Annotated in this window: 52 protein-coding genes, 1 tRNA gene, 1 other RNA gene, 1 pseudogene and 1 riboswitch (1 of these 56 running past the window's edge); of the genes and pseudogenes, 24 read left to right on the top strand and 31 right to left on the bottom strand. The window is 69.0% G+C overall.

Annotated features, from left to right (window positions below):
- Window positions 1-36: 36 nt before the first annotated feature.
- Window positions 37-1,230 carry a PepSY-associated TM helix domain-containing protein gene (locus CBM2594_RS13190; RefSeq protein ID WP_116357216.1) on the bottom strand — a complete coding sequence of 398 codons (1,194 nt, stop codon included), beginning with the start codon at window positions 1,228-1,230 and terminating at the stop codon, window positions 37-39.
- 108 nt (window positions 1,231-1,338) lie between these two features.
- The gene (locus CBM2594_RS13195) at window positions 1,339-2,856 is read right to left on the bottom strand and encodes a cobyric acid synthase (protein WP_116357217.1); all 1,518 of its coding nucleotides are present in this window, start codon (window positions 2,854-2,856) and stop codon (window positions 1,339-1,341) included.
- Between the two features lie 39 nt (window positions 2,857-2,895).
- Here CBM2594_RS13195 and cobU point away from each other — a divergent pair, with 39 nt between their 5' ends.
- Genes cobU through CBM2594_RS13215 form a run of 4 tightly spaced genes read left to right on the top strand, consistent with a single transcriptional unit; the run spans window position 2,896 to window position 6,531 of the window.
- Window positions 2,896-3,624: a bifunctional adenosylcobinamide kinase/adenosylcobinamide-phosphate guanylyltransferase gene (gene cobU / locus CBM2594_RS13200; protein ID WP_116357218.1), complete on the top strand. Its 729-nt coding sequence runs from the start codon at window positions 2,896-2,898 to the stop codon at window positions 3,622-3,624.
- A complete protein-coding gene (cbiB, locus tag CBM2594_RS13205; RefSeq protein ID WP_116357219.1) occupies window positions 3,618-4,592 on the top strand; it encodes an adenosylcobinamide-phosphate synthase CbiB in 975 nt (324 codons plus the stop codon). The genes cobU and cbiB overlap by 7 nt, the downstream gene beginning before the upstream one ends.
- Window positions 4,589-5,608 carry a threonine-phosphate decarboxylase CobD gene (gene cobD / locus CBM2594_RS13210; protein WP_116357220.1) on the top strand — a complete coding sequence of 340 codons (1,020 nt, stop codon included), beginning with the start codon at window positions 4,589-4,591 and terminating at the stop codon, window positions 5,606-5,608. The genes cbiB and cobD overlap by 4 nt, the downstream gene beginning before the upstream one ends.
- 17 nt (window positions 5,609-5,625) lie before the next feature.
- The gene (locus tag CBM2594_RS13215) at window positions 5,626-6,531 is read left to right on the top strand and encodes a cobalamin-binding protein (protein WP_116357221.1); all 906 of its coding nucleotides are present in this window, start codon (window positions 5,626-5,628) and stop codon (window positions 6,529-6,531) included.
- On the opposite strand, the gene CBM2594_RS13220 is transcribed toward CBM2594_RS13215, so the two are convergent.
- From CBM2594_RS13220 to CBM2594_RS13250, 7 genes are read right to left on the bottom strand one after another with little or no spacing between them, the layout of a single operon-like run.
- Window positions 6,532-7,113 (bottom strand): histidine phosphatase family protein, encoded by a 582-nt coding sequence (locus CBM2594_RS13220; RefSeq protein WP_116357222.1) that lies wholly within the window; start codon window positions 7,111-7,113, stop codon window positions 6,532-6,534.
- Complete coding sequence (locus CBM2594_RS13225) at window positions 7,098-7,934, bottom strand: adenosylcobinamide-GDP ribazoletransferase (RefSeq protein ID WP_116357223.1); 837 nt, start codon at window positions 7,932-7,934, stop codon at window positions 7,098-7,100. Before CBM2594_RS13225 ends, CBM2594_RS13220 begins: the two co-directional genes overlap by 16 nt.
- Window positions 7,931-8,971, bottom strand: coding sequence for a nicotinate-nucleotide--dimethylbenzimidazole phosphoribosyltransferase (gene cobT, locus CBM2594_RS13230; protein ID WP_116357224.1), 1,041 nt, complete (start codon window positions 8,969-8,971; stop codon window positions 7,931-7,933). Before cobT ends, CBM2594_RS13225 begins: the two co-directional genes overlap by 4 nt.
- 33 nt (window positions 8,972-9,004) lie before the next feature.
- Window positions 9,005-9,637, bottom strand: coding sequence for a cob(I)yrinic acid a,c-diamide adenosyltransferase (cobO, locus tag CBM2594_RS13235; RefSeq protein ID WP_116357225.1), 633 nt, complete (start codon window positions 9,635-9,637; stop codon window positions 9,005-9,007).
- Complete coding sequence (locus CBM2594_RS13240) at window positions 9,630-10,472, bottom strand: ABC transporter ATP-binding protein (protein WP_116357226.1); 843 nt, start codon at window positions 10,470-10,472, stop codon at window positions 9,630-9,632. The genes cobO and CBM2594_RS13240 overlap by 8 nt, the downstream gene beginning before the upstream one ends.
- Window positions 10,469-11,476: a FecCD family ABC transporter permease gene (locus tag CBM2594_RS13245; protein ID WP_116357227.1), complete on the bottom strand. Its 1,008-nt coding sequence runs from the start codon at window positions 11,474-11,476 to the stop codon at window positions 10,469-10,471. The genes CBM2594_RS13240 and CBM2594_RS13245 overlap by 4 nt, the downstream gene beginning before the upstream one ends.
- Before the next feature lie 28 nt (window positions 11,477-11,504).
- Complete coding sequence (locus CBM2594_RS13250; RefSeq protein ID WP_116357228.1) at window positions 11,505-13,397, bottom strand: TonB-dependent receptor domain-containing protein; 1,893 nt, start codon at window positions 13,395-13,397, stop codon at window positions 11,505-11,507.
- Between the two features lie 75 nt (window positions 13,398-13,472).
- Window positions 13,473-13,767: riboswitch (cobalamin riboswitch) on the bottom strand.
- Window positions 13,768-13,954: 187 nt separating this feature from the next.
- On the opposite strand from CBM2594_RS13250, the gene CBM2594_RS13255 reads away from it, so the two are divergent.
- From CBM2594_RS13255 to CBM2594_RS13280, 6 genes are all read left to right on the top strand, one after another.
- Window positions 13,955-14,275 (top strand): hypothetical protein, encoded by a 321-nt coding sequence (locus CBM2594_RS13255; protein WP_025583947.1) that lies wholly within the window; start codon window positions 13,955-13,957, stop codon window positions 14,273-14,275.
- Entirely contained in the window at window positions 14,272-14,604 is a 333-nt protein-coding gene (locus tag CBM2594_RS13260; RefSeq protein WP_062801552.1) for a cell division protein ZapA, read from the top strand. Before CBM2594_RS13255 ends, CBM2594_RS13260 begins: the two co-directional genes overlap by 4 nt.
- Before the next feature lie 234 nt (window positions 14,605-14,838).
- Window positions 14,839-15,056, top strand: a non-coding RNA gene (gene ssrS, locus CBM2594_RS13265) — 6S RNA.
- 109 nt (window positions 15,057-15,165) lie between these two features.
- The gene (locus CBM2594_RS13270; protein WP_198048127.1) at window positions 15,166-15,648 is read left to right on the top strand and encodes an EVE domain-containing protein; all 483 of its coding nucleotides are present in this window, start codon (window positions 15,166-15,168) and stop codon (window positions 15,646-15,648) included.
- A gap of 67 nt (window positions 15,649-15,715) precedes the next feature.
- Window positions 15,716-16,540: a sulfite exporter TauE/SafE family protein gene (locus tag CBM2594_RS13275; protein ID WP_116357229.1), complete on the top strand. Its 825-nt coding sequence runs from the start codon at window positions 15,716-15,718 to the stop codon at window positions 16,538-16,540.
- Window positions 16,541-16,672: 132 nt separating this feature from the next.
- Complete coding sequence (locus CBM2594_RS13280; protein ID WP_116357230.1) at window positions 16,673-17,371, top strand: SIMPL domain-containing protein; 699 nt, start codon at window positions 16,673-16,675, stop codon at window positions 17,369-17,371.
- 189 nt (window positions 17,372-17,560) lie between these two features.
- On the opposite strand, the gene CBM2594_RS13285 is transcribed toward CBM2594_RS13280, so the two are convergent.
- The 5 genes from CBM2594_RS13285 to CBM2594_RS13305 all read right to left on the bottom strand — a co-directional run bounded on the left by CBM2594_RS13285 (window position 17,561) and on the right by CBM2594_RS13305 (window position 23,498).
- Window positions 17,561-19,114, bottom strand: a complete 1,554-nt coding sequence (locus tag CBM2594_RS13285; protein ID WP_116357231.1) for a malonate--CoA ligase — start codon at window positions 19,112-19,114, stop codon at window positions 17,561-17,563.
- Window positions 19,115-19,184: 70 nt separating this feature from the next.
- The gene (locus CBM2594_RS13290; protein WP_116357232.1) at window positions 19,185-19,967 is read right to left on the bottom strand and encodes an enoyl-CoA hydratase/isomerase family protein; all 783 of its coding nucleotides are present in this window, start codon (window positions 19,965-19,967) and stop codon (window positions 19,185-19,187) included.
- A 62-nt stretch (window positions 19,968-20,029) separates the two neighbouring features.
- Window positions 20,030-21,040 carry a Bug family tripartite tricarboxylate transporter substrate binding protein gene (locus CBM2594_RS13295; protein ID WP_116357233.1) on the bottom strand — a complete coding sequence of 337 codons (1,011 nt, stop codon included), beginning with the start codon at window positions 21,038-21,040 and terminating at the stop codon, window positions 20,030-20,032.
- 160 nt (window positions 21,041-21,200) lie between these two features.
- A complete protein-coding gene (locus CBM2594_RS13300; protein ID WP_116357234.1) occupies window positions 21,201-22,667 on the bottom strand; it encodes a malonyl-CoA decarboxylase domain-containing protein in 1,467 nt (488 codons plus the stop codon).
- Window positions 22,668-22,739: 72 nt separating this feature from the next.
- Window positions 22,740-23,498: a GntR family transcriptional regulator gene (locus CBM2594_RS13305; RefSeq protein ID WP_116357235.1), complete on the bottom strand. Its 759-nt coding sequence runs from the start codon at window positions 23,496-23,498 to the stop codon at window positions 22,740-22,742.
- Between the two features lie 785 nt (window positions 23,499-24,283).
- Between CBM2594_RS13305 and CBM2594_RS13310 the strand changes: the two genes are divergently transcribed.
- Together CBM2594_RS13310 and CBM2594_RS13315 are read left to right on the top strand one after the other, a co-directional pair.
- On the top strand, window positions 24,284-25,375 hold the full coding sequence (locus tag CBM2594_RS13310; RefSeq protein WP_116357236.1) for a YjgN family protein: 1,092 nt from the start codon (window positions 24,284-24,286) through the stop codon (window positions 25,373-25,375).
- Window positions 25,376-25,397: 22 nt separating this feature from the next.
- Window positions 25,398-26,411, top strand: coding sequence for a M48 family metallopeptidase (locus CBM2594_RS13315; RefSeq protein WP_116357237.1), 1,014 nt, complete (start codon window positions 25,398-25,400; stop codon window positions 26,409-26,411).
- 27 nt (window positions 26,412-26,438) lie between these two features.
- Here the strand turns inward: CBM2594_RS13315 and lgt are convergent, their stop codons facing one another.
- A complete protein-coding gene (gene lgt, locus CBM2594_RS13320; protein ID WP_116357238.1) occupies window positions 26,439-27,257 on the bottom strand; it encodes a prolipoprotein diacylglyceryl transferase in 819 nt (272 codons plus the stop codon).
- 337 nt (window positions 27,258-27,594) lie between these two features.
- Between lgt and ilvD the strand changes: the two genes are divergently transcribed.
- The gene (gene ilvD / locus CBM2594_RS13325) at window positions 27,595-29,268 is read left to right on the top strand and encodes a dihydroxy-acid dehydratase (protein ID WP_116357239.1); all 1,674 of its coding nucleotides are present in this window, start codon (window positions 27,595-27,597) and stop codon (window positions 29,266-29,268) included.
- Window positions 29,269-29,397: 129 nt separating this feature from the next.
- On the opposite strand, the gene CBM2594_RS13330 is transcribed toward ilvD, so the two are convergent.
- Genes CBM2594_RS13330 through CBM2594_RS13340 form a run of 3 tightly spaced genes read right to left on the bottom strand, consistent with a single transcriptional unit; the run spans window position 29,398 to window position 31,902 of the window.
- Window positions 29,398-29,886 carry a hypothetical protein gene (locus tag CBM2594_RS13330; RefSeq protein ID WP_116357240.1) on the bottom strand — a complete coding sequence of 163 codons (489 nt, stop codon included), beginning with the start codon at window positions 29,884-29,886 and terminating at the stop codon, window positions 29,398-29,400.
- Window positions 29,883-30,317 carry a DNA polymerase III subunit chi gene (locus tag CBM2594_RS13335; RefSeq protein ID WP_116357241.1) on the bottom strand — a complete coding sequence of 145 codons (435 nt, stop codon included), beginning with the start codon at window positions 30,315-30,317 and terminating at the stop codon, window positions 29,883-29,885. The genes CBM2594_RS13330 and CBM2594_RS13335 overlap by 4 nt, the downstream gene beginning before the upstream one ends.
- Window positions 30,318-30,351: 34 nt before the next feature.
- Window positions 30,352-31,902 carry a leucyl aminopeptidase gene (locus tag CBM2594_RS13340; RefSeq protein WP_116357242.1) on the bottom strand — a complete coding sequence of 517 codons (1,551 nt, stop codon included), beginning with the start codon at window positions 31,900-31,902 and terminating at the stop codon, window positions 30,352-30,354.
- A 187-nt stretch (window positions 31,903-32,089) separates the two neighbouring features.
- On the opposite strand from CBM2594_RS13340, the gene lptF reads away from it, so the two are divergent.
- Genes lptF through CBM2594_RS13355 form a run of 3 tightly spaced genes read left to right on the top strand, consistent with a single transcriptional unit; the run spans window position 32,090 to window position 34,820 of the window.
- Window positions 32,090-33,220: an LPS export ABC transporter permease LptF gene (lptF, locus tag CBM2594_RS13345; protein ID WP_116357243.1), complete on the top strand. Its 1,131-nt coding sequence runs from the start codon at window positions 32,090-32,092 to the stop codon at window positions 33,218-33,220.
- A complete protein-coding gene (lptG, locus tag CBM2594_RS13350) occupies window positions 33,217-34,413 on the top strand; it encodes an LPS export ABC transporter permease LptG (protein ID WP_116357244.1) in 1,197 nt (398 codons plus the stop codon). The genes lptF and lptG overlap by 4 nt, the downstream gene beginning before the upstream one ends.
- Before the next feature lie 8 nt (window positions 34,414-34,421).
- Window positions 34,422-34,820 (top strand): sirohydrochlorin chelatase, encoded by a 399-nt coding sequence (locus CBM2594_RS13355; protein WP_116357245.1) that lies wholly within the window; start codon window positions 34,422-34,424, stop codon window positions 34,818-34,820.
- Between the two features lie 171 nt (window positions 34,821-34,991).
- Here CBM2594_RS13355 and cobA read toward each other — a convergent pair whose 3' ends face one another.
- The 7 genes from cobA to CBM2594_RS13390 are packed head-to-tail and all read right to left on the bottom strand — an operon-like array spanning window position 34,992 to window position 42,024.
- Window positions 34,992-35,783: a uroporphyrinogen-III C-methyltransferase gene (gene cobA / locus CBM2594_RS13360; protein ID WP_116357246.1), complete on the bottom strand. Its 792-nt coding sequence runs from the start codon at window positions 35,781-35,783 to the stop codon at window positions 34,992-34,994.
- Window positions 35,784-35,810: 27 nt separating this feature from the next.
- Window positions 35,811-37,115: a sulfate adenylyltransferase subunit 1 gene (locus tag CBM2594_RS13365; protein WP_116357247.1), complete on the bottom strand. Its 1,305-nt coding sequence runs from the start codon at window positions 37,113-37,115 to the stop codon at window positions 35,811-35,813.
- 25 nt (window positions 37,116-37,140) lie between these two features.
- Window positions 37,141-38,106: a sulfate adenylyltransferase subunit CysD gene (cysD, locus tag CBM2594_RS13370; RefSeq protein WP_062801572.1), complete on the bottom strand. Its 966-nt coding sequence runs from the start codon at window positions 38,104-38,106 to the stop codon at window positions 37,141-37,143.
- 12 nt (window positions 38,107-38,118) lie between these two features.
- A complete protein-coding gene (locus tag CBM2594_RS13375) occupies window positions 38,119-38,931 on the bottom strand; it encodes a phosphoadenylyl-sulfate reductase (protein ID WP_116357248.1) in 813 nt (270 codons plus the stop codon).
- Window positions 38,928-39,521 carry a DUF934 domain-containing protein gene (locus CBM2594_RS13380; protein ID WP_116357249.1) on the bottom strand — a complete coding sequence of 198 codons (594 nt, stop codon included), beginning with the start codon at window positions 39,519-39,521 and terminating at the stop codon, window positions 38,928-38,930. Before CBM2594_RS13380 ends, CBM2594_RS13375 begins: the two co-directional genes overlap by 4 nt.
- Window positions 39,522-39,539: 18 nt before the next feature.
- A complete protein-coding gene (locus CBM2594_RS13385; protein WP_116357250.1) occupies window positions 39,540-41,222 on the bottom strand; it encodes a nitrite/sulfite reductase in 1,683 nt (560 codons plus the stop codon).
- Window positions 41,223-41,250: 28 nt separating this feature from the next.
- On the bottom strand, window positions 41,251-42,024 hold the full coding sequence (locus CBM2594_RS13390) for a sulfite exporter TauE/SafE family protein (protein ID WP_116357251.1): 774 nt from the start codon (window positions 42,022-42,024) through the stop codon (window positions 41,251-41,253).
- A gap of 164 nt (window positions 42,025-42,188) precedes the next feature.
- Between CBM2594_RS13390 and CBM2594_RS13395 the strand changes: the two genes are divergently transcribed.
- From CBM2594_RS13395 to CBM2594_RS13410, 4 genes are all read left to right on the top strand, one after another.
- Entirely contained in the window at window positions 42,189-43,130 is a 942-nt protein-coding gene (locus CBM2594_RS13395; RefSeq protein WP_116357252.1) for a CysB family HTH-type transcriptional regulator, read from the top strand.
- An 87-nt stretch (window positions 43,131-43,217) separates the two neighbouring features.
- On the top strand, window positions 43,218-44,381 hold the full coding sequence (locus CBM2594_RS13400; protein WP_116357253.1) for a methyltransferase: 1,164 nt from the start codon (window positions 43,218-43,220) through the stop codon (window positions 44,379-44,381).
- 89 nt (window positions 44,382-44,470) lie between these two features.
- Window positions 44,471-45,637, top strand: a complete 1,167-nt coding sequence (locus CBM2594_RS13405) for an ABC transporter substrate-binding protein (RefSeq protein ID WP_116357254.1) — start codon at window positions 44,471-44,473, stop codon at window positions 45,635-45,637.
- Window positions 45,638-45,667: 30 nt separating this feature from the next.
- The gene (locus CBM2594_RS13410; protein ID WP_116357255.1) at window positions 45,668-46,549 is read left to right on the top strand and encodes an NAD(P)-dependent oxidoreductase; all 882 of its coding nucleotides are present in this window, start codon (window positions 45,668-45,670) and stop codon (window positions 46,547-46,549) included.
- Between the two features lie 31 nt (window positions 46,550-46,580).
- On the opposite strand, the gene CBM2594_RS13415 is transcribed toward CBM2594_RS13410, so the two are convergent.
- Window positions 46,581-47,501 carry an alpha/beta hydrolase gene (locus tag CBM2594_RS13415; protein ID WP_116357256.1) on the bottom strand — a complete coding sequence of 307 codons (921 nt, stop codon included), beginning with the start codon at window positions 47,499-47,501 and terminating at the stop codon, window positions 46,581-46,583.
- Between the two features lie 153 nt (window positions 47,502-47,654).
- Between CBM2594_RS13415 and CBM2594_RS13420 the strand changes: the two genes are divergently transcribed.
- Window positions 47,655-47,739, top strand: a tRNA-Leu gene (locus CBM2594_RS13420).
- A 75-nt stretch (window positions 47,740-47,814) separates the two neighbouring features.
- Here the strand turns inward: CBM2594_RS13420 and CBM2594_RS26835 are convergent.
- The 3 genes and pseudogenes from CBM2594_RS26835 to CBM2594_RS13435 form a co-directional block, all read right to left on the bottom strand.
- Window positions 47,815-47,979: pseudogene (locus CBM2594_RS26835) on the bottom strand (BrnA antitoxin family protein); the annotation flags it as partial.
- A gap of 41 nt (window positions 47,980-48,020) precedes the next feature.
- Window positions 48,021-48,332, bottom strand: coding sequence for a helix-turn-helix domain-containing transcriptional regulator (locus tag CBM2594_RS13430; protein WP_116357257.1), 312 nt, complete (start codon window positions 48,330-48,332; stop codon window positions 48,021-48,023).
- On the bottom strand, window positions 48,313-48,636 hold the full coding sequence (locus CBM2594_RS13435) for a type II toxin-antitoxin system RelE/ParE family toxin (RefSeq protein ID WP_198048128.1): 324 nt from the start codon (window positions 48,634-48,636) through the stop codon (window positions 48,313-48,315). The genes CBM2594_RS13430 and CBM2594_RS13435 overlap by 20 nt, the downstream gene beginning before the upstream one ends.
- A 245-nt stretch (window positions 48,637-48,881) precedes the next feature.
- On the opposite strand from CBM2594_RS13435, the gene CBM2594_RS13440 reads away from it, so the two are divergent.
- The 3 genes from CBM2594_RS13440 to CBM2594_RS13450 all read left to right on the top strand — a co-directional run bounded on the left by CBM2594_RS13440 (window position 48,882) and on the right by CBM2594_RS13450 (window position 53,394).
- Window positions 48,882-49,625 (top strand): M48 family metallopeptidase, encoded by a 744-nt coding sequence (locus tag CBM2594_RS13440; protein WP_116357258.1) that lies wholly within the window; start codon window positions 48,882-48,884, stop codon window positions 49,623-49,625.
- Window positions 49,626-49,988: 363 nt separating this feature from the next.
- A complete protein-coding gene (gene aspT, locus CBM2594_RS13445) occupies window positions 49,989-51,674 on the top strand; it encodes an aspartate-alanine antiporter (RefSeq protein ID WP_116357259.1) in 1,686 nt (561 codons plus the stop codon).
- 94 nt (window positions 51,675-51,768) lie between these two features.
- Window positions 51,769-53,394: a bifunctional aspartate transaminase/aspartate 4-decarboxylase gene (locus CBM2594_RS13450; protein ID WP_116357260.1), complete on the top strand. Its 1,626-nt coding sequence runs from the start codon at window positions 51,769-51,771 to the stop codon at window positions 53,392-53,394.
- Between the two features lie 296 nt (window positions 53,395-53,690).
- Here CBM2594_RS13450 and hutG read toward each other — a convergent pair whose 3' ends face one another.
- Together hutG and CBM2594_RS13460 are read right to left on the bottom strand one after the other, a co-directional pair.
- Window positions 53,691-54,503 carry an N-formylglutamate deformylase gene (gene hutG / locus CBM2594_RS13455; protein ID WP_116357261.1) on the bottom strand — a complete coding sequence of 271 codons (813 nt, stop codon included), beginning with the start codon at window positions 54,501-54,503 and terminating at the stop codon, window positions 53,691-53,693.
- A gap of 33 nt (window positions 54,504-54,536) precedes the next feature.
- Window positions 54,537-54,699: the end of a formimidoylglutamate deiminase gene (locus tag CBM2594_RS13460; RefSeq protein WP_116357262.1), read on the bottom strand. The gene runs 1,244 nt beyond the window's last position; only the last 163 of its 1,407 coding nucleotides appear in the window; its start codon lies beyond the right edge, outside the window; the stop codon is at window positions 54,537-54,539.

The following is a 54,699-nucleotide window of genomic DNA, read 5'->3' on the forward strand; positions in this document are numbered from 1 at the left end:
CCAAACAAGAAGGCAGGCCCGGCGGCCTGCCTTTTTTCATGCCCGGCGCATGCCGGCGCGCTGCGCGGTCTTCACCACATGGCGCTGGTGGCCGCGCCGGCGCTTCCACCAGATCAGCGTGCCGGTCACGGCAAATGCCAGCGGCGCCAGCCCGAACAGCGTGATGAAGATCCGCCCCGGCAGGCCGAAGGCTTCGCCGGTATGCAGCGGAAACTGCCAGTTCAGCAGCGTGTCGCCGGCAGGCGCCTGCTGCGGGTCGCGCACGCCCAGCGGCGCGCCGGTCCAGGCATCGAGCCACAGCCGCGTGGCGCCGGTGTGCCGGCGCACCTCGCCGGGCTGGCACAGCCGGATTTCGAAGGCGTCGCCGGGCTTGCGCGGGAAGCCGATGCGGGTGACCTGCGCCTGCGGGAACTGCGCCTGCGCCGCGGCCATGATCTCGCCCGCTTCCAGCGGCCGGGCCCCGGCCGGCGCCGGTGCCGACACATGCTTGGCTGGCGGCGTCACCGTCATCACCCCCGCCACGATCGGCGTGACCCACTTGGGCAGGTTCAGGTACCAGCCGGAAAACGCGATCACGGCCAGCACCGGCGCGGCCAGGATGCCGCCCGCGCGGTGCAGCGAATAGTTGAAGCGCGACCATGAGCCGCCATGCGTAATGCGGAACGCCTGCACCACCGAGCGCAGCTTCATCTTGGGCCACCACGCCGCCACCCCCACCAGCGTGGTCAGCAACAGCAGCATGCCGGCCACCCCGGTGATGGTCTTGCCGGTATCGCCCGACAGCAGGTAGCGGTGCAGGTGGAACAGCGTGGGCAGCAGCAGCCGGCGCGACAGCCCGGCCTCGCCCCAGACGCGCTCGCCCTTCACCGCCAGCGTGACCGGGTCGACCATCACCTGGCGCGAGCGCCCCGGCACCACGCCGCCGGGCCCCTTGACCGGATACCAGGCGATAAAGACGCCGTCGGCGTCGGTCGGCAGCATCAGCAGGTTGGGCTTGCCGTAGGGCAGCGCCGCCAGCCGGCCGGTCACGGACTGGACCGTGTCCGGGGTCACCGGCGCGGTCATCGGCGCGGACGCCACCAGCAGGTCGGGATTGAGCCAGGCGTCGAGTTCATCGCGCCAGGCGATGGTCATGCCGGTCAGTCCCATCAGGACGAACAGCAGGCCGAGGCTCAGGCCGATATAACGATGCAGCTTGACGAGGACGACGCGCAGGCGGCCGGTAACCATGACGGGGTGAAGTACGTTGAGCGGACGCTGCAAGGCGCGGAATATGGCGCCAAAGCCATCTCCGTGCGACGGTGCGAATGCGAAGGATTCGCGATTCTAGCAGGGCCCTCAGCGCCGCAATGGCGCCAGCAATGCTTCAAGGTCCAGGTGCGCCGCCATGGTGTCGGCCAGGCGCTCGATCGATGCCTCGCGCAGCGCGTCGAGATCGACCGCCTGGGCCTGTTCCAGCCCGGCCCAGCGCAGCAGCGCCTGGCACCCGGCGGGATCGTCGAACAGGCCGTGGACATAGGTGGCCAGCACCTGGCCGTCGGCCGAGCGCGCGCCGTCCGGCCGCAGGGTGCCGTCGCCGCGGTCCAGCCACAGCGCGGGCTGATCCAGGCCCTTGCCGGTGGTGATGCCGAGATGGATCTCGTAGCCGCGCACCGGCGCGTCTACGGTTTCCAGCGCCAGCCGCCCGCGCACCTGGCGCAGCTGCTTCTCGGCCGCCAGCGTGGTTTCGTAATCGAGCCAGCCCAGCCCCGCGCTGCTGCCGGCCGGGCCTTCGCGGCCATCGGGGTCGTGTACCTGCCGCCCCAGCATCTGCATGCCGCCGCAGATCCCCACCAGCTTGCCGCCGTAGCGCAGGTGCCGCGCCAGCGCCGCATCCCAGCCCTGCGCGCGCAGGAAGTCCAGGTCGCCGCGCACGTTCTTGCTGCCGGGCAGCACCACCAGGTCGGCCGGCGGGATCGGCCGGCCCGGGCCGACGAACTGCAGGTCGACCTGCGGGTGCGCGCGCAGCGCGTCAAAGTCCGTATGGTTGGCGATGCGCGGCAGCACCGGCACGATCACGCGCAGGCGCTGCGCTGCCTGACCCGCATCGGCCTGCGCGCCGATGATGGCGTCCTCGGCGTCCAGGTGCAGGCCGTGCAGGTATGGCAGCACGCCGAACACCGGCTTGCCGGTACGCGCCACCAGCCAGTCCAGTCCGGGCTCGAGCAGCCCGATATCACCGCGGAAGCGGTTGATGATGAAGCCGGTCACGCGCGCGCGCTCGCTCTCGGACAGGCAGTCGAGCGTGCCGACCAGGTGCGCGAACACGCCGCCGCGGTCGATATCCGCCACCAGCACCACCGGGCAGTCGACCCGCTCGGCAAAGCCCATGTTGGCGATGTCGCGCTCGCGCAGGTTGACTTCGGCCGGGCTGCCGGCGCCCTCGACCAGCACTACCTCATAGGTTTGCGCCAGGCGCGCGTGCGAGGCCAGCACCGCCTTCATCGCCTCGGGCTTGTAGGCATGGTAGGCGCGCGCGTCCAGGTCCAGCCGGGCCCGGCCGTGGATGATGACCTGGGCGCCGGTGTCGCTGCTGGGCTTGAGCAGCACCGGGTTCATGTCGGTATGCGGCGCCAGCCGCGCGGCCTGCGCCTGCAGCGCCTGGGCCCGGCCGATCTCGCCGCCGTCGGCGGTGACGGCGCTGTTCAGCGCCATGTTCTGCGGCTTGAACGGCACCACGCGCGTGCCGGCGCGCGCCAGCACCCGGCACAGGCCGGCGACGATGGTGCTCTTGCCGGCATCGGAGGTGGTGCCCTGGACCATCAGCGTGCCGCGCAGGGCACCCGGCGGCAGGGATTGCGGAGCGTCGATTTGCATCGGCGGATTATCGCACCGCCCCCGCACGCGGGCCGTGCCATGCCCGGATGCGGCGGCTACAATACGCGGATGGAAACCCCGGCCATCGCCCCCGCCACCGCGTCCGGCACCGAAGCTGGCCCTGCAGCCAACACCAGCGCCGCCCCCCAGCCGCGCGCTGCCGCCAGCGGGACCGGCGGCCGCCAGCTGACGCTGGTGCTGGGCGGCGCCCGTTCCGGCAAGAGCCACTTTGCCGAACAGCTCGCCACCGACCACGCCACCATCACCGGCGGACCGGTCACCTACATCGCCACCGCGCACCAGGATCCGGCCCGCGCCGACCAGGAACTCGAAGTCCGCATCGCCCTGCACCGCGCGCGCCGCCCCGCCGACTGGCGCCTGGTGGAAGAGCCGGTGCACCTGGCCGATGCGCTCTACGCCAACGCGCGCCACGACGGCTGCATCCTGGTCGACTGCATGACGCTGTGGATCAACAACCTGCTCTTCCCCGATGGCCGCAGCTATCCCGAGCATGGCGTGATCACGCCGCCGGCGGCGTTCACCGAAGAAATCGAGGCGCTGCTCAACGCGCTGCCGACGCTGCCCGGCCACGTCATCCTGGTCTCGAACGAGATCGGCTTCGGCGTGATCCCGATGGGCGCCATCACCCGCTTCTATGTCGATGAACTGGGCCGCCTGAACCAGAAGCTGGCCGCCGCGGCCGACTGCGTGCGGCTGCTGGTGGCGGGCATCCCGGTTGCGGTAAAGGGCGCCGATCCCGCATGCTGATGCTGGCGTGGCCGGCATGCGTGGCAGCGGCATGGATCGGGGCACTGCTGGACCGCTGGCTGGGCGAGCCGCGCCGCTGGCATCCGCTGGTCGGCTTCGGCCGCGTCGCGGCCGCGCTGGAACGCCGTCTCAACCCTCCCGCACAACGTAGTGCGCCATGGCGCCAGCGCCTCGCCGGGCTTGCCGGCTGGTGCGTGCTGGTGCTGGCCCCGACCGCGCTGGCAGCGTGGCTGGTGGCCGCCGCGGCCGGCTGGCATCCGCTCGCCGCGCTGGCCCTGCATGCGCTGGCGCTGTACGCGGCGCTGGGCGCGCGCAGCCTGCACCAGCATATCGCCCCGATCGCCACGGCGCTTGCCGCGGCCGACCTGCCCGCGGCGCGCGCGCTGACCGCGCGCATCGTCTCGCGCGACACCGCTGATGCTGACGCCGAAGCGCTGGCCCGCGCCGCCTGCGAATCGGCGCTGGAAAACGGCAACGACGCGGTCTTCGGCGCGCTGTTCTGGTTCCTGGTCGGCGGCGCACCCGCGGTGATCGTGTTCCGCCTGGCCAATACGCTCGATGCGATGTGGGGCTACCGCACGCCGCGGCTGGTGCATTTCGGCTGGGCCGCGGCACGCCTCGACGATGCGCTCAACCTGGTGCCGGCACGGCTGACCGCGCTGTCGTATGCGCTGCTCGGCGCCACCGCGCAGGCGCTGCGCTGCTGGCGCACGCAGGCGCCGGCGTGGTCTAGCCCCAATGCCGGCCCGGTGATGGCCGCCGGCGCCGGGGCCGTCGGCGTACAGCTCGGCGGCCCGGCGCGCTACCACGGCGAGATCGAGCAACGCCCGCCGCTGGGCGCCGGCAGCGCGCCGCAGGCGGCGCATGTGATGGCCTGCCTGCGGCTGGTCGATCGCACGCTGTGGCTGTGGCTGGCGCTGGCAGGCGCCAGCGCGCTCGCCGCACTGATGGTATCCGCACCCACATGAGCACCGCCCTGCCCCCGATCCGCCATGGCGGCGACCTGCTGGCCGCGGTGCGCCGCTACGGCCGCCCGGCAGGCGACTGGCTCGACCTGTCCACCGGCATCAACCCCGACGGCTATGCCGTGCCGGCGCTGCCGGCGCAGGTGTGGCAGCGGCTGCCGCAGGACGACGACGGCCTGGCCGAACTGGCCGCGGCGGCCTGCGGCGCGCCCCATGCGCTGCCGGTGGCCGGCTCGCAGGCCGCGATCCGCACGCTGCCGGCGCTGCTGCGACCGGGCCGCGTGGGCGTGGCCGCGCTGGGATACAGCGAATACGCGCCGGCGTTCGCCGCCGCGGGACACACGGTGGTGCCGCTGGACGAAGCCGATTTCTCGCGGCCCGGGCTGGCCGATGCGCTCGATCATCTCGTCGTCGTCAACCCGAACAACCCGACCGCGCGCATGCTGCCCGCCGCCACGCTGCTGCGCTGGCATGCCGCGCTGGCGGCGCGCGGCGGCACGCTGCTGGTCGACGAAGCCTTTATCGATTGCCTGCCCGATGGCTCGGTGGCCGCGCACAGCGGCAAGGCCGGCCTGGTGGTGCTGCGCTCGATCGGCAAGTTCTACGGCCTGGCCGGCATCCGCTGCGGCTTCGTGCTGGCGCAGCCGGCGCTGCTGGACGCGCTGCGCGCGCGCCTGGGCCACTGGACCGTATCGGGGCCGGCGCGCGAAGTCGCGCGGCACGCGCTGGCCGACCACGCGTGGCAGCACGCCACCCGTGCGCGGCTGCAGGCGTGCGGGGCCAGGCTGGCCGCGCTGCTGGACCGCCATGGCCTGCCCCCGGCCACGCATCCGCTGTTCTGCTGGGTACCGCATCACGACGCCGCGCGGCTGCAGCACGCGCTTGCGCTGCAAGGCGTCTGGACCCGCTGCTTCGATGCCGCCGGCGGCTGCGCGCCGAGCCTGCGGCTGGGCCTGCCGCCGGACCATCCGCAGGCCTGGCAGCGGCTGGACGCGGCGCTGGCCGCGCTCACTGCCTGAACTCCTTGCCCCAATCCATGCTGAACCGCCTGACGCCCGTTATCGCCGCCACGCTGCTGCTCGCCGCGCTGCCCGCCACCGCCGCGGTCTCCGCCGTCGACGACGCCGGCCAGACCGTGACCCTGGCGCAGCCCGCGCGCCGCGTGGTCTCGCTGGCGCCGCACGTCACCGAAATGCTGTTCGCCGCGGGTGCGGGCGAGCGCATCGTCGGCACCGTCAGCTACAGCGACTACCCGCCGCAGGCGCGCACGATCACGCGCGTGGGCGACAACAAGGCGCTCGACCTGGAACGCATTGCCGCGCTAAGGCCCGACCTGATCGTGGTGTGGCGCCACGGCAATGCGCAGAAGCAGACCGACCGGCTGCGCGCGCTCGGCATCCCCATCTTCACCAGCGAGCCGCGCCGGCTGGCGGCGATCCCGGACAACATCGAGAAGCTCGGCACGCTGCTGGGCACCGAAGCCACCGCGCGGCGCGCCGCCGACGGCTTCCGCCAGCAGGTGGAAACGCTGCGCAAGACCTATGCGGCGCGCCCGCCGGTGACCGTGTTCTACCAGGTCTGGCAGCAGCCGCTGATGACGCTCAACGGCGAGCATCTGGTCAGCGACATGCTGGCGCTGTGCGGCGGCCGCAACCTGTTCGCGGCCGAGACGCCGCTGGTGCCGACGGTGTCGGTCGAAGCAGTGATCGCGGGCAATCCGGAAGCAATGGTGACGGCGGGCATGGGCGCGACGCGCTCGGACCAGCCGCTGCCGGATTTCGAGATGTGGCGGCGCTGGCAGCAGGTCACGGCGGTGGCGCGCAACAACCTGTTCGTGATCGATGGGGACCTGATCAACCGGGCCGGCCCGCGCGTGGTGCAAGGTGCCGCGCAGCTCTGCAAGGACCTCGACACCGCGCGCAGCCGCCGGCCCGCACGCTGATCAGCCGGCGCGGTTCCACCACCCTAGCCGCGCGGCGCCCGGCCCCAGCCGGAAGCCGCTGCTGGCGCCGAAGCCCAGTTCCCAGTTGACCGTGGCCGCCAGCGGCACGCCCAGCCAGTGCGCCGCCAGCATCCGCATCGGGCCGGCATGGCCGACCACCCACAGGCATGCAGCGCGGTCCGTGGCGAGCGTTCCCGCCCAGCCGGCCACCCGCGCCATCGCCTGCGCCGGCGATTCGCCGCCGTGCGGACGCGCATGCAGCAGGTCGGCCGCCCACTGGTCGAGCGCACCGCGGTCGATCGCGTCCCAGGCCACGCCCTCCCAGCTGCCGAAGTCGATTTCGCGCAGGGCGGGTTCGGTGTCGATGGCCGGCAACTCGCCGGGCCATGCCGCGGCCAGTGCCTGCGCCGTGCCCAGCGCGCGCGCCAGCGGGCTGGCCACGATGCGATCGGGCGCCGGCAGCCCGGCGACGATGCGTGCGGCCGGCGGCGTCAGGGGCGCCAGCAGCGGCAGGTCCAGGCAGCCATAGCAGGTTCCTGCAGTGACCTGCGGCTGCGCATGGCGGATCAGGACCACGTCCATGCCGCGGCCACCAGGTAGAGCAGGATTTCGGCGCATTGCTGGGCCATGCCCAGGCAGTCGCCGGTATAGCCGCCGATGCGGCGCACGAAGTAGCGGCCGAGCAGCAGGCGTAGCACCAGCAGCGCACCCACGGCCGCGGCGCAGAACCATGGCGACACCAGCCACAGCGGCACCAGCCCGCACAGCAGCGCGAACGCCAGCCCGGCGCCGGCCAGCTTCTGCGCCACCGGCTTGGCCTTGCCCTCGGGGCGCACGTAGGCCAGCGTGGCGAGATAGCTGACCGCCATCGCGCGGCTGGCGGCATGCGCGGCGACCAGCACGGCGAGCAGCACCGCGATGCCGCCGCGCGCGGCGATCGCCACCAGCAGCTGCCACTTCAGCAGCAGCGCCACCACCAGCGCGATCGCGCCGAACGCGCCGATGCGCGAGTCGTGCATGATGCGCAGCACGTCGTCGCGCTGCCAGGCGCCGCCGAAGGCATCGACGCAATCGGCCAGCCCGTCTTCATGGAAGGCACCCGTTAGCAGCAGCGTCGCGGCCATGCCCAGCAGCACCGCCACGCCGGGCGGCCACCACAGCGCCGCGCCCCAGGTGGCCAGCGCACCCGCGCCGCCCACCAGCAAGCCCACCAGCGGGAAATAGCGCGCCGCGGCGTGCAGGTAATGCGGTTCGAATCCGACCCAGCGCGCCAGCCAGCCCGGCAGCGGCACGCGCGTGAAGTAGCCCAGCGCGGTCAGGAAATAGCGCACCTCGCCGGCCAATCCCGCGGGGCTGCGGGGACCAGGACTGGGTGCGGGCACCGGGTCGGTCGGCGCGCTCATGGCGATGCGGTGCTGACGCCGGCGCCGCTGAAGGTGGCCATCTCGTTCAGGAACGCCGCCGCCGAGGCCAGCAGCGGCCACGCCAGCGCGCAGCCGGTGCCTTCGCCCAGGCGCAGGTCCAGCGCCAGCAGCGGCGCGGCATCGAACTGCGCCAGCAGCGCGCGGTGGCCGCGCTCGTGCGAGCAGTGCGTGAACACGCAGTACTGCAGCACGTTGGGGTCTAGCCGCTGCGCCACCAGCAGCGCGGCGGTGGCGATAAAGCCGTCGACCAGGATCACCATGCGGCTGGCCGCGGCGGCCAGGAAGGCGCCGGCCATCATCGCGATCTCGAAGCCGCCGAACGCGGCCAGCACGTCCAGCGGCGCCTGCGCCTCGGCATGCAGCGCCAGCGCGCCGGCCAGCACCTCGCGCTTGCGCGCCAGGCCGGCGTCGTCCAGGCCGGTGCCGCGGCCGATGCAGTCGTCCAGCGGCAGGCCGGTCAGCCGCTGCATCAGGCATGCGGCGGCCGAGGTGTTGGCAATGCCCATCTCGCCGAAGCCGATCACGTTGCAGCCCTGCTGCGCATGGCGCAGCACGCGCGCCATGCCGGCGGTCAGCGCCGCGGCGGCCTGCTCCGCGGTCATCGCCGGCTCGGCCGCGAAGTTGCGGGTGCCGTCGGCAATGCGGCAATTGACCAGGCCCGGCGCTGCCGGCAGCGGCACGCGCACGCCCGCGTCGACGATTTCCAGCGCAATGCCGTGCTGGCGCGAGAACACGTTGATCGCCGCGCCGCCGGCCAGGAAGTTCTGCACCATCTGCGCCGTGACCTCGGCCGGATAGGCGCTGACGCCGGCGTCGGCCACGCCGTGGTCGGCGGCGAACACGATCACCGTGGGCCGCCGCAGCACCGGCTGCGCGCTGCCGAGGATCAGGCCCAGCTGCAGGGCCAGCGCCTCGAGCCGGCCCAGTGCGCCAAGCGGCTTGGTCTTGTCGTCGATGGCGGCCTGCAGCGCGGGGCGCAGGGTGTCGTCGAGAGGGGGGATTTCCGGAAACTGCATGATGCCTTGATTCTGTCCTTCAAAAAGATGCGGCTACATTTCCACGCCGCGCTGCGCCTTGATGCCCTGCTGGAACGCGTGCTTGACCGGGGTCATGTCGGTGACGGTATCGGCCGCCTCGACCAGCGCCGGCGGCGCGCCGCGGCCGGTGATGACCACGTGCTGCATCGGCGGGCGCGCGCGCAGGTCGGCAATGACCTGCTCCACATCAAGATAGTGCAGCTTGAGCGCGATGTTCAGTTCGTCGAACAGCACCAGGCCGATGCCGGGGTCGCGCAGCATGCCGCGCGCCACTTCCCACGCCGCCTGCGCCTTGGCCACGTCGCGGGCGCGGTCCTGGGTTTCCCAGGTATAGCCCTCGCCCATCACGTGGAAGGCGCATTCGTCCGGGAAGCGGCGCAGGAACATCTCTTCGCCGGTGGGCTGCGCGCCCTTGATGAACTGGACCACGCCGGTGCGCATGCCGTGGCCGAGCGCGCGCACCACCATGCCGAAGCCGGAGCTGGACTTGCCCTTGCCGTTGCCGGTGGTGATGACGATCACGCCGCGCTCGTCCTGCGCGGCGGCAATCTTTGCATCGACGACTTCTTTCTTGCGCTCCATGCGCGCCTTGTGGCGGGCATCGCGGTCGGGGTCCTGCGCGGCGGGGTTCTGGTCTTCAGTCATGGTGTGGGGTCGGTTGGGTCGGGCGCGCGCCATCGGGAATCAGGGCGGCATGCACACCGTCGCTGACGCTGACGATGGCGGTGCGCAGCGCGCGCGAGCAGTGTTCGGGGGTCAGCACCTGCGCGGCGGGGCCGTGCAGCGCGGTGCCGTCTTCGGCCATCAGCAGGGCATGGGTGGCGTAGCGCAACGCCAGCGTCAGGTCGTGCAGGATCACCACGATGGCATGGTGCCCGGCCCGGGCCAGCGCGGCCAGTTGCTCCAGCACCAGGATCTGGTGGCGCAGGTCCAGGTGCGAGACCGGCTCGTCCAGCAGCAGCAGCGGTGCCTGCTGCGCCAGCGCCGCGGCCAGCGAGACGCGCTGGCGCTCGCCGCCGGACAGCGTCAGCACATCGCGCGCGGCCAGCGTTTCGATATCCATGGCGCGGATCACGTCGTGGACGATGCGGTCGTCCTCGCGCCGGGTCCAGCCCCAGCCGGACAGGTGCGGATGGCGGCCCACGCGCACGGCGTCGAGCACCGGCATCGGGAAGGTGTCGTGCACGGCTTGCGGCAGGTAGGCGCGCTGGCGCGCCAGCACCGCGGGATCGACCAGCGCCGGCGCGGTGCCGTCGATGTCGACGCTGCCGCCGTCGGCGTGGCGCAGTCCGGCCAGCACCGACATCAGCGTGGACTTGCCGGCACCATTGGGGCCGGCGATGCACCACAGCTCGCCGGGGCCGATAGTCAGGCTCAGGCGCTCCACCAGCACGCGCTGGCGGGTGCGCAGCCGCACCTCGCGCAGCGTCAGCCGCGGACAGGAAGCGAGCGGAACGGACCAGTGCGCGCCGGCGCTCATCGCGGCCTCCGCAACAGCAGGTAGAGGAAGGTCGGCACGCCCAGCAGCCCGGTGATCACTCCCACCGGCAGCTGCGCCGGCGCCACCACGGTACGCGCGATCAGGTCGGCCGCCATCAGCAGCGCCCCGCCCAGCAGCGTCGCGGCCGGCAGCAGCAGGCGCTGGTCGTTGCCCCACGCCAGCCGCACCAGGTGCGGCACCACCAGCCCGATAAAGCCGATCGACCCGGCCGTGGTGATGGCCGCGGCGATGCACAGCGACGCCAGCATGAAGGTCGCCAGCCGCACGCGGCCGACGCGCACGCCCAGCGACTGCGCCACGGTCTCGCCCAGCAGCATCACGTTGAGCGCGCGCGCCATCGGCATCGCCAGCAGCAGCGCCGCCACCAGCATGGCCAGCGCGCCGCCGTAGCTGGCGGTGCCGCCCAGGTCGCCGGTCAGCCAGAACAGCATGCCGCGCAGGCGCGACTCCGGCGCGACCGACAGGATCAGCGTAATCACCGCGCCCCAGCCGGCGGCCAGGATCACGCCGGTCAGCAGCAGCCGCGCGCCGGCCTCGCGATGGCCTCCCTGCACCTGCGGATGCAGCAGGTCGCGCCGCGCCAGCGATGCCACCAGCACCATCGCCAGCAGCGCACCGATCGCCGCGGCCGCCTGCACGCCCCACCACGGCGCCAGCGCCAGCATCGCCAGCAGCGCGGCGGTGGAGGCGCCGCCGGATACGCCCAGTACATAGGGCTCGGCCAGCGGGTTGCGCAGCAGCACCTGCATCAGCGCCCCGGACAGCGCCAGCAGCCCGCCGCAGGCAAAGGCCGCGGCCGCGCGCGGCAGGCGCAGCTCATGCACGATGGCGCCGGCGGTGCCGGTGTCGGCGCCGCTCAGCGCACGCCACAGCTCGCGCGCATCGAGCGCAACGCTGCCCAGCGCCAGCGACAAGCCGAACGCCAGCAGCGCCGCGAGCGCCAGCACCATCCAGATCGCCACGGCGCGCCTGAAATCAGACATGGAACTCAGCCATGGCGCGCCCGCGCGCTCATCGCTGGCGCCAGCCCAGCGTGATGAAGCCCGCGCGCCCCTGCGTGTTGTAGGGGTAGGCGAGCTGGTAGTCCTTGTCGAACAGGTTTTCGACGCGGGCGGCGATGAACCATTGCTTGTCGATGTTGTAGCGGGCGTTGAGGTTGACGATACCGTATCCGCCCAGCCGGCGCGAGCCGGCGTCCATGCGCGACGACGACAGCAGCCATTCGCCGCCGAAGCGCCAGTTGCCGAAGTCGCGGCCCACGTCGAGCGCGGCATGGCGGCGCGCGCGGCGCAGCAGCTGGGTGTCGGTCTGCTCGTCGACCGGGTTCTGGAAGGTCACGCTGGCGCCGAGGTCGGTGCCATAGATTTTGGCGCGCCACGACGCCTCGATGCCCTGCACCTTGGCCCGGTTGACGTTCTGCGCCAGGAACATGCCGTTGGGCTGCTGCGCCGACACGATCAGGTCGCGGTAGCGGGTCTCGAACGCGGTCACGCGCAGCAGGCCGGCGCTGGCGGTGGTGTACTGCACGCCGGCCTCGACCGACTTGGCGCGCTCGGGCTGCAGGTTGGGCTGGCCGAAGTTGGGGTAGTACAGCTCGTTGAAGGTCGGCGCGCGGAAGGCGTTGCTGACGCTGGCGATCAGCTTGAACGCATCGGTCAGGTTGTAGCCGTAGCCGGCCAGGAAGCTGCCCTGGTTGCCGAAGTCGGAATAGTGGTCGTTGCGCGCATTGAGCTGCAGCTGGTGCTTGCCGAAGCGACCGTCATAGCCGCCGAACACCGAGAACACATTGCGCTTGGGCGCGCCGTAGGCGCTGGAGTCCAGCTCCTGCTGCAGGTAGTCGGTGCCGAACAGCAGCGTGTGGCCGGCGGCCAGCGCGTATTCGTTCTGCCAGTTGAACTGGCGGTTGCGGGTATTGAAGGTGCCGTTGGGGTTGCCGTTGAGGAAGGTGTCGCTGCGGTCCTCGCTCTGCGACAGCTTGAAATGCGTGGTCCAGTCCGCGCCCAGCTTGCCGTTGGCGAAGGTCGACAGCGTGTACAGCTCGCTGTTGGTGCGGTTCTCGTCGGTCGGGCGGCCGAAGGCGCTGTCGAACGACAGCTTGCTCTTGGAGTAATAGCCGGTGATGCCCGCATCCCAGCTGGGCGTGAAGCGGTGCTTCACCTGGCCCGACACGCTCTGGTTCTCGTACGGGTTGTCGTTGGGGTTGGCGCGCGGCGCCTGCTTCGTATTGATCGACGAGAAGCCGTCGGTCTTGAACGCCGAGCCGGTCAGGTTGAACGAGGTATCGCCGACCTGGCCGCCATAGCCGACCGTGCCCTGGCGCGTATTGTTGCTGCCATACTCCACCGACGCATTGGCCGCCGGCGCCTGGCCCGCGCCGCTCTTGGTGAAGACCTGCACCACGCCGCCGATCGCGTCCGAGCCGTACAACGCCGAGACATTGCCGCGCACCACCTCGATGCGGTCGATCTGGTCGGGCAGGATATTGGCCAGCTGCGCGGTGCCGCTGCTGGCCGACGACACCCGCACGCCATCGATCAGGATCAGGGTCTGGTTGGAGTTGGCGCCGCGCATGAACAGCGAGGTATTGCTGCCCATGCCGCCGTTGGTGGCAAACTCCACGCCGGCCTGGCTGCGCAGCAGCGTGCGCAGGTCCGGCGCCTGCGCGTTGGCGATGTCCTGCTGCGTGACCACCGTGGTATGCGGCAGCGCCTCGGTAATGGCTTGCGCGGTGCGGGTGGAAGTGACCACCACCGGCGCGAGCTGCGCGGGACTGCTGTCCGCGGCCTGCGCGGATGCCGTACCGGGAACGAGGGTGAACGAGGCCATGGCCGCCAGGATGGCGGGCACGGACGGACGCACCGCCGGGCTTGCCGGGCGGGTCGACCTGTGAAGCGATGAACGCATGATGCAGGACTGGGATAGGAACGGCCGGGCCCGTTCCCCCGCGGACCATATGGCGATGAGGCGTGCCGCGCACGGGCGGCAGCCCGCGTTCAGGCCGGTATCCGGGCTGGCGACACCGGGACCGGCGCCTTCCCGAACCTGCGGTTCAGTGGCGTGTGGCCGGTCCTGCGGAGCATGTGGCCTGCATCCGATAACGAATCAGGTCTTGCCAGCAGCGTGGCTGGCGGATGCGCACCGCGGTCGCTTACCGTTGCGGGGGCAGCACAGGTTGGCCTGTCCGGCGCGCAGCCGGCCCGGCTCCCTGTTTCCCGTTGAACTGCCCTTTCGCCAGGGACGAAAAGGGCGAGCACCTGGAACGTGCGCGAGTCTATGGCGTTTCGCCCCCCGCGTCAACGCGGCTGCCAGTAGTGTTTTGTCACAACTCTGGTGGCGTTTAGGTGCAGAAGCGTGCAACTTCCATGCGGGCGCCCGGTCACAAACCTTTCCTCCGCATTGTGCATGCCGGCGCATCGGCTAGAATCGCGATACCTGACACTACTCCCATCATGACAGGCCCTATGCTCACCGAACTCGAACAACTGGCCGCCAAGATCGGGCGCGTGCTGCACCATGCGGACACCCTGGCGGCGGAGAACCAGCGGCTGCGCGACGAGATCGCGCGGCTGGAGGGCGAAGCCGCGCAGTTGCGCGGCGAGCGCGAGGCCATGGCCGCCGACCGCGAACTGCTCAATATCAAGATCGAGGAAGCGCAGCTGCGCATCCAGTCCATCCTTGACAAGCTGCCGACCGCCAGCGACACGCGCCAGCTCGACCTGCTCGGCGAAGAGGCCGCGGCGCAGGGCGCCGAAGCGCACAAGGCCCCCGGAGAACACGCATGAGCAACAAGCAAGTCGAAGTCAATATCGCCGGCCAGGCCTACCGCTTTGCCATCGCGCCCGAGAACGAGGCCGCGCTGCTCGAGGCCGTGGCCCTGGTCGACACGCAGATGAACAAGCTGCGCAGCGGCAGCGCCGCCAAGGGCGTGGAGCGCGTGGCGGTGATGGCCGCGATCAGCATCGCCTCGGACCTGTTGTCGCTGCAGCGCAAGCAGCAGGCCGAGGGCGCGATCCCGGTGGACGCCATCCGCGCGCGCATCCGCGAACTGAACGACCGCGCCGACGAGGCCCTGCGGCAATACGCCCACGTGGGCACCGGTACGCGCGGCTGAGCGGAAATGGTGGGATGTGCAGCGGATGCCGCGCTGCCGCGCAAAATGTAACGACACGCGCGAGCGCACTTGGTATGGCCTGCAACGCGGTGTATAGTGTAGCCAGACTGCACGAGGCACCACAGAAGTGCAGCTGACAGGTCAGGTTATCGCGCCCGGCCGCCGTTTTCATCCCATCCTAGTCAGAAACGGCAAACGTCTGACATCCGTACGTGGACAGTCAGACGTTTGACAGTTTCCCTGCCTGGTTCGTGAGGGTCATAAACTCCTTGAACCGATATGCATTGCATGGTGCGGGATTATGTCGCGTGGGCGAGCGCGTCATCGCATTCATAGTCCGGGCCTGGCCTGGACTCCCTGAGTGGATGATGTACCCGAAATGCGACTTCCGCAGCCACTCTGAACCTCACTTGGGTTCAGGATGCCGACCCAGCGGCCGAGGCGGGGACCCCCTGAAAAAGGCGGTGGTTTTCTGAACCATCGCCTTTTCTTTTGCCTGCATGCTGACCCGCATGCTTGCCCGTGTTTTCCCGCGCGGGCCATCCTTTCCTGAGCAGCGCCGTGAGCCCTAACCAGAACCAACGCGCCCGCCAGTACTGGCTGATGAAATCGGAACCGGACGAAGCCAGCATCGACGACCTGGCCCGGGAACGCACGCTGCCGTGGACCGGCGTGCGCAATTACCAGGCGCGCAACTTCATGCGCGACGCCATGCAGGTGGGCGACGGCGTGCTGTTCTACCACTCGTCGTGCCCCGAGCCCGGCATCGCCGGGTTGGCCGAGGTCTGCTCCGCGCCCTACCCCGACCCCACCCAGTTCGACCGCAAGAGCCCCTACTTCGACGCCGCCTCCAGGCCGGAAGCGCCGCGCTGGCTGCTGGTCGACGTGCGCTTCGAACGCAAGAGCCGCCTGATCCCGCTGGCCGAGCTGCGCGAGCACGAGGCGCTGGCCGACATGGTGGTGCTCCGGCGCGGCAACCGGCTCTCGATCACGCCGGTTTCGCCGGCCGAATGGCGCTATATCACCGGCAAGCTGATGGGCTGAGCGCGGGTGCGCAGGACCCGGCCTTGCGCGGCAAGGCCATCACAATAACAACAACCCTCCAGACACGATGCCGTTCGACAACCTGCCGGTGCTGGTCCCTGCCCTGCTTGCGCTGGGCGCTTTCACCGGCTTCTGCGCCGGCCTGCTCGGCGTGGGCGGCGGCATGATGATGGTGCCGTTCCTGACGCTGCTGTTCACCAGCCTGGGCTTTACCGGCGAAGCCATCGTCCATATGGCGATCGCCACCTCGATGGGCACCATCCTGTTCACCTCGCTGTCGTCGGTGCGCGCGCACCACAAGCGCGGCGCGGTGCGCTGGCCGATCGTGCTGGCGCTGGCGCCCGGCATCGTGATCGGCGGCATGGTCGGCGGCGGCAAGGTCTTCGCGGCGCTCAAGACCAGCTGGCTGTCGCTGGCGTTCGCGGGCTTCGTCGGCTTCTCGGCGCTGCAGATGCTGCGCAACCGCCGGCCCAAGCCCGGGCGCCAGCTGCCCGGCTTCGCCGGCATGGCCGGCGCGGGCGGCGTGATCGGCTTCCTGTCGAGCCTGGTGGGCGCGGGCGGCGCCTTTGTCTCGGTGCCGTTCATGACCTGGTGCAATGTGCCGATCCACAACGCGGTGGCAACCTCGGCCGCGCTCGGCTTCCCGATCGCCGCGGCCAGCGTCGCGGGCTACATCTGGAGCGGCTGGCACGCGCCCGGACTGCCGCCGGCCTCGCTCGGCTATCTCTACCTGCCCGCGCTGCTGGTGATTGCCGCGGCCAGCGTGCTGACCGCGCCGCTGGGCGCGCGCGCCGCGCACCGCATGGACGTGGGCCAGCTGCGCCGGATCTTTGCCGTACTGCTGCTGTGCCTGGCCACGTATATGTTGTGGAAGGCCTGGCAGGCGTTCTGAAAGCCCGCGTCACCCGCGCGGGGGAAAGCGCGGACATCGCGCGACGGCCTGGCAACAATCGTTTGCAATGTCGCGGAACGATCGCCCCTGCGGCCACGTCTGACAGCCATCACGTTTGACTGGGAGAACCACATGAAACAATGGCTCGCCGCCACCCTGCTCGGCACCACCGCGGTCGTCGCCTCGGCGCACGGCGGTCCCACGGAAACGCCGTCGGGCGTGCTGTCGCTGACCGCGCAGGCCGTCACCGAAGTCCCGACCGATATCGTGCACCTGACGCTCGCCGCGGAGCAGGAAGGCGCGGAACCGGCCGCGATTTCCTCGGGCCTGTCGACCCGCACCCAGGCCGTCATCACGCAGGCGCGCCGGGTCCAGGGCGTGACCGCCGAATCCGGCGGCTTCACCATCCACCCCAGCACCGACCGCAACGGCCGCATCAGCACCTGGCGCGGGCGCTCCGAGGTCATCCTGAAGTCGCGCGATTTCTCTGCGGTGTCCAAGCTGGCGGGCGAACTGGCCAGCCAGATGCAGGTGCAGAACATCGCCTTCTCGCTGTCGCGCGAAGCGCGCGAGGCCGCCGAAGCCAAGCTGGCCGAGCAGGCCATCGCCTCGTTCCGCAGCAAGGCGCAGGCCACCACCAAGCTGTTCGGCTACAACAGCTACACCATCCGCGAAGTTCACCTGAACGAGAGCGGCATGGTGCCGCCCGCGCCGCGCATGTACGGCGCCGCCAAGGCCATGATGGCCGATGCGGCGGTGCCGGTGCCGGTCGAGGGCGGCAAGACCCAGGTCACGGTGTCGGTGAATGGGTCGGTGCAGATGTTGAAGTAAGCCAGCGCTTGCCACCGCCCCTGGCAAAGGCACCCCTCTCCCGCGCGCGGGAGAGGGGTGGGGGAGAGGGCCGGTGCATCAACGAAGTGAAGCGCGTCGGTATGCAAGCGCCTGCCCTCACCCCCTGCCCCTCTCCCGCAAGCGGGAGAGGGGAGCAAACCGGCAGCGATCGAAGTCTTTCGGCAACGATCAAAGCACCGCAAACTGCTCCCGCAACACGTTCTTCTGCACCTTGCCCATGGTATTGCGCGGCAGCTCATCCACCACGTGCACGCGCTTGGGCACCTTGAAGTTGGCGATGCGGCCCTTGAGCGTGCCGATCAGCGCGCCCTCGTCGATGTCCGCGCCGGGCTTGCGCACCACCACCGCCACCACCGCCTCGCCGAAATCCGCGTGCGGCACGCCGATCACGGCGCTCTCCGCTACGCCCGGCATCTCGTCGATAAAGCTCTCGATTTCCTTCGGGTAGACGTTGTAGCCGCCCGAGATGATCAGGTCCTTGCTGCGCCCGACGATGGTCAGGTAGTTTTCCGGCACCGCGCGCTCGCCGGCCTGGCTGACGATGGCGCCGCCGAAGCGGCCGACGTCGCCGGTCTTGAACCAGCCGTCGTCGGTGAATTCCTCGCGGGTCTTCTCCGGCATGCGCCAGTAGCCCTTGAACACGTTCGGGCCCTTCACCTCGACATTGCCGATCTCGCCCGGTGCGCACGGCTTGCCTTCACCGTCGACCACGCGCACCGACACGCCCGGCAGCGGCATGCCCACGGTGCCGCCGATGCGTTCGCCCAGCGCCGGGTCATACGGGTTGGACACCAGCATCACGGTCTCGCTCATGCCGTAGCGTTCCAGGATGGTATGGCCGGTGCGCTCGCGGAAGGCGTCGAAGGTCTCCAGCAGCAGCGGCGCCGAGCCCGAGACGAACAGGCGCATGCGGCGGCAGGTGTCGTCGTCGAAGCGCGGCTCCTGCAGCATGCGCACGTAGTAGGTGGGCACGCCCATCATCACGGTGCAGCGCGGCAGGAATTTCAGCACCTGCGCCATGTCCAGCTTGGGCGCCCAGATCATCTTGGCACCGGCCAGCAGCGCGCCGTGCGAGGCGACGAACAGGCCGTGCACATGGAAGATCGGCAGCATGTGCAGCAGCACGTCGTCGCTGCGCCAGCCCCAGAAGTCGTGCAGCGTCTGCGCGTTGGAGGCCAGGTTGCGGTGGGTCAGCATCGCGCCCTTGCTGCGGCCGGTGGTGCCGGAGGTATAGAGGATGGCGGCGAGGTCATCGTGCGCGCGCGCCACCGTGTCGAAGGCATCGGCCTTGCCCGCCGCGCGCGACAGCAGCGAGCCGCTGCGGTCGTCGTCCAGCGTGAATACATGGTTGACGCCGTGGCGGAACGCCACCTTCGACACCCAGCCGAAGTTCTTGCTGCTGCAGACCACTACCGACGGCTCGGCATTGCCGACGAAGTAATCGATCTCGGCTTCCTGGTAGGCCGTGTTCAGCGGCAGGTAGACGTAGCCGGCGCGCAGCGTGGCCAGGTACAGGAACAGCGCTTCGGGCGATTTTTCCACCTGCACCGCCACGCGCGCGCCTTCGGGCAGGTGCAGCGACGCCAGCAGGTTGGCCAGCTTGGCGGTGGCGCGGTCCAGGTCGTCCCAGCTGTAGTACAGGCCGTCGTGGGTCTCGATGCAGCAGGCGGTGCGGTCAGCGGGGAAGCGGGATTCGAACAGGGCGAACAGGTTGGCGTTCATGGCGAGGAGCGAACGAAAGGCTAAGGAAGCAATGAAAAACGATGGTGGGAAGCAGTGCCGGCGGCGCGCGCTACTCCCCGCGGAACTGCGGTGGCCGGCGCGCCAGGAAAGCGGCGACGCCTTCGGCGTGGTCCGCGCCTTCGGCATAGGCGAAGTGCGCATCCAGCTCGGCCGGCGACAGCGGCGCCGGCAACGGCGCCAGCCGGTGGATGGTGGTCTTGTTGATGCGCGCGGCGGCGGGGGCGCCGGCGGCGATGCGGCGCACCGTGGCGTCGACCTCGGCGGCCAGCGCGGCGGGCTCGACCACGCGGGTCAGCAGGCCCTTTTCACGCGCCTCGGCGGCATCGAAGACGCGGCCCTCGAGCAGGATCTCGAGCGTCGCCGCGCGGCCCGCCAGCGCCAGCAGGCCTTGCAGCTCGCCGGGCGCCATCGGGAAACCCAGCCGGTTGATCGGCACGCCGAAGCGGCTGTCCGACGCGGCGATGCGCAGGTCGCAATGGCAGGCGATCTCCAGCCCGCCGCCGACGCAAACGCCTTCGATCATCGCCACGGTGGGGTGCGTGCATTGCGCCACCGCCGCCAGCGCGGGCGCGATGGTCGCCATGTGGTAGCGGCGCACCGCGGCCGCGTCGCCGCGTTCGGCGGGAAACTCGGCGATATCGGCGCCGGCGGCAAAATTGCCGTCGGCGCCGCGCACCACCACGCAGCGCAGCGAGGGTTCGGCCGACAGCCGGGCAAAGCCCGCCGCCAGCTCGCGCCACATCTGCGCGGAAATGGCGTTGAGCTTGCCCGCGTGCGACAGCGTCACGGTGGCGGTGGTGCCCTGCGTGGCAAAACGCACGGTGCCGCTCATGGACGCGTCCTCTGGCTTCGGATCGGCATTGGCATGGCTTGGCGTCAGTCCAGTCAGTCCGGTCAGTCCATCTTGGCGCCGGACTGCTGCACCACCTGGGCCCAGCGGCGGATCTCGGCATGCTGGAACTGCCCGAACTGTTCCGGCGTGAACGCCGGCGTTTCCGAGCCGTTGCTCAGCCAGATCTGCTTCAGTTCCGGCGTGTTCAGTGCCTTCTCGGTCTCGGCGTAGAGGCGGTCGACAATGTCCTTGGGCGTGCCCTTGGGCACCCACATCGCATACCAGGTCGACACCTCATAGTTGGGCACGCCGGCCTCGGCCGCGGTCGGCACGTTGGGGAAGGCGGGCGAGCGCTTGCTCGACGCCACCGCCAGCGCCTTGATGCGGCCCGCGCGAATATGCTGCGCCGACGAGCCCAGCCCGTCGAACATCAGGTCGACCTGGCCCGCGATCAGGTCGGACAGTGCCGGGCCGGCTCCCTTGTACGGAATATGGGTGATGAAGGTCTTGGTCTGGAGCTTGAACAGCTCGCCCGCCAGGTGGTGCGACGAGCCGTTGCCGGCCGAGCCGTAGTTCAGCTTGCCGGGGTTGGCGCGGGCGTAGGCAATCAACTCCTGCAGCGTGTTGGCCTTGACCCGGTTGGGATTGACCACCACCACCTGCGGCGGCTGCGCGATCACCGTGACCGGAATGAAGTCCTTTTCGATGTCGTAGTCCAGCTTCTTGTAGAACGACGGCGCGATGGCGTGGTGGGCGCCGCCGATAAACACGGTGTAGCCGTCCGGCGCGGCCTTGGACGCCAGGCTGGCGCCGACCGTGCCGCCGGCGCCGCCGCGGTTGTCGATCACGAACTGCTTGCCCAGCTGCTTGGACAGCTGCGCGGTCAGCGGGCGCGCGAAGGCGTCGGTGCCGCCGCCGGCGGGGAACGGCACGATCACGGTGACCGGCTTGGACGGCCAGCTATCGGCGTGCGCCGGGGCCGCGAACATGGCGCCGGCACCGATGCCGGCCACGCCAAGGACCAGGCCCGCGGCGCGCGCGCACGCGGCCAGGCTGAACTGACGACGATTCATCTTTGTCTCCTCTCTCTTCTGGAAAGTCAATCTGATGGCCGCGCGCGCCCGCATGGGCGCTGCGCGGCTGGGTTTTGCTGCTACCACATGGCTCCCGACAAAACCACGCGGCGCGCCGGGCGCCGCGGGTGCGAGGGCGATCGCCGTGACCGGACCAGGATCACAGCAGCTTCCCGACGCTACGGCTGATGCGCGGGTTGCCTGCGCCCAGGCGTGCCAGATTGTCATCCAGCGCCTCGGGCACGTAAAGGTAATTGACCATCATGCCGCAGCTCTGGCTGCGGCCCTTGCGCGACAGGTCGGCGCCCCAGTTGAGCCGCTCCACGCAGGCGCCGTTGCCGAGGTGGAAACGCGCCACCGGGTCGGCCGGCATCGACTGGTTGCGCTCGCGCACCAGGAAATGCGCGGCCAGGGTCAGCGCGGTGTCGCGCACCACGGCATCGGCGGCGTCAGGCGCCAGTGCCTCGAGCCACGCCGCGCCGTCGGCGGGCGCGTTGCCGTGCCGCTCGCTCCAGCGCGCCAGGCGCTTGTCGCCCAGCACGCGCGCCACGGTGTCGGCGTCCTGCTTGCGCAGCCAGTCGGCAAACCCAGGGATCGGCGACAGCGTGGCGAACTGCTTCACTTTCGGGAACTCGCGCTGCACTTCCTCGATCACGCGCTTGAGCAGGAAGTTGCCGAAGCTGACGCCGCGCAGCCCCGCCTGCGTATTGCTGATCGAATAGAAGATCGCCCACTTGACCCGGCGCAGGTCTTCCAGCGGCGCGGCTTCGTCCAGCAGGGTATGGACGTCGGCGGCCATCTCGGGAGCGAACGCCACCTCGACGAAGATCAGCGGCTCGCGCGGGATGCGCGGGTGGAAGAAGGCGTAGCAGCGGCGGTCGGAATCGAGCCGGTTGCGCAGGTCGGTCCACGAGGCGATCTCGTGCACCGCCTCATACCGGATCAGCTTTTCCAGCAGCGACGCGGGCGAGTCCCAGGTGATCGGCTGCAGCTCCAGCAGGCCGACGTCGAACCAGTTGGAGAACAACGCTTCCAGGTCTTCGTCGAGCGCGCGCAGCCCGGGCATGCGGCGCTGCCAGCGCAGCATGTCGGCGCGCAGCTGGATCAGGAAATGCAGGCCGCAGGCGCTGTTGCCGCGCTGGCCATGCAGCGCGGCCAGCCGCTTGAAGAAGCGGATGCGGGCATTGGACAGCGCCTGGCCCAGGCCCGATTGGCCGGCCTGCGCGCGGCCCGCGCGCGCGGACTTGTCGCCCTCGGCCGCGGTGTCTTCGCTGCCGCTGCTGGCCACCTCGGCCAGCACCGCCAGCATGCCGCGCCGCGTGGCCTCGGCGGCGGCTTCGTATTCGGCCTGCCAGGCCTGCGCGGCGGCATTGGCGGCGCCGTCGGTCAGGCGCGCATCGAAGCACAGGCGCAGCTGCTCGCGCTGGCGGCGCACCACGCGCGCCGGCAGCGGCGCCTCGCCATCGACCGGCGTGGCGGCCTTTGCATCGCTGCCATTGGCCTTGGGGTCGCCCTCGCCCTTGCGCCCCCACCAGCGGCCCAGCCGCGACAGGATGGTGGAGCCCGACGGCTCGCTCTCGCCCAGCGGCGCGCTGATCTTCTGGTCACCCGTATCGAAGGAGTTCATGCGGTACCTGCCTTGATGCATCGATCTGAACGTGGGGGAAAACTTCGGGCTGGCGTGGCGCGGACCGGGGCGCTAGTCTTCCGCGCCCGCCACGCGCAAGGCCGGCGGGGCGCGCACGGCCGCCTTTGCTTTGGTGGCGTCCGTTACGTCCGTTACATCCGTTACGTCCGCCGGCACCGCGGTGCCGCCCGCATCGAGCGCCTGCAGCGCGGCGCGCTGGCGCAGCAAATGGGTCTTCATCATGGCCTCGGCGCCTTCCGGGTCGCGCGCCTTGAGCGCGGCAAACACGGACAGGTGCTCGGCGCAGGACTCATGGATCCGCCCGGGAAGCTTCAGGCTCTTGTGGCGCGACAGCCGCAGCACCTTGCGCAGGTCGCTGATCAGCCCGCTCAGCCAGCGGTTGCCCGCCAGCCGCTGGATCGCCTCATGAATCTGGGCGTTGGTCTCGTAATAGGCGTCGATATCGCCGGCCTGCGCGTAGCGCGCCAGGTCGGCATGCAGGCCGTCGAGCGCGTCGAGGTCGGCGCGCGTGGCGTTGCGCGCCGCTTCATAGGCGCAGCGCCCTTCCAGCAGCGCCATCAGCGGGAAGATCTCGTCCAGGTCCTGCTCGGACAGTTCATTGACGAAACAGCCGCGGCGCGGCTCCAGCCGCACCAGGCCCTCGGCGGCGAGCACCTTGAGCGCCTCGCGCAGCGGCGTGCGCGAGATGCCCAGCGTTTCGGCCATCGCGCTTTCATCGATCCATGCGCCCGGCACCAGCGTATGCGCGTCGATCATGGCGCGCAGCCGGTCTGCCACTTCCAGGTACAGCGCCTGCTGGACGATGCGCATGCGATCTCCTGTATTGCCCGCGGACCAGACGGCGCGTGCGCCCGATCTCATAATTCATAATTATGGATTAGGACGCGGACGATACAAGGACTTTCGATGCTGCGCCGCAATGCCGGGCGCGGATGAGCAATGGGGATATGCTGGGGATAGACGCAACGAGGTGCGGCGGGCGTTCCCTGCCTCCCCGCAAGGAACGCCCGCGCCTGAAAAGAACTGCCAGTACTGCTCGATCATCGCTGGCGGGCACGAACGTGTCCGCCGCGTGGGTCCATGGATTTGACCTGGCGCTGGCCCTGCGCCACCCCTGTTGTAAACGCGCAAAGCGCGTCGATTTTCCCGTGCCCTTTGTGACGTGCAGCGCGGCAAGCGTAACTCTCGACCCAAAGAGCCGTACTCCCCCCTGGCACTGCCGTGGCGGCTGTGGCTTGCCGCTCATCTTGTAACAATGAACCTAGCGATTAGCGTGCCAGTCGGGCTAAGCCCTTGATTTTATGGATGGCAGCCAATCTAAATTTGTTACAGGACGAGATCAGTGTAACAGAATGTTTCTGAAGTGTTACGAGGGTTTTCCCATGGGGCGGCCGTTGCGGCATAGGCTGGTGGGCAGGCGCCATGCAAATTGTGCCGTCAGCGATATTTATCGATGTCAGAATGTGAGGCCGTCGCCGCAATTGCCTTGGTTGGCATCGTTGCGTTTTTGAAACAGCGCCGGCCACCGCGGGTTTCTCCGCGGCTTTACCGCAGTTCTTGCCTGTAGCCACCGCACAACACCTGGAGCTCACGCCATGCAAGCTGGCAGCAGCGATTTCACCCTGGCCCCCACTGCGGCCGACCCGGCCTCGCCCGCAGCGCCCCACCCCGCCGCACTGCGGCCGCTGGGCCTGCGCTTCACCGGATCGGGCTCGGAGTATTTCCGGATCTGGACCGTCAATGCACTGCTGACCATCGTCACCTTCGGCATCTATTCGGCCTGGGCCAAGGTGCGCACGCTGCAGTATTTCTATCGCAACACGCAACTGGACGGCGCCAGCTTCGACTACCACGGCAAGCCGTCGGCGATCCTGAAGGGGCGGGCGATCGTGTTCGCGCTGGTGCTCGCCTTCCAGTTCGCCTCGACGTTCTCGCCGTTCCTGGCGCTGGCGATGCTGCTGGTGTTGCTGGCGGTGTTCCCGCTGCTGCTGGTGCGCTCGCTGCGCTTCCGCATGGCCAACTCCAGCTACCGCGGCCTGCGCTTTGCGTTCAACGGCGGCGATGCCGAGGCCTACCGGGTCTTCGTGCTGTGGCCGCTGGCGGCGCTCGCCACGCTGGGCCTGCTGGGACCGGTCGCGCACCAGCGCTTCAAGCGCTACCAGCACAACCACACCCGCTTCGGCACCGCACCGTTCGGCTTCCACGCCGGTGCGGGCGATTTCTATCGCGCCTACCTGCGCGCCTTCGGCGTGGTGCTGGCGGCGACGCTGGTGATGGCCGCGGCCGGCTTCGTGATGGCCCCTGGCATCGGCAATTTCGGCGCCGCGGCGCTGCTGGGCTTCGGCATCGCCGGCTTCTACCTGGGTATGCTGGCGGTCAGCCCCTACCTGATGGCGCGGCTGCAGAACGTGGTGTGGAGCCACACCACGCTGGCGCCGCACGCGTTCCGCAGCGAGGTCAGCGCCGCGCGCATGGTCTTTATCTTCGTCACCAACCTGGTTGCCATCGTGCTGACGCTGGGCCTGTTCCTGCCGTTCGCGCGCGTGCGCGCCACGCGCTACCGGCTGCAGTGCGTGACCATGCTGGCGGCCGGCTCGCTCGACAGCTTCGTCGCCGGCGAAGTGCGGCAAGTGGGGGCACTGGGCGACGCGGCGGTAGACTGGTACGACATCGACATCGCGCTCTGACGCGAACGCGATACCTGACGCCATGATCCCGGTCACCTTCTTCGACGGCCGCTCGTCGCGCGCGCATCCGGCCACGCTCGCCGTCGAGGCGCAGCAGGCCGTGCTGCGCGACGCGGACGGCGCCGAGCTACGGCGCGCGCCGCTGTCGCAACTGCGCGTGTCCGAACGCGTGCGCCGCGCGCCCCGGCTGGTCACCTTCGCCGACGGGTCCTTCTGCGAGGTCACCGACCACGCCGCCTTCGACCAGATGCTGGCCGCCACCGGCCACCGCGACAGCCTGGTGGCGCGCGCGCAGAACAGCTGGCGCCTGGCGGGCCTGGCCGTGGCGGCGCTGGTGGCGGTGCTGGTGCTGGGCTACTACGTATTGCTGCCGTGGGGCGCGGCGATGATGGCACGCGCGGTGCCCGCCGAACTGGAGGCCCGGCTCGGCCAGCTGACGCTGCAGAGCCTGGACCAGGGCATGGTCGGCCCCACCCAGCTGCCGGCCGCCGAGCAGGCGCGCATCCGCGCCGGCTTCGCGGCGCTGCGGCGTCCGCGCGACGCCGCGCACGACTACCGGATCGAATTCCGCCACGGCGGCGAGATCGGCGCCAATGCGCTGGCCCTGCCGGGCGGCACTATCATCGTCACCGACGAGCTGGTGAGCCTGGCCGGCACCGGCGCCGGCATGATGGGCGTGCTGGCCCACGAGGCGGGCCACGTGGCACGCCGCCACGGGCTGCAGCAGGTGATCCAGGGCTCGGCGCTGGCCGCGCTGTCGGCCTACCTGTTCGGGGATATTTCATCGGTGCTGGCGGGCGTGCCGGCCGCCATGCTGACCTTGCGCTATTCCCGCGACCACGAGCGCGAGGCCGACGCCTATGCCATCGACGTCATGCAGCGCAACGGCCTGCCGCCGGCGGCGCTGGCCGACGTGCTGGTCGCGCTGGAACAACGCGAGGGCAAGCCTGCCGCAGCCGAGCCTGGCGAGGACTTCCTGTCGACGCACCCGCAGACCCAGGCGCGCATCGACGCGCTGCGCCGCGCCGGCAAGTAGCCTGCAAGCAGCTGGCAAGCAGCTGGATCAGGCCGCCGGCTGCGGCGCGCCGGCGCCGGGCTGGCGGCGGTAGGCCCAGATCACCATGGCGATGCCGGCCAGGATCATCGGCAGGCTCAGCCACTGTCCCATCGACAGCTTCAGCGCCAGCAGGCCCAGGAAGTTGTCGGGCTCGCGTGCGAATTCCGCGGCGAAGCGGAACGCGCCGTAGCCGATCAGGAAGACGCCCGACACCGCGCCCATCGGCCGCGGCTTGCGCGCGAACAGCCACAGGATGATGAACAGCGCCACGCCCTCGCCGGCAAACTGGTACAGCTGCGACGGATGGCGCGGGATGTTGTCGCCGGCCTGCGGGAAGATCATGCCCCACGGCAGGTCGGTGGCGCGACCCCACAGCTCGCCGTTGATGAAGTTGCCGATGCGCCCGGCGGCCAGCCCGCAGGGAATCATCGGCGCGATGAAGTCGGTCACTTCCATCCAGTGGCGCCGGCGCAGCCTGCCGAACAGCCACATCGCCACGACCACGCCCAGGAAGCCGCCATGGAAAGCCATGCCGCCTTCCCACACCTTGAAGATCTCCAGCGGATGCGACAGGTAGTACGACGGCTTGTAGAACAGCACGTAGCCCAGCCGCCCGCCCAGGATCACGCCCAGCACGCCGAAGAACAGCATGTCGTCCAGGTCGCGCGTGGTCCAGCCCTTGGCGGCGATATGCGGCTGGCGGATGCGCAGGCGCCCGAACCACAGGAACATGACGAAGCCGGCCAGGTACATCAGCCCGTACCAGCGGATCGCAAGCGGGCCCAGGTGGATGGCAACCGGGTCGAACTGGGGATGAATCAGCATGTTGGCGTGAATGGTGGTTGTGAGGGCCGCGGCGGCGCCGGTTGCGCAGCGCGGCAGGCCGGCCCGGGGCCGGCATTGGTGCAGCGCGAGGTATGACGCGCGGGTGCGGCGAAGGTTGCACGGCAAATGCCGGCACCCCGCCCCGCGCAGGCATCGTAGCCCGTAATGATGTCACAAGTCAGCGCGGCGCCCCGCAAGCCGGACCTGCGTGCCGGCGCCGGCCGGCGCCCTGACAATCCATTTGACACGCCAAAACGCACGCGTCATTCTTGCCCCACCACAGCGCCGGCCGCGCGCCCCCGCGGCGGCACAGAACAAGGATCCCGGAGACCCCACCATGGCATTCAACAAGCGCTCCCGGCACATCACGCAAGGCGTGGCGCGCTCCCCCAACCGCTCGATGTACTACGCGCTCGGCTACCAGAAGGAAGACTTCGACAAGCCGATGGTGGGCATCGCCAACGGCCATTCGACCATCACGCCGTGCAATGCCGGCCTGCAGCGCCTGGCCGACGCGGCCATCGACGCGATCCGTGCCGCCGGCGCCAACCCGCAGGTGTTCGGCACCCCGACCATCTCGGACGGCATGTCGATGGGCACCGAGGGCATGAAGTACTCGCTGATCTCGCGCGAGGTGATCGCCGACTGCATCGAGACCGCGGCGCAGGGCCAGTGGATGGACGGCGTGGTGGTGATCGGCGGCTGCGACAAGAACATGCCGGGCGGCATGATCGCGCTGGCGCGCACCAACGTGCCGGGCATCTACGTCTACGGCGGCACCATCAAGCCCGGCCGCTGGAAGGGCCAGGACCTGACCATCGTGTCGTCGTTCGAGGCCGTCGGCGAGTTCACCGCCGGGCGAATGAGCGAGGAAGACTTCGAAGGCGTGGAACGCAACGCGTGCCCGTCCACCGGCTCGTGCGGCGGCATGTACACCGCCAACACCATGAGCTCGTCGTTCGAGGCGCTGGGCATGTCGCTGCTGTATTCGTCGACCATGGCCAACCCGGACCAGGAGAAGGTCGACAGCGCCGCCGAATCGGCGCGCGTGCTGGTCGGGGCGGTCAAGAAGGACATCAAGCCGCGCGACATCATCACGCGCCAGTCGATCGAGAACGCGGTGGCGCTGATCATGGCCACCGGCGGCTCGACCAACGCGGTGCTGCACTACCTGGCGATCGCGCATGCCGCCGAAGTGGAATGGACCATCGACGACTTCGAGCGCATCCGCCGCAAGGTGCCGGTGATCTGCAACCTCAAGCCCTCGGGCCAGTACGTCGCGACCGACCTGCACCGCGCCGGCGGCATCCCGCAGGTGATGAAGATCCTGCTCAAGGCCGGCCTGCTGCACGGCGACTGCCTGACCATCACCGGCCGCACGCTGGCCGAGGAACTCGAGCACGTGCCCGACGCCCCGCGCGCCGACCAGGACGTGATCCTGCCGCTCGAACGGGCGCTCTACGCCGAGGGCCACCTGGCCATCCTGAAAGGCAACCTGGCCGAGGAAGGCGCGGTCGCCAAGATCACCGGCCTGAAGAACCCGGTCATCACCGGCCCGGCGCGCGTGTTCGAGGACGAGCAGAGCGCGATGGACGCAATCCTGGCCGACAAGATCAACGCCGGCGACATCCTGGTGCTGCGCTACCTCGGTCCCAAGGGCGGCCCCGGCATGCCGGAAATGCTGGCCCCGACCTCGGCCATCATCGGCAAGGGGCTGGGCGAGTCGGTCGGCTTTATCACCGACGGCCGCTTCTCGGGCGGCACCTGGGGCATGGTGGTCGGCCACGTCGCGCCCGAAGCGTACGTGGGCGGCACCATCGCGCTGGTGCAGGAGGGCGACTCGATCACGATCGATGCGCACCGGCTGCTGCTGCAGCTGAATGTTTCCGACGAAGAGCTGGCCAGGCGCCGTGCCGGGTGGAAGCAGCCGGCGCCGCGCTATACGCGCGGGGTGCTGGCGAAGTTTGCGCGGCTGGCATCGACGGCGAGCAAGGGGGCGGTGACGGACTGAGTCTGTTTCGCTCGATGTGAAAAAGCCTGCGACCTCTCGCAGGCTTTTTTATTTGCTGAATGCGCATGCAGTACCGACACCCCTGGCAAACGCTCCCCTCTCCCGTAAGCGGGACAGGGGAGCAAGCCCTCAGTCCGCCCCCGCCGGCTTCTCCATCTCCTCCAGCGTCGCGTCCAGCCACTCCACCAGCCGCGCTTCCAGCGACTGGGTCAGCTCGCTGGCCAGCTGCGCCGTCAGCGGCGCGAGCCGGGACTGCAGCGTGGCTTCGGTGTGGGCCGCCACCACCTGCGGCCATTCGGTGCGAAAGCGCATCATCACGCGGCTCAGCAATTCCGTGCGCAGCGCGCGCAGGTCGTCGCCGGCGGGGTCCGTGGCGGGCTGCACCAGCGCGTCGTCAAGCGCGTCGTCCAGCGCGGCATCGCCGGTATCGCCCACCTGCATCACCAGACCGGCGTCGTCCATGCCGAAGGTGTCGATCACGCCGTCGTCGGCCTCGGCGCCCGCCTGCGCCGGCGCCGCGGGGTCGGCATCGGGCAGGTCGACGACCTCGGTCAGCAGCGGGATGCTGTCGTGCGGTTCCGGCCGCGGGATCACCCGCGAGGTGGTGCGTTCGCTCATGCGGCGTCTCCCTTGGGCTGGCCGATGTCGTGGTGCGTCAGCGGATAGCCGCGTTCGCGGTAGAAGCGGTAGCGCTGGCGGCCGGCCTCGCGCGCGGCGTCGCCGGCGCCGACCACCTCGATCAGCCGCTCGAAGCTGGCAAACTGCGCCGGAGCCTGGTCAGCCAGGTTGATCAGCAGCTGGTGGTGCGGCACGCCCTCGGTGGTGGCGGCCAGCAGGATCGGGGTGGCCGCCGCGTGCGGGCTTTCCAGGCCGCAGTGCGGCAGGAAATCGAGCGCGGAGAAGGTCCACAGGCGCGCGTCCAGGTCCGCCAGCTGCGCCGGCGCGCCGTGGATCACCACCTTCTGCCCGGCGCCGTAGGCCTTGCGGACCAGCCGGCAGACATAGCCGAGCACGTCCGGCACGTTGCTGTGGAAGTCGATGCGCGTCATGGACGGTTGCCGCTGCGGCTGTGTCGCATCGCGCTCAGGCCGCGCGGTCCATCAGGAACTGCGTCAGCAGCGGCACCGGACGCCCGGTGGCGCCCTTGGCCGCGCCGCTCTTCCACGCAGTGCCGGCGATGTCCAGGTGGGCCCAGTCGTATTTTTCGGTAAAGCGCGCCAGGAAGCAGGCGGCGGTGACGCTGCCGGCCGGGCGGCCGCCGATATTGCCCATGTCGGCAAAGTTGGACTTGAGCTGGTCCTGGTATTCGTCGTCCAGCGGCATGCGCCAGGCGGTGTCCATGGCGCGGCGGCCGGCCTGCAGCAGCGCGTCGGCGAGCGCGTCGGAGCGCGCGTACAGGCCGCTGTTGACATGACCGAGCGCGATGATGCAGGCGCCGGTCAGCGTGGCCACGTCGATCACGGCAGACGGCTTGAAGCGCTCGACATAGGTCAGCGCGTCGCACAGGATCAGGCGGCCTTCGGCGTCGGTGTTCAGGATCTCGATGGTCTGGCCGGACATGCTGGTGACCACGTCGCCCGGCTTGGTGGCGATGCCGCTGGGCATGTTCTCGCAGGTGGGCACCACCGCGACGACATTGAGCTTCAGGCCCATCTCGGCCACGGCCTGGATCGTGCCCAGCACCGAGGCGGCGCCGCACATGTCGTATTTCATCTCGTCCATGCCCTCGCCCGGCTTGAGCGAGATGCCGCCGGTATCGAAGGTGATGCCCTTGCCCACCAGCACCACCGGCGCCTGCTTGGCGCCGGCGCCGTCGTAGCGCAGCACGATGAACTGCGGCGGCTCCTCGCTGCCCTTGGTCACGGCCAGGAACGCGCCCATGTTGAGCGCCTCGATCTGCTTGCGCCCGAGGATCTCGGCCTTGAGCTTGTGGCGCTTGGCGATGCTGCGCGCGGTATTGGCCAGGTAGGTCGGGGTGCAGATATTGGACGGCAGGTTGCCCAGGTCGCGCGTCAGCTCCATGCCGTTGGCGATGGCGGTGCCGCGCACCGCGGCCTGGGTGGCGGCGCGCGCGTCGGCGCTGTCGACCGCGATCACGACCTTGCGCAGCGAGGCCTTGTCGTTGCCGTTGGGCTTGCCGCTGGCGGCATTCTGCGCGTTGGCGCGCTTGAGCCCGGGATGGCGCTCCAGCAGCCGGTAGCCGGCATCGCGCACCAGCGTGATGGTGGTGATCACCGCCCACGACACGTCGCGCTGCTGCGGCGCCTGCTGCGCCAGGCACCACAGGGCCGACGCCGCGCGCGTGGACGACAAGGCACGCACCGCGGTACGCACGGCATCGGCAAAGGCCTTGTCGGTGAAGTCGGCTTCCTTGCCCAGGCCCACCAGCAGCACGCGCGCGGCGCCCACGCCGGCGACTTCGTGCAGCATCAGCTGGGTGCCGCGCTTGCCTTCGAAGTCGCCCTGCTTGACCAGCCGTCCCACCAAGCCCTTGGTGGCCACATCGAGGGCCTTGGCTACGCCGCCGAGGTTCTGGCCTTCGAACAGGCCGACCACCAGGCAGTCGGTCTTGGTCGCCAGGAAACCATTTTGGCCGGCTTTGCTCCAATCCAGGGCTTTTGTGCTAAATTCCATCGCGCTTCCTTCCAGGGGCTCGTTAGACACGAAAGCCTCCATTATCCGCGATTTTTACCCCGCGACCTGCCGCCGCTGATACGCCCCGGTCACGCTGACAGCACGCTGTGCCGTCAGCCAGCTGTCCTGCCAGGCACCTCGCACGGCACATCGCCCGCTCCGGCCGGCAGCCCGGAACCGAACCCGCATGATCCTCCAACAAGCCCTGCGACGCGAGCTTGCCTACACCGCCGGGGCGGTGTTCCTGGTGATGCTGACCTTCATGCTCACCTCGCTCGTGATCCGCATCCTGGGGATGGCCGCCAACGGCAAGGCCAGCCCCAACGACGTGCTGATGCTGATCGGCCTGGCCACCATCGGCTACCTGTCGATCCTGCTGTCGGCCACGCTGTTCATTTCCACCCTGATCGTGCTGACGCGCTGGTACAAGGATTCGGAAATGGTGGTGTGGTTCTCGGCCGGCATCTCGCTGCGCGACCTGGTCAAGCCGGTGCTGCAGTTCGCCGCGCCCTTTATCGTGCTGGCGCTGCTGCTGGGCATGTTCGCGTGGCCGTGGGCCAACCAGCAGAGCGCGCTGTTCCGCGACCGCTTCGAGCAGCGCGGGGTGATGTCGATGATTGCCGCGGGCCGCTTCATCGAGCCGGCCAAGGCCAACTACGTGCTGTTCATCGAGGGCATCGACGCCGACATGAAGCATGCGCGCAATGTCTTCGTCGCCAATGCCGAAGCCGACAAGATCGGCGTGGCACTGGCGCACCAGGGCCAGTTCGAGACCATGCCCAACGGCGACCGCCTGGTGGTGATGGAGAACGGCCGGCGCTATTCCGGCACGCCCGGGCAGATCGACTACCGCATCGTCGAGTTCGAGCGCTATGCGGTCAAGGTGGACAACAAGCCGCCCGAGTCCGAGGCCAAGCTGCCGCCCAAGAGCCGCGACACCATCGACCTGATCCGCAACCCCACGCGCGAGAACCTGGGCGAGCTGATCTGGCGCATCTCGCTGCCGATCCTCGCCTTCAACTTCGTCATGATCGCGATCCCGCTGGCCTACGTGAACCCGCGCCTGGGCCGCTACACGCCGCTGGTGTTCGCGGTGCTGATCTACCTGACCTACAGCAACCTGATCAACCTGACGCAATCCTGGGTGCGCAACGGCTCGATGCCGTTCTGGCTGGCCTGGTGGCCGATCCACCTGGCGGTGTTCCTGGGCGCGCTGCTGCTGTTCCGCTATCGCCAGAACCGCAGCCTGGGTGGCTGGCGCGCGGTGTTCGGGCTGCGCCGGCGCGATGCCGCGGCTGCCACGGGAGGCCGGGCATGAGGATCCTGCGCGTCTACGAACGCTATTTCGGCCGGCTGGTCTATGGCGTGTTCGCCTTCATCCTGTTCGCGGTGCTGTCGCTGTTCGTGTTCTTCGACATGCTCAACGAGCTGGAGAACGTCAACGCCCAGTACACCTCGCTGGTGGCGCTGTTCCACGTCCTGCTGCAGGCGCCCACGCGGGTGTATGAGGTGCTGCCGATCGCGGTGCTGATCAGCGCGATCTATGTGTTCTCGCAGCTGGCCAGCCAGTCCGAGTACACCATCTTCCGCGTGGCCGGCCTGAACACGCGCCAGGCGCTGTTCTCGCTGTTCAAGCTGGCGGTGCCGCTGGCGCTGGTGACGTTCCTGTTCGGCGAGTTCATCGGCCCGCGCGCCGAGCAGTACGCGCAGAAGGTAAAGCTGGAAGCAATCGGCGCCACCGTGTCGTCGGGCTTCCGCTCCGGGGTCTGGGTCAAGGACCGCGACAAGGATGCCGCCGGCGGTGGCGAGATCACCCGCTTCGTCAACGTCGCGGGGCTGCGGCCGGACCAGACCATCACCGGCATCACCATGTACGAGTTCGACCCCCAGTACCGGCTGCGCGTGATCCGCGTGGCGAAGGAGGGGCGTTACCAGGGCGGCCAGTCATGGGAGCTGCAGAACGTCAGCGAGACCCGCTTCGTCGAACTGGCGCCGCAGGCGCAAGGCGCGCAACCCGCAACGGCGGCTCCGGCCGCCCCCAAGGCGCCGGCGCGCGACGCGCTGGCGCCGGACTTCCGCGCCGAGCAGGTCAAGTTCCCGCGCGTGGCCATGCATTCGGAGCTGACCCCGCAGATCCTGTCGGTGCTGCTGGTCACGCCGGAGCGGATGTCGACGCTGGACCTGTTCCGCTATATCCGCCACCTGCGCGACAACAAGCAGGACACGCAGCGCTACGAGATCGCGTTCTGGAAGAAGGTGATCTACCCGCTGACGCTGTTCGTGATGGTGGCGCTGGCGCTGCCGTTCGCCTACCTGCACGCGCGCGCCGGCGCGGTCGGCGTGAAGGTGTTCGGCGGCATCATGCTGGGGCTGTCGTTCCACCTGTCGAACACGCTGTTCTCGCACGTCGGCCTGCTGCATACGTGGCCGCCGATCATCTCGGCGCTGGTACCCGGCACGCTCTACCTGATGGTGGCGCTGCTGGCGCTGCGCTGGGTCGATCGCCACTAAGGCCTGCCATGGACGCGCCAACGCAAGCCCTGGTCCTGTTCGCGCACGGCGCGCGCGATGCGCGCTGGCGCGAGCCGTTCGACCGGCTGCAGCAGAAGCTGGTGGCCGCCCTGCCCGGCTGCGCGGTGCGGCTGGCGTTCCTGGAGCTGATGTCGCCGGGGTTGCCCGATACGCTGGCCGGGCTTGCCGCCGACGGCGTGGCCGAGATTACCGTGGTGCCGGTGTTCTTTGGCCAGGGTGGGCATATCCGGCGCGACCTGCCGGCGCTGATCGAGCAGTGCCGGCACCAATATCCGTCGCTGCGGATACGCTGTGCGCCTGCTGTGGGTGAGTCAGAGGGTGTGCTTGATGCGATCGCCGCGTATTGTGCAGCTTCGTTGAAAGCGACTTCGCTTGGCCAACCCTGACCTTCCGGCACACCGATGGCGTGCTCCCTCTCCCGCTTGCGGGAGAGGGTTGGGGTGAGGGCCAGGCTTGCCCACGAAGTGCAAGGCAGTGGTATGCCAGTGCCTGCCCTCACCCCCTGCCCCTCTCCCGCGAGCGGGAGAGGGGAGCACACCGCCAGCGTGCCAGCGGTGTCAGGCAGCCCTGACAGCCATCGTGTCTGCCGCCCTTTTGCCCACTTCAGTAGCCCGCGCCGCCAGCGCCGCCCCGATCATCAGCAGGCTAGGCTGCACCGGATCGATCCACGCCGCCGCCTCGCCCGCCGCCATCTGTCCAAGCGTGAATTCGCGGCTGCGCTGCTGCGGCGTGGTGGCGGCTTCGACCACCCATGCCGGCGTCGAGGCGGGCTTGCCGTGCGCGATCAGCTGCGCGGCGATCGACGCGGCCTGGTCGCGGCCCATGTAGTAGACCAAGGTATCGGCCCTGACCGCGGCTTCGATATCGGCCGAGCCCTCGCCATCCGCGGCCTTGGCCTGCGTGGCAAAGGCCACGCTGCGCGACACGCCGCGCCTGGTCAGCGGCTTGCCGATGGCCGAAGCCGCCGCCAGCGCGGCGGTGATGCCGGGCACCACTTCGTACTCAATGCCGGCTGCTTCCAGCGCCTGCAGTTCCTCGTCGGCGCGGCCGAACAGCATCGGGTCGCCGCCCTTCAGGCGCACCACGCGCTGGTACTTGCTGGCCAGGTCGACGATCTGGCGGTTGATGAACAGCTGCGCGGTCGAGCGCTGGCCGCAGCGCTTGCCGACTTCGACCAGCTGCGCCTGCGGACACCAGGCCAGCATCTCCGGCGACACCAGCGCGTCGTGCAGCACCACCTGGGCTTCGCCCAGAAGCCGTGCACCACGCACCGTAATGAGGTCTGCCGCACCGGGGCCTGCCCCGATCAGGAACACCTTGCCGTAAGTCTTCTGCGCCTGCTTGTCCATCTGCCGCCCCTTTCCTGTCGTTACCGGTCAGGAGAACGCACGGATCATGCCCGCCGCCACCGTGTGGTTGGTGGCTTCGTCGATCAGCACGAAGGCGCCGGTCGCCGGGTTGTCGCCGTAGGCATCGCAGACGATCGGCTTCTGCAGCGAGATCTGCACCGAGCCGATATCGTTGAGGCGGATGTCATGGCGGCCGGTCTCGTGCGACAGCGTGTGCACGTCCAGCACCCGGTCCACCGCGGACACGCGCGCGAACACGCTGGCCGTGGTGTGCTTGAGCACGTACTTGCGTGCCGGGTTCAGCGACTCGTCGTCGAACCAGCACAGGTCGGCCTGCAGCTTCTTGGCCGATGCGGTGGTGGCGTCGGCGGCAACGAACATATCACCGCGTGATACATCGACATCCTCGGCCAGGCGCACCGTGACGGTGTCGCCGACATTGGCCGATGCGGCCGCGCCGTTGGGCGTCAGCACCTCGGCCACCACGGCTTCGCGGTTGGCCGGCAGCACGCGCAGCTTCTGGCCGACGCGCACGGTGCCGGCCTCGACGCGGCCGGCGTAGCCGCGGAAGTCGTCCGACTGCGCGCCGTCCTGGCGAATCACCAGCTGCACCGGGAAGCGCAGCGCGGCGTCGTCCTCGGGCGCAGCCTCTTCCACCGGCAGTTCTTCCAGCAGCGGCAGCAGCGGCTCGCCCTGGTACCACGGCATGGCATCGCTTTCATGCACGATGTTGTCGCCGCGCAGCGCGGACACCGGCACGTAGCGCACGTCCTTCAGGCCCAGCTGCCCGGCCAGTTCGGTGTAGGCGGCGCGGATCTCGTTGAAGCGCTGCTCGCTGTAGTCGACCAGGTCCATCTTGTTGACCGCGACGATCACGTGCCGGATCTCGAGCAGCTTCAGGATCGCCGAATGGCGCTTGGTCTGCGCCAGCAGCTCGGCGCGGCCGTCCCTGACGGTGACGCGCGTGGCATCGACCAGCACGATGGCTGCGTCGGCGGTCGAGGCGCCGGTGACCATGTTGCGGGTGTACTGCTCGTGGCCCGGCGTATCCGCGATGATGAACTTGCGGCGCGCGGTCGAGAAGTAGCGGTAGGCCACATCGATGGTGATGCCCTGCTCGCGCTCGGCTTCCAGGCCGTCGGTCAGCAGCGAGAAGTCGATCTGCTCGCCGGCGGTGCGCTTGTTCTTGGCGTTGGCCAGCGCGGTCAGCTGGTCGGACAGCACGGCCTTGCTGTCGTACAGCAGGCGGCCGATCAGCGTGCTCTTGCCGTCGTCGACGGAGCCGGCGGTGATGAAGCGCAGCAGGCCTTGGTGGGTTGCTTGGTGAGTCATGTCTGGATCCTTTGCTGCGTGCGGCTTAGAAGTAGCCTTCCTTCTTGCGGCGTTCCATCGAGGCTTCGCTGGTCTGGTCGTCCATGCGGGTCGCGCCGCGCTCGGTGATCTCGGTCACCGCGGTCTCGGCGATGATCGCTTCCGGCGAATCGGCAACGCTGGCCACCGGGCAGGTGCAGCTGATGTCGCCGACGGTGCGGAAGCGCACCGACAGCACTTCGCTGACGTCGCCGTCCTGCTTGGGCGTGATCGGCGTGACCGGCACCAGCAGGCCGTTCTTGCGCACCACTTCGCGCTGGTGCGCGTAGTAGATCGGGGGCAGCGCCAGCTTTTCGCGGGCGATGTACTGCCACACGTCCAGCTCGGTCCAGTTCGAGATCGGGAACACGCGCATCTGCTCGCCCGGCGCCATGCGGGCGTTGTACAGGCTCCACAGTTCCGGGCGCTGGGCCTTGGGATCCCACTGGCCGAACTCGTCGCGGAACGAGAAGATGCGCTCCTTGGCGCGGGCCTTCTCTTCGTCGCGGCGGGCGCCGCCCATCAGCGCGTCGAACTGGTGCTCGCCGATGGTTTCGAGCAGCGTCACGGCCTGCGCCGCGTTGCGCGAATCGGTGTCCTTGCGCAGGCGCACGGTGCCGCGCTTGATCGAATCTTCGACATGGCCCACCACCAGCCGCGCACCCAGTTCAGCCACGCGCTGGTCGCGGAAGGCAATCACTTCCGGATAGTTGTGGCCGGTGTCGATATGCACCAGCGGGAACGGCAGCTCGATCTTGCGCTCGCCCAGGCGGAACGCCTTCAGCGCCAGGTGCAGCATCACGATCGAATCCTTGCCGCCGGAGAACAGCAGCGCCGGGTTGCGGCACTCGGCCACCACCTCGCGGATGATGTAGATCGATTCCGCTTCGAGGCGGTCGAGATGGTCGTTCTGTACCTGCAACAGGTGAGCCACGCCCGAGGTGGCTTCTGCGATGTCGTTCATGATGCCCATTTTGTTCCGGCCTCAATGCTTGATGTTCTGTTCGTGGAGCCCGCACTCTTTCGAGTCCTTCGACTCCCACCACCAACGTCCCGCGCGCACGTCCTCGCCCGCGCGCACCGCGCGCGTACACGGCTCGCAGCCGATGCTGGGATAGCCCTTGGCGTGCAGGTCGTTGACCGGCACGTTGTGGCGCTTCAGGTAGGCCCACACCTCGGCCTCGCTCCAGTCCGCCAGCGGGTTGAACTTGGGGATGCCGCGGGCTTCGTCGAGTTCCTCGAACGGCAGCTCGGCGCGCGTCACGGCCTGCTCGCGGCGCTGGCCGGTGAGCCAGGCGTCGGCGTGCGACAGCGCGCGGTTGAGCGGCTCGACCTTGCGGATGCCGCAGCACGACTTGCGCGCGTCGATGCTGTCGTAGAAGCCGTTCAGCCCGTGCTTCTTCAGGTAGTTCTCGACCGCCTCGGCGTCCGGCGTGAACTGTTCGATGGTGTAGCCGTAGTGCGCCTGCACCTTGTCCAGCACCGCCAGGGTCTCGGCGTGCAGGCGCCCGGTCTGCAGCGTGAACACGCGGATGCCGGCGCGCACGGCTTCGCTGCCGCGCAGGATGGCGTCGGTCAGCACCATGTCCTCGGCCGCCAGGCTCGAGGCAAAGCGCGCGCGGAAGAAGCGCGCGGCGATGCCGGCCAGGCGCTCGCCCAGCTCGCGCTCCTTCTGCGCCAGCGCTTCGATGCTGCCGGTGTACTCGGGCGCGGCCCACAGCGCGGGCGGCCGCAGCCCCGACACCGCGCCGGCGTCGGTCTCCGCCACCACCGCGATCTCGCTCAGCACCGTGCTCATGCCGTTTCCTTCGGCTGCGCACCGACCTCGGCGCGCGCGCGGCGGAACAGCGGCAGCGGCTCGTCGACCGAGGCCTGGTAGGTCACGGTGAACTCGGTAAAGCCCTTGATCGCGTCGTCGATGTTCTTGTCGGCGCGCACCGCGAAGGCGTCGAAGCCGCAGCGCTTCATGAAGTTGAGCTGGTCGCGCAGCACGTCGCCGATGGCGCGCAGCTGGCCTTGCCACTTGTAGCGGGTGCGCAGCAGGTAGGCCGTGGAGAAGCCGCGGCCGTCGCGGAACACCGGGAAGTCCACCGCCACCAGCGCAACGCGCTCGAAGTACGCGGCGGCATCGCCCGGCTCGTCTTCCGGCGCCAGCCACACGCCGGTGCGGGCGGCGTCGCGGCCGGCCAGCAGCGCTTCATTGGCCTTCCACACCGACAGCGGGAACAGCACCGCGTCCGTACCCTGCACCGCAGCCGCGATCCGTTCGTCGGTCAGCGGCTGCTCTTCGGTGCCGCGCAGCACGGTCCAGTTGTCTTCGACGATCACCGGGGTGACGTTCGCGCTGCCGGTTGCATCGTGGCGTTGCAGTTGAATGATCTTTGCCATGTTCAGTCTCTCCGGTCCTCAGGCTTCGGCGCGCTCGCGCGGCTGCTTGTCCGCGTACACGCGCTCCTTGAACGGGGCGATGCCGATGCGGGACAGGGTTTCGATAAAGCGCTCGTCCTCGATGCGGTTGGCGACGAAGGTGTCGATGATGCGGCTCACCACCTCGGGCATTTCCTCGGCGCTGAACGACGGGCCGATCACCTTGCCCAGCGCGGTCTGGTTGCCCTGCGCGCCGCCCAGCGTGACCTGGTACCACTCCGAACCATCCTTGTCGACGCCCAGCACGCCGATATTGCCGACGTGGTGGTGGCCGCAGGCGTTGATGCAGCCCGAGATGTTCAGCGAGATCTCGCCCAGGTCGTAGACGTAGTCGAGGTCGTCGAAGCGCTCCTGGATCGCCTGCGCGATCGGGATCGACTTGGCATTGGCCAGCGAGCAGAAGTCGCCGCCGGGGCAGGCGATGATGTCGGTCAGCAGGCCGATGTTCGGCGTCGCCAGGCCGGCCTTCTTCGCCAGCTGCCACAGCGCGTACAGGTCCTGCTTCTTCACGTCCGGCAGCACCAGGTTTTGTTCATGCGCCACGCGCAGCTCGCCGAAGCCGAACTGGTCGGCAAAGCCGGCCACCGCTTCCATCTGCTCGGCGGTGGCGTCGCCCGGGGGCGAGGCCAGGCCCGGCTTGGTCGACAGCGTCACCGCGGCGTAGCCCGGCACCTTGTGGCCGTGCACGCTGCGGCTGACCCAGCGCGCGAAGGCCTTGTCTTCGAGCAGGTGCTTTTCGTACGAGGCGTCGGTATCGGCCAGCTTTTCATACGCGGGCGGCGTGAAGTACTGCGCGACGCGGTCGAACTCGGCTTGCGTCAGCGTGCCCGGGCCGTCCTTGCTGTGCTGCCATTCTTCCTCGACTTCCTGGGCGAACTTGTCGGCGCCGATGGCCTTGACCAGGATCTTGATGCGGGCCTTGTACTTGTTGTCGCGGCGGCCGTAGCGGTTGTACACGCGGATCGCCGACTCGATATAGGTCAGCATGTGCTGCCACGGCAGGTCGTCCTTGATGATCGTGCCCAGGATCGGCGTGCGGCCCAGGCCGCCGCCGGCCAGGATGCGCAGGCGCGTGTCGCCGTCGGCGTTCTTGTAGGCGTAGACGCCGATGTCGTGCATCTGCACCACGGCGCGGTCATCCGCCGACGCCGAGATCGCGATCTTGAATTTGCGCGGCAGGAAGGCGAATTCCGGCTGGAACGTGCTCCACTGGCGCAGCAGCTCGGCCAGCACGCGCGGGTCCACCGACTCGTCCGGCGCGACGCCGGCGAAGTGGTCGGTGGTGATGTTGCGCACGCAGTTGCCCGAGGTCTGGATCGCGTGCATCTCGACGCTGGCCAGCTCGGCCAGCACGTCGGGCACGCGCTCCAGCTCCATCCAGTTGTACTGGATGTTCTGGCGGGTCGAGAAATGGCCGTAGCCGCGGTCGTATTCGCGCGCGATATGGGCCAGCTTGCGCAGCTGCGTCGACGACAGCAGGCCGTACGGGATCGCCACGCGCAGCATGTAGGCGTGGCGCTGCATGTACAGGCCGTTCTGCAGCCGCAGCGGCAGGAATTCTTCCTCGGTCAGCTCGTCCGACAGGCGGCGGCGCACCTGGTCACGGAACTGGGCAACGCGCTCGGCGACGATGCGCTGGTCATATGTGTCGTACTGATACATGGCGGGGTCCGTTCAGTATTCGTTGAATTCAGGAGACGAGCTTGATGGCGACGAGCGTCAGCGTGGTCGCCAGGGCGGCGCGCACCAGCCGCTCGGGCAGCGCCCGCGACAGTTGCGCGCCCAGCCAGATGCCGGGGATCGAACCCACCAGCAGCGCCAGCAGCAAATTCCAGTCGACCGTGCCGAGCCACACATGGCCCAGCCCGGCAAGCGCCGTCAGCGGCACGGCGTAGGCAATGTCGGTGCCGGCCACTTCGGCCGGCTTCATTTGGGGGTAGAGCAGCAGGATCAGCGTGGCGCCGACCGCGCCGGCGCCGATCGACGAGACCGTGACCAGCACGCCGATCACCGCGCCGACGATGACCGTGGCGACGACCTGCCTGCGGCCATGCAGCTGGAAGCGCGGGTTGCGTTCCAGCCAGGCCAGCATCTGGCGGCGGAACAGCAGCGACAGCACCGTCAGCAGCACCGACACGCCGATGGTCACGCGGATCGCATGCAGCCACCGCGCGTCGAGTTCGCCGGCGCTTTTCAGCACCAGGATGGCGGCCACGGCCGCGGGAATGCTGCCGATGCACAGGCGCCGCACCACCTGCCACTGCACGTGGCCGTGGGCGCGATGCGCGATGGTGCCGAAACCCTTGGTGATGGCGGCGAAGGCCAGGTCGGTGCCGACCGCGGTGGCCGGCGAGAAGCCGAACAGCAGCGTCAGCAGCGGCGTCATCAGCGAGCCCCCTCCCACGCCGGTCAGGCCGACGAGGACGCCTACGAACAGACCAGAAGCGGTATAGGCCAGGGACATGTGGGGCTCGGTGTGGCGTGGCCCGCGGCTCTCGCCGTGCAGCGGGCTGCGGCGAGAAGGCGCACCGAGGGCAGGCCGTTCATTAACAAAGTTCGAGAATCGTAATAAACTGGCCTCATACCTCAAACTAATAAGAAGTTGTTTGTTTATACGAACCCAGATATATGAACTTGCACCAGTTTCGCTTCGTGCGTGAGGCCGTCCGGCAGAACTACAACCTGACCGAGGCCGCCAAAGCGCTCTACACGTCACAACCCGGCGTGTCCAAGGCCATCATCGAGCTGGAAGAAGAGCTGGGCGTCGATATCTTTACCCGCCACGGCAAGCGTATCCGCAGCCTGACCGAGCCCGGCCGCCGCATCCTGAGCTCGGTCGAGAAGATCCTGCAGGAGGTGGAAAGCCTGAAGCGCGTCGGCATGGACTATGCGGCGCAGGACCAGGGCAACTTCACCATCGCCACCACGCACACGCAGGCGCGCTATGCGCTGCCGCGCGTGATCAGCGAGTTCACCAAGCGCTACCCCAAGGTGCGGCTGTCGATCCAGCAGGGCAACCCGGCGCAGATCGCCGACATGCTGCTGCATGACCACGCCGACATCGGCATCGCCACCGAAGGCATCTCCAGCGACAAGAACCTGGTGTCGCTGCCGGGCTACCAGTGGACCCATATGGTGATTACGCCGCCCGACCACCCGCTGCTGGACAAGAAGCACCTGGCGCTGGAAGACCTGATGGGGTACCCGCTGGTCACCTACGATGCCAACTTTGCCGGCCGCACCAAGATCGACAAGGCCTTCGCGCTGCGCCACCTGGCGCCGGACATCGTGCTCGAGGCCATCGACGCCGACGTGATCAAGACCTACGTCGAGATCGGGCTGGGCGTGGGCATCGTCGCCGGGGTCGCCTATGATGCCGAGCGCGACCGCAACCTGCGCGGCATTGCCGCCGGGCACCTGTTCGGCAGCAACGTGACCCACCTGGCCGTCAAGCAGGGGGCCTACCTGCGCAGCTTTGTCTACACCTTCATCGAACTGTTCTCGCCAACGCTCAACCGCAAGCTGGTCGAGCAGGCCATGTCCGGCGACCACGAAGCCTACGAACTCTGAGCCGGCCACGCCGCCGCTCTCTATCTATATAAGAAGCCCATCCACGATGCCTGCCCTGCACACCCCATCCCGCCGCCCGGAGGCCCTGTGAGCGACCTGCCCCGCATCCACTGGACCGAAAACGGCGTCGAGCACAGCGCCGCCTGGCGCTCCGAGGCGGGCCTGCCGCCGCCGCGGCGCGTGGTCGTCGCCGACGACACCACCAGCGCCGATACCGCCTACCGGCTGGCCTGCGAAGGCACCGCGCTGCTGTGGCGCGGCGATTTCCAGAACGCGCGCCAGCTGCTGAACGCGCTGGCGCGCCGCACCGAGCGCAAACCCAAGAAGGCCAGCCGCCCCGGCCAAAAGGCCAAAGACAAGAGCAAGGGCGCGGGCGCGTCGCCCACCGAGGCCTTCCACCTGCACCGGCTGGCGCAGTCGCAGCGCGCGCGCACGCTGGGCATGCTGCTGCTGCCGTTCGAGGCCGGACACGAGATTCCGCTGCGTCGCGCGCCGGATGTGCGCGACGCCTGCGAGCAGGTCTACGGCGCGGCCGGCGAGCCCTACGTGGCCTCGCTGCGCGAGCTGCTGGGCATGATCGGCGCCTACGAATGGCGCAGGAAGGGCGTCGAGATCGCCGCGCTGGAAGACCGCATCCACCCGTGGTACGGCGTGTTCTCGCCGGTGCGCGGCGAGTACGTCGACCTGGTCGCGGCCGAGCCGCTGCCGGCCACGACGCTGGCCTTCGATATCGGCACCGGCACCGGCGTGCTGGCCGCGGTGCTGGCCCGGCGCGGCGTGCAGCGCGTGGTGGCCACCGACCAGGACCCGCGCGCGCTGGCGTGCGCGCGCGAGAACATCGACCGGCTCGGCTACAGCGCCGAGGTCGAGATCGTTGAGGCCGACCTGTTCCCCGAAGGCCGCGCACCGCTGGTGGTGTGCAACCCGCCTTGGGTGCCGGCACGGCCCAGTTCGCCGGTCGAGCGCGCGGTCTATGACCCGGACAGCGCCATGCTGCGCGGCTTCCTGCAAGGGCTGGCCGAGCATCTGGAACCTGGCGGCGAAGGCTGGCTGCTGCTGTCGGACCTGGCCGAGCACCTGGGCCTGCGCTCGCGCGACGAACTGACCGGCTGGATCGACGCCGCCGGGCTGAAGGTGCTGGGCCGCTCCGACATCCGCCCGCGCCACCCGCGCGCGGCCGACGCGGCCGACCCGCTGCACGCGGCGCGTTCGGCGGAAGTGACATCGCTCTGGCGCCTGGGCGTGCGCTAAGGCTGCTCAAGCCGCTGGCGCGGGGCCACGGTGCCGCGCCGGCCGAGTTCGGCTATCCTTTCCCGTCACATATAAGAACGGAGGAGACCATGCTGAAGCTGCCCCTGCGCCCCCTGCTGCTGGCCGGCGCGCTGCTCTGCGCCAGCGCCGCCGCGCATGCCGACATCCGCGTCGGCATCGATGTATCCACCACCGGGCCGGCCGCCTCGATCGGCATCCCGTCCAAGAACACCGTGCTGATGTGGCCGCAGACGCTGGGCGGCCAGAAGGCGCACTACATCATCCTGGACGACGGCACCGACCCCGCCGCCGCGGTGCGCAACGTGCGCAAGCTGATCTCCGAGGAAAAAGTCGACGTGATCGTCGGCCCCAATATCACCCCCACCGCCATCGCCGCGCTCGACGCCGTGGCCGAGGGCGAGACCCCGATGGTGGCGCTGGCCGCTTCGGCCGCGATCGTCGAGCCGCAGACCGACGCCAAGCGCCGCTGGGCCTTCAAGATGCCGCAGAACGACTCGCACATGGCCACCGTGCTGACCGAGTACATGAGCAACCACGGCGTCAGGACGGTCGGCTTCATCGGCTTTGCCGACGCCTACGGCGAAAGCTGGTGGCGCGAGTTCTCCAAGCTGGCCGAAGTGCGCAAGATCAAGGTCGTTGCCAGCGAGCGCTTCTCGCGCAACGACACCTCGGTGACCGGGCAGGTGCTCAAGCTGATGGCGGCCAACCCCGACGCGATCCTGATCGCCGGTGCCGGCACGCCGTCGGTGCTGCCGCAGAAGACGCTGGGCGAGCGCGGCTACAAGGGCAAGGTCTACCAGACCCACGGCATCGCCACCTGGGACTTCCTGCGCATGGGCGGCAAGGACGTGGAAGGCACGCTGTTCCCGACCGGCCCGGTGGTGGTCGCGCGCCAGCTGCCCGAGAGCCACCCGGTGCGCAAGGTGGCGCTGGACTTCGTCAATCGCTACGAAGCAAAGTACGGCGCCGACAGCGTCACGCAGTTCGCCGGCGACGCCTGGGGCGCGTGGATGCTGCTCGACGACGCCGCCCGCCGCGCGCTGAAGAGCGGCGCCCAGCCCGGCACGCGCGAATTCCGCGCCGCCATGCGCGACGCGCTGGAAACCACGACCAATCTCACCATCCCCAACGGCGTGATGAACCTGAACCCGAAGGACCATCAGGGCTTCGACCAGCGTTCGCGCGTGATGGGGGTGATCCGCAACGGCAAGTTTGCCTATGCGGGCGACAAGTAAGCCCGCCGCAACACGAAAGGAAGCATCGACATGCGCAGCAGCCACACTCCCGTCACCGTCGCCTTCATCGGCCTGGGCGCCATGGGTTCGCACATGGTGCGCCACCTGCTGGCCGCCGGCCACACCGTGCGCGCCTTCGTGCGCCGCCCGGAAGCCGCCGAGGCCGCGCGCGCGCTGGGGGCCGAACCGTTCTTCTCGCCCGCCGAGGCGGCGCGCGGCGCCAGCGTGGTGTTCACCAACGTGACCTCGTCCGAAGACGTGCGCGAGGTGCTGCTGGGTGAGCAGGGCGTGATCCACGGCGCCGCGCCCGGCACCATCTGCGTCGACCACAGCACCATCTCGCCCATCGTCACGCGGGAAATCGCCGCGGCGCTGGCCGCGCGCGGCATCGAGGCGCTGGACTGCCCGGTCTCGGGCGGCACCATGGGCGCCGAGGCCGGCACGCTGACCATCATGGTCGGCGGCAAGGCCGAGATGCTGGAGCGGGTGCGCCCGCTGCTCGAGCGCCTGGGCAAGACCATCACCCATATCGGCGACCACGGCGCCGGCCAGGTCGCCAAGCTGTGCAACCAGATCGCCCAGGTGGTCAATATCGAAGGCATTGCCGAGGCCCTGCGCTTTGCCGCCGCGCAGAACGTCGACACCGGCCGCGTGTTCGAGGCCATGGCGACCGGCATGGCCGGCAGCCGCATGCTCGACCTGATGGGCCCGAAGATGGTGGCGCGCAACTTTGCCGCCGGCATCGAGGCACGGCTGCACGACAAGGACTTCGGGCTGGCGCGCGACATCGCCGAGGAAATCGGCCTGGAACTGCCGGCGATGCAGGCCACCTCGGCGCAACTGCGCGCGCTGATGGACAAGGGCTGGGGCAAGGACGATACCTCGTCGCTGCTGCGCGTGCTGGAGGGCTGAGCCCCCCGGCCGGCACCGGCCGCCCGTGCGCTCAGCGCCCCATCAACTGCAGCACCGCGCGCGTCAGCGCGCCGTCCGCGCTGGCCAGGCTGTCCAGCACGTTGAAGTGATGGCAGTCCGGCAGCACCAGGTCGCTCGCCGCCGGATGCCTGACCTTGGCCGGCCACGCCGCGCGGATCAGCGCATGCTGGCGGTGGTACTCGGCCGCCTCCAGTTCCCCCACCGCGATGGCCAGCGGCGCATCATCGGCCGGCGCCATGTACGCGGGCGACAATCGCGCGACATCCGCTTCGGACAGCTTCAGGTCGCACTGCAGGAAGGCCGCGCGCCGCAGCGGTTCCATGTCGTACAGCCCGCTGACCGAAAGCCCGCCCCGCACCAGCCCGGCGGGCAGGTCCGCCCCCAGTTGCGGCCAGCGCGCGGCCATCAGCATCGCCACCAGGTGGCCGCCCACCGAATGCCCCGCCAGGTACAGCCGCTGCGGATCATGGCCCAGCCGGTCCGCCTGCCGGTACAGCCAGGCCACGCTGCGCAGCACCTGCCGCACGATCTCCGGCACCGTCGCCGCCGGCACCAGCGTGTAGTTGACCACCGCCACCGACACCCCCAGCGCCGGCAGCGCGCTGGCGACGAAGCTGTGGTCGTGCTTGTCGAGCGCGCGGTAATAGCCGCCGTGCACGAACACCAGCAGCGGCGGCAAGGCCCCGTTGGCGCGCTGCGCGGGGAAGTAGTCCAGGGTCTCGCCAGACGCATGGCGCGAATCCGCGCCGGCATAGCTCAGGTCCGCCAGGAACGGGCCGCGTGCGCGCACCTGCGCCGACCACTGCGCCCAGCGCGCCAGGTGCGCCGGGTTGTCCGGCACATTGGCGCGGTTGTTGTACTCGCGGTCATAGAAGGCCGGGTCCTGCGAAGGCAGGCGGGCGAGGTGCGCAAGCAGGTCTGGGTCGGTCATGGCGGCGGTCGGTGCGGTCGGCGGGCGCTAGGCTGGACGCCATGCTACCGGATTTGCGCGGCCCCGGACCGGCCCGGCGCCGGTTGTCCGCCGATAGGATTTCCGGCATAATCCCCGGCTCATCCCGGCATCGGTTCCGATGCCGTCACACCTGCCCGGGTGGTGAAACAGGTAGACGCAGGGGACTCAAAATCCCCCGCCGCAAGGCGTGTCGGTTCGAGTCCGACCCCGGGCACCAGATTTCTTCCCAAGCAACAAGCCAAAGCCCGCAAATAAGCCGGCAATAAGCCCGCCACAAGAGGCCGGCTCATGCTCAGACCTCGATTTCGTCGAGCCTGTGCGTCTTCAGCCAGTCGCGAACCAGGACGTTGAGCCGCGTCTGCCAGCGCGGCCCGCTTGCCTTCAACGCCTCGAGGACATCGTCATCGAGGCGTACGGTCGTGGCCGTCTTCGTGGTACCGCGCGGACGGCCGCGCCCGCGTTTTGGGCAATGAGCGGTTTGCTTTCATGTGGCGCTGTTCAGGTCGCCTGAGCAGATGTGGTCAATGGCTGCACCGCCAGCCGCATTCCCATTGCCTTGAGAATGGCCGACAGGCTGCTGAGCGCCGGATTGCCCTTCGGCGACAGCGTGCGATAGAGCTGGGTAAGATTCAGGTGCGCCTGCTCGGCCACGGCCTGAACACCGCCAAAGGCCTGCGTCATCTGGCGCAGCACGACCAGCAACTCTGCCTGGTCACCATCGGCCAGGATGCCATTGATGACCTCCAGCGCCAGCGCCGGATCGCTGTGGTACAGCTCGGCCATCGCCTCGTCATGGGGCCTGCTTCTCATCGTCCGATCTCCGTTGCCAGTCCTGCCAACAGCCCACAGCTCGGGCAATATCCGCGTCCTGCGTTCGCTTGTCGCCACCACACAGGAGCAGCACCACGCGATGCCCGGACACGGCGTAATAAACCCGATAGCCCGGCCCGACGTCGATGCGCAGCTCCCACACGCCGTCACGGCAGAACTTGTGATCCCCAAAATTACCCAGCTCGACCCGGGCCACCCGGCGAATCACCGCCACCTTGGCCTGGCTGTCACGCAGCCGCCGAAGCCAGTCCAGGTAGAGATCCTGATGCGCGCCCGACGTCAAGTAGTGCTCGATTCGGTAGAGATCATTTTCGTTTAAAAACGAACAAAGATCAAGCCACCGGCTCGGGCGTTGCTGAGGCCCGCTTTGGAAATTTTCTCTTGGCACCAGCCGGTTCGGTCACATCACTTATACCTGCGATGCCTTCCGGCCGACGTTTCAAGGTGTGTCGGACAGCGCCCACTGGTGCCCCCGGGCGTGGCTTCCTATCCTATGGCATTGCCATCCCCTAGAACCCCGGAGCCACCATGAGCCGACTGACCCTACCCGCCCTCGCCTGCGCCGCCCTGCTGGCCGGCTGTGCCGGCGCCAACATGGAAAGCCTGACCCAGGCCGGCGGCAGCCTGTTCACCGCGGCCACGCTGTCGGACAGCAGCGTCAAGACGCTGTCGGACCAGTCCTGCGCCGAGATGGACAAGAAGAACACCATCGCCGCGGCCAACAGCACCTACGCCCGGCGCCTGGCCACCGTGATGAGCGGCCTGAGCAATACCGGCCTGCCGCTCGATGCCAAGGTCTACATGACCAAGGACATCAATGCCTGGGCCATGGCCAATGGCTGCGTGCGCGTCTACAGCGGGCTGATGGACCTGCTGAGCGACGACGAGGTGCGCGGCGTGGTCGGCCACGAGATCGGCCATGTGGCGCTGGGCCATACCAAGGCGGCGATGCAGGTGGCCTACACGGCGGCCGCGGCGCGTGGCTTGCTGGGGTCGACCGGCATCGCTTCGCTGACGGCGCTGTCGTCGTCGCAGATCGGCGCGCTGGCCGAGCAGTTCGTCAACGCGCAGTTCTCGCAGCGCCAGGAAACCGCGGCGGACGACTACTCCTTTGACCTGCTGACGAAGAACGGCGCAAATCGCCAGGCGCTGGCGTCGGCGTTCCGCAAGATGTCGACGCTCGACGGCGGGCAGTCGAGCATGCTGAGCTCGCATCCGGGTTCGCTGGAACGCGCCAAGCATATCGAAGCGCGCCTGGCCGGCGGGCGCTGAAGCAGCGGCGCCTTCCCCCTGCCGCCCCACCCGTCCGGGTGAGGCGCACTCTCTCTTTGGCGGGTGCGCGCCGCACTTTTGCGCCACGCACGCCACCCCGCCGCGCGCAGCCGCGCCGGCGCGTGTGCAATGTTGACCGCGTTTAATTCCCCGACAAAAGCTTTCACTACGCCGGCCCCGAAGCGGCACGGATAATCCCTCTCGCTAGCTCGACACGGCCATGCCGTCGCACGCGGGGGCTCGCGTGCCGCCACCGCATATGGCCAGCGTGGACGTCATCGCCTCCGTGTCCGTCCCCCAGCGCCCCCACGCCCCGGAAGACACAACTCGCCCAACCTGCATCACTCTTTCCAGGAGCCTTCGATGGATTGGTTGCATGAGATTTTCCAGAAGTCGCCAGAGTCCGCGCTGTTCCTTGCGCTGGCGGTCGGCTACGCGATCGGCAAGATCACCTTCGGGCGCTTCCAGCTGGGCGGCGTCGCCGGCTCGCTGCTTGCGGCGGTGGTGATCAGCCAGGTCGGCGTCGAGATCGACAACGGCGTCAAGGCGGTGATGTTCGCGGTCTTCATCTACGCGGTGGGCTATGAAAGCGGCCCGCAGTTCTTCAACTCGCTGAACCGCAGTTCGCTGCGCGAGATCGCCATGGCGGTGTTCATGGCGGTGTGCGGGCTGGTCACGGTGGTGGTGCTGGCCAAGCTGTTCCATCTCGACAAGGGCCTGGCCGCGGGGCTGGCCGCCGGCGGCATGACGCAGTCGGCCATCATCGGCACGGCGGGCGACGCCATCACCAAGCTTGGCCTGCCCCCTGACCAGGTCAAGACGCTGCAGGCCAACGTCGCGGTCGGCTATGCGGTGACCTATGTGTTCGGCTCGCTCGGCGCGATCATCGTCTGCGTCAACATCCTGCCCCGCTTCATGAAATCGGACCTGAAGACCGATGCCAAGAAGGTCGAGGCCCAGCTCAACGGCGGCCTGCCGCAATACGGACCGGGCCAGCGCGGCGCGCTGCCGCGGCTGGTCGGCCGGCTGTATCGCGTCAACGATGCATCGGGGAAGACTGTCGCGCAACTGGAGCTGGGCGGCGAAGACCTGGTGACGGTGGAGAAAGTGCAGCGCGGCGGCAAGCAGATCGAAGTCACGCAGGACCTGGTGCTGCAGCACGACGACCTGGTGCTGCTGGTCGGCCGCCGCGATGCCGTGGTGCCGGCGGCCGCGCAGATCGGCGAGGAAGTGGCCGATGCCGACGGCATGGGCGCGGTGATGCAGTCGCGCAACGTGGTGTTCACGGCCAAGGGCATGAACAACAAGACCGTGGCCGAGATCGTCGACATGGTCGGGCGCGACATGCGCCACGGCGTCTATATCGAGCGCATCGAGCGCTATGACCATCCGCTGCCGCTGCTGCCCGACCTGAAGCTGCAGCACGGCGACATCATCACGCTGTACGGCACCCCGGCCGATACCAAGCGCGCGGCCCAGAGCGCCGGCTATGAACTGGTGCCGAGCGAGAAGACGGACTTCGTCTACTTCGGCGCCGGCGTGCTGGTGGGCCTGCTGGTGGGGCTGCTGGTCTGGCGCGTCGGCTCGATTCCGCTGACGCTCGGCGCCGGCGGCGGCGCGCTGCTGTCGGGCCTCGTGTTCGGCTGGGCCCGCTCCAAGCACAAGATGTTCGGCGCCATGCCGACCGCCGCGTGCCAGCTGCTGAAGGACTTTGGGCTGGCCGCATTCGTCGCCATCGTCGGCATCAACTCCGGCCTGCAGGCCGTGACCACGCTGCGCCAGAGCGGCCTGACCATCTTCATCCTGGGCGCGGTGGTGACGCTGCTGCCGCTGTTCCTGACCATGCTGTTCGGCCGCTACGTGCTGAGGTACGACAACGCCGCGCTGCTGGCCGGCGCGCTGTCGGGCTCGCGCAGCGCCAACCCCGCCTTCGGCGGCATTCTCGACAAGGCCGAAAGCCCGGTGCCGACGGTGCCGTTCGCCATCACCTATGCGCTCGCCAACGTGCTGCTGACGCTGCTGGGGCCGCTGGTGGTGGGCCTGGTCTAGCGCATTCCTCTTTGCCCTCTCTGCCGCCGCGCGGGCCATCCCTTTCTTCCCGGCCCGCCAATCCAACCGACAAGCGCCTACACAGGAGCAAGCCATGAGCAAGTTCGATATCTCCAAGCTGTCCAGCCTCTCGCCGTTCGAACTGAAGGATGAACTGATCAAGCTCGCCAGCAGCGACGCCGAGCGGCTGATGCTCAACGCCGGCCGCGGCAACCCCAACTTCCTGGCGACGGTGCCGCGCCACGGCTTCTGGCAGCTGGGCCTGTTCGCGATGCGCGAATCGGAACGCTCGTTCTCGTACATGCCGGAGGGTGTCGGCGGCTTCCCGCGCCGCGACGGCATCGAAGAGCGCTTCGACCTGTTCGCGCGCGAGTTTGCCGATACGCCGGGGGTGAAATTCCTGGCCGGCGCGGTCTCGTACGTGCGCGACCAGCTCGGCCTGAGTGCGGGCGACTTCCTCTACGAGATGTGCGAAGGCATCCTGGCGTGCAACTACCCGGTGCCCGACCGCATGCTCAAGCTGTCGGAAACCATCGTCAGCCAGTACATCCGCAAGGAGATGATCGGCGATCATCCCTTCATCGGCGACTTCGACCTGTTCGCGGTCGAAGGCGGCACCGCCGCCATGACCTACCTGTTCAACACCATCCGCGAGAACCACCTGCTCAAGGCGGGCGACACCATCGCGCTGGGCATGCCGATCTTCACGCCGTACATCGAGATCCCGGAGCTGAACGACTACCAGCTGGTGGAGCTGTCGGTCGACGCCGACCCGGATTCGCGCTGGCAGTACTCGAAGGCGCAGCTCGACAAGCTGCGCGACCCCAAGGTCAAGGCCTTCTTCCTGGTCAACCCGAGCAATCCTCCGTCAGTGCGCATGAGCGACGAGAGCCTGGAATACCTGGCCTCGATCGTCGAGGAACGCCCGGACCTGATCATCCTGACCGACGACGTCTACGGCACCTTCGCCGACAACTTCGTCTCGCTGTTCGCGATGTGCCCGCGCAATACCATCCTGGTGTATTCGTTCTCGAAGTACTTCGGCGCGACCGGCTGGCGCCTGGGCGTGATCGCCACCCACCGCGACAATATCTTCGACCTGCAGATCGGCAAGCTGCCGCAGGCGACGCGCGAGGAGCTGAACCAGCGCTACAGCTCGATCACCACCGAGCCGCAGAAGCTGAAGTTCATCGACCGCCTGGTTGCCGACAGCCGCACGGTGGCGCTGAACCACACCGCCGGCCTGTCGACGCCGCAGCAGGTGCAGATGGTGCTGTTCTCGCTGTTCTCGCTGATGGATACCCCCGACAACTACAAGAACGCGATGAAGCGGCTGATCCGCAGCCGCAAGGCCGCGCTGTACCGCGAGATCGGCATTGCGCCGGAAGGCGACGACCCTAACGCCGTCGACTACTACACGCTGCTCGATCTCGAACAGCTCGGCGGCAAGGCGATCGGGCCGGACTTCGTCAAATGGGTGCTGAACTCGGTCGAGCCCAACGAACTGCTGTTCCAGCTGGCCGACGAGGCCGGCGTGGTGCTGCTGCCGGGCCGCGGCTTCGGCACGCGCCATCCGTCCGGGCGGGTCTCGCTGGCGAACCTGAACGAAGCGGACTACGCCAAGATCGGGCGCTCGATCCGCAAGCTGTTCGAGGCGTACGTGGAGAAGTACAACGAGGCCACTGGCAGCAAGGCGGACAAGAATGTGGTGAAGAAGTAAGGCAGCGCAGGTAAGCACCGGGGCCCGGTATTGCGCCGGGCCTTTTTTTCATGGTGCGATCGCCGATTTGCGGTGGTTGGCTCCCTCTCCCGCGCCGGGAGAGGGTCGGGGTGAGGGCCGGGCATCTACCACCAAGAAATCAAAGACCACCGTCATTCCCGCGAAAGCGGGAACCCAGCGACTTTGAGAAGCGCTTGCGCTTCAAAGACACTGGGTCCCCGCCTACGCGGGGACGACGTGTCGGTTACCGGGAGCAAGTCGCCATGGCCAGCGTGCGGGCGGCTGGCCCTGGGTCCTTACCGCGATTCGACGAAAGCTAGCACCGTTGCCAGCATGCCTTGCAGCGCCGGCTGCAAGGCAGTGGCGCGCGCCTCGTCATAGGCGAACGGATACGTCTCGCTCATATACGCGCACTGCGACAGTTCGAGTTGCACCGCGTGCACGCCGTCGGCCGGCTTGCCATACTGCCGCGTGATATACCCGCCCTTGAAACGCCCGTTCAGCACCGCGGTATGGCCGGGCACCGCGCTGGCCTGCTCGAGCAGCTGGTTCGCCAGCCCCGCGTCGCAGCTTTCGCCGTTGGCCGTGCCGAGGTTGAAATCCGGCAGCTTGCCGTCGAAGAAGCGCGGCAGCACCGAGCGGATCGAATGCGCGTCCCACAGCGCAACCGTGCCATGCGCGGCCTTGAGCCGTGCCAGCTCGTCGGCCAGCGCCTGGTGGTACGGGCGCCAGATCGCGTCGCGGCGCGCGGCGATTTCGGCGTCGTCGGGGCCGTTGCCGTCGGCGTAGACCGGGGTCTTGTCGAAGGTATCGACCGGGCACAGGCCGGTGGTGTCCTGGCCCGGGTACAGGTTGGCGTTGTCGGGCGGGCGGTTCAGGTCGACCACGTAGCGCGAGTGCGTGGCCGCCAGCACCGACGCGCCGAGTTCGCGGGCGAAGCCGTACAGGCGCTCCAGGTGCCAGTCGGTGTCGGGCACGGTGCGGGCCTCGGCGGTCAGGCGCTGCGAGACCGATGCGGGCAGGTGCGTGCCGACATGCGGCATCGATACCAGCAGCGGGCGCGTGCCCCGGTGCAGGGTGAAGGCGGGGGTATCGGTGGAAAAGGACATGATGGTTGCGATGCAGTGGGCGTGCGCCCGGTTTCAGTCGGCCAGCAGGCTGGCGCGCGCCGCGATGAACAGGCGTCCGGCCTCCGCCTGCAGCGGATGCGCGCCATGCTGCACGCGGCTGCGGCCGGCGGTGCGGACATCCGCTAGTGTCTCATGGCCGTGGCTGGCGAACACATGCGTGGCCAGCGCCTGCGAC

It is taken from the genome of Cupriavidus taiwanensis (assembly GCF_900249755.1).
In the GTDB taxonomy this organism is placed as follows: domain Bacteria; phylum Pseudomonadota; class Gammaproteobacteria; order Burkholderiales; family Burkholderiaceae; genus Cupriavidus; species Cupriavidus taiwanensis_D.

Excerpts from the sequence above, each read along its gene's own strand:
- CBM2594_RS13255 (WP_025583947.1), top strand. The coding sequence starts at position 13,955 with ATGCTCACCGAACTCGAACAACTGGCCGCCAAGATCGGGCGCGTGCTG.
- CBM2594_RS13275 (WP_116357229.1), top strand. The coding sequence starts at position 15,716 with ATGCCGTTCGACAACCTGCCGGTGCTGGTCCCTGCCCTGCTTGCGCTG.
- CBM2594_RS13450 (WP_116357260.1), top strand. The coding sequence starts at position 51,769 with ATGAGCAAGTTCGATATCTCCAAGCTGTCCAGCCTCTCGCCGTTCGAA.
- cobO (WP_116357225.1), bottom strand. The coding sequence starts at position 9,637 with ATGACTGAAGACCAGAACCCCGCCGCGCAGGACCCCGACCGCGATGCC.
- cbiB (WP_116357219.1), top strand. The coding sequence starts at position 3,618 with ATGCTGATGCTGGCGTGGCCGGCATGCGTGGCAGCGGCATGGATCGGG.
- CBM2594_RS13390 (WP_116357251.1), bottom strand. The coding sequence starts at position 42,024 with ATGTCCCTGGCCTATACCGCTTCTGGTCTGTTCGTAGGCGTCCTCGTC.
- CBM2594_RS13395 (WP_116357252.1), top strand. The coding sequence starts at position 42,189 with ATGAACTTGCACCAGTTTCGCTTCGTGCGTGAGGCCGTCCGGCAGAAC.
- lptG (WP_116357244.1), top strand. The coding sequence starts at position 33,217 with ATGAGGATCCTGCGCGTCTACGAACGCTATTTCGGCCGGCTGGTCTAT.
- cobD (WP_116357220.1), top strand. The coding sequence starts at position 4,589 with ATGAGCACCGCCCTGCCCCCGATCCGCCATGGCGGCGACCTGCTGGCC.
- CBM2594_RS13315 (WP_116357237.1), top strand. The coding sequence starts at position 25,398 with ATGATCCCGGTCACCTTCTTCGACGGCCGCTCGTCGCGCGCGCATCCG.
- CBM2594_RS13240 (WP_116357226.1), bottom strand. The coding sequence starts at position 10,472 with ATGAGCGCCGGCGCGCACTGGTCCGTTCCGCTCGCTTCCTGTCCGCGG.
- CBM2594_RS13355 (WP_116357245.1), top strand. The coding sequence starts at position 34,422 with ATGGACGCGCCAACGCAAGCCCTGGTCCTGTTCGCGCACGGCGCGCGC.
- CBM2594_RS13280 (WP_116357230.1), top strand. The coding sequence starts at position 16,673 with ATGAAACAATGGCTCGCCGCCACCCTGCTCGGCACCACCGCGGTCGTC.
- CBM2594_RS13410 (WP_116357255.1), top strand. The coding sequence starts at position 45,668 with ATGCGCAGCAGCCACACTCCCGTCACCGTCGCCTTCATCGGCCTGGGC.
- CBM2594_RS13225 (WP_116357223.1), bottom strand. The coding sequence starts at position 7,934 with ATGAGCGCGCCGACCGACCCGGTGCCCGCACCCAGTCCTGGTCCCCGC.
- CBM2594_RS13250 (WP_116357228.1), bottom strand. The coding sequence starts at position 13,397 with ATGCGTTCATCGCTTCACAGGTCGACCCGCCCGGCAAGCCCGGCGGTG.
- CBM2594_RS13220 (WP_116357222.1), bottom strand. The coding sequence starts at position 7,113 with ATGGACGTGGTCCTGATCCGCCATGCGCAGCCGCAGGTCACTGCAGGA.
- CBM2594_RS13335 (WP_116357241.1), bottom strand. The coding sequence starts at position 30,317 with ATGACGCGCATCGACTTCCACAGCAACGTGCCGGACGTGCTCGGCTAT.
- CBM2594_RS13385 (WP_116357250.1), bottom strand. The coding sequence starts at position 41,222 with ATGTATCAGTACGACACATATGACCAGCGCATCGTCGCCGAGCGCGTT.
- CBM2594_RS13440 (WP_116357258.1), top strand. The coding sequence starts at position 48,882 with ATGAGCCGACTGACCCTACCCGCCCTCGCCTGCGCCGCCCTGCTGGCC.
- CBM2594_RS13190 (WP_116357216.1), bottom strand. The coding sequence starts at position 1,230 with ATGGTTACCGGCCGCCTGCGCGTCGTCCTCGTCAAGCTGCATCGTTAT.
- lptF (WP_116357243.1), top strand. The coding sequence starts at position 32,090 with ATGATCCTCCAACAAGCCCTGCGACGCGAGCTTGCCTACACCGCCGGG.
- cysD (WP_062801572.1), bottom strand. The coding sequence starts at position 38,106 with ATGGGCATCATGAACGACATCGCAGAAGCCACCTCGGGCGTGGCTCAC.
- CBM2594_RS13365 (WP_116357247.1), bottom strand. The coding sequence starts at position 37,115 with ATGACTCACCAAGCAACCCACCAAGGCCTGCTGCGCTTCATCACCGCC.
- CBM2594_RS13195 (WP_116357217.1), bottom strand. The coding sequence starts at position 2,856 with ATGCAAATCGACGCTCCGCAATCCCTGCCGCCGGGTGCCCTGCGCGGC.
- hutG (WP_116357261.1), bottom strand. The coding sequence starts at position 54,503 with ATGTCCTTTTCCACCGATACCCCCGCCTTCACCCTGCACCGGGGCACG.
- CBM2594_RS13405 (WP_116357254.1), top strand. The coding sequence starts at position 44,471 with ATGCTGAAGCTGCCCCTGCGCCCCCTGCTGCTGGCCGGCGCGCTGCTC.
- CBM2594_RS13305 (WP_116357235.1), bottom strand. The coding sequence starts at position 23,498 with ATGCGCATCGTCCAGCAGGCGCTGTACCTGGAAGTGGCAGACCGGCTG.
- cobU (WP_116357218.1), top strand. The coding sequence starts at position 2,896 with ATGCCCGGATGCGGCGGCTACAATACGCGGATGGAAACCCCGGCCATC.
- ilvD (WP_116357239.1), top strand. The coding sequence starts at position 27,595 with ATGGCATTCAACAAGCGCTCCCGGCACATCACGCAAGGCGTGGCGCGC.
- lgt (WP_116357238.1), bottom strand. The coding sequence starts at position 27,257 with ATGCTGATTCATCCCCAGTTCGACCCGGTTGCCATCCACCTGGGCCCG.
- CBM2594_RS13415 (WP_116357256.1), bottom strand. The coding sequence starts at position 47,501 with ATGACCGACCCAGACCTGCTTGCGCACCTCGCCCGCCTGCCTTCGCAG.
- CBM2594_RS13245 (WP_116357227.1), bottom strand. The coding sequence starts at position 11,476 with ATGTCTGATTTCAGGCGCGCCGTGGCGATCTGGATGGTGCTGGCGCTC.
- CBM2594_RS13310 (WP_116357236.1), top strand. The coding sequence starts at position 24,284 with ATGCAAGCTGGCAGCAGCGATTTCACCCTGGCCCCCACTGCGGCCGAC.
- CBM2594_RS13430 (WP_116357257.1), bottom strand. The coding sequence starts at position 48,332 with ATGAGAAGCAGGCCCCATGACGAGGCGATGGCCGAGCTGTACCACAGC.
- cobT (WP_116357224.1), bottom strand. The coding sequence starts at position 8,971 with ATGCAGTTTCCGGAAATCCCCCCTCTCGACGACACCCTGCGCCCCGCG.
- CBM2594_RS13340 (WP_116357242.1), bottom strand. The coding sequence starts at position 31,902 with ATGGAATTTAGCACAAAAGCCCTGGATTGGAGCAAAGCCGGCCAAAAT.
- CBM2594_RS13215 (WP_116357221.1), top strand. The coding sequence starts at position 5,626 with ATGCTGAACCGCCTGACGCCCGTTATCGCCGCCACGCTGCTGCTCGCC.
- CBM2594_RS13380 (WP_116357249.1), bottom strand. The coding sequence starts at position 39,521 with ATGGCAAAGATCATTCAACTGCAACGCCACGATGCAACCGGCAGCGCG.
- CBM2594_RS13375 (WP_116357248.1), bottom strand. The coding sequence starts at position 38,931 with ATGAGCACGGTGCTGAGCGAGATCGCGGTGGTGGCGGAGACCGACGCC.
- aspT (WP_116357259.1), top strand. The coding sequence starts at position 49,989 with ATGGATTGGTTGCATGAGATTTTCCAGAAGTCGCCAGAGTCCGCGCTG.
- CBM2594_RS13295 (WP_116357233.1), bottom strand. The coding sequence starts at position 21,040 with ATGAATCGTCGTCAGTTCAGCCTGGCCGCGTGCGCGCGCGCCGCGGGC.
- CBM2594_RS13285 (WP_116357231.1), bottom strand. The coding sequence starts at position 19,114 with ATGAACGCCAACCTGTTCGCCCTGTTCGAATCCCGCTTCCCCGCTGAC.
- CBM2594_RS13260 (WP_062801552.1), top strand. The coding sequence starts at position 14,272 with ATGAGCAACAAGCAAGTCGAAGTCAATATCGCCGGCCAGGCCTACCGC.
- CBM2594_RS13290 (WP_116357232.1), bottom strand. The coding sequence starts at position 19,967 with ATGAGCGGCACCGTGCGTTTTGCCACGCAGGGCACCACCGCCACCGTG.
- CBM2594_RS13330 (WP_116357240.1), bottom strand. The coding sequence starts at position 29,886 with ATGAGCGAACGCACCACCTCGCGGGTGATCCCGCGGCCGGAACCGCAC.
- CBM2594_RS13300 (WP_116357234.1), bottom strand. The coding sequence starts at position 22,667 with ATGAACTCCTTCGATACGGGTGACCAGAAGATCAGCGCGCCGCTGGGC.
- cobA (WP_116357246.1), bottom strand. The coding sequence starts at position 35,783 with ATGGACAAGCAGGCGCAGAAGACTTACGGCAAGGTGTTCCTGATCGGG.